This is a genomic window from Pedobacter immunditicola, assembly GCF_037482985.1.
Classification (GTDB): Bacteria; Bacteroidota; Bacteroidia; order Sphingobacteriales; family Sphingobacteriaceae; genus Pedobacter; species Pedobacter immunditicola.
In genome coordinates this window covers 115,344-164,188 of the sequence record NZ_JBBHKC010000010.1, presented here as the reverse complement: position 1 = coordinate 164,188, position 48,845 = coordinate 115,344, and the positions used below count along the sequence as shown (strand labels likewise).

The 48,845-nt window shown below is 41.0% G+C and carries 43 protein-coding genes and 2 tRNA genes (1 of these 45 only partly in view); 24 read left to right on the top strand and 21 right to left on the bottom strand.

Annotation, left to right across the window (positions count from 1 at the left end; genetic code table 11):
- Positions 1–408 precede the first annotated feature (408 nt).
- The 5 genes from WG905_RS17445 to WG905_RS17425 form a co-directional block, all read right to left on the bottom strand.
- Entirely contained in the window at positions 409–1,152 is a 744-nt protein-coding gene (locus WG905_RS17445; protein WP_339593036.1) for a metallophosphoesterase family protein, read from the bottom strand.
- A 2-nt stretch (positions 1,153–1,154) separates the two neighbouring features.
- Positions 1,155–1,913, bottom strand: coding sequence for a nucleotidyltransferase (locus tag WG905_RS17440; RefSeq protein ID WP_339593035.1), 759 nt, complete (start codon positions 1,911–1,913; stop codon positions 1,155–1,157).
- A 42-nt stretch (positions 1,914–1,955) separates the two neighbouring features.
- On the bottom strand, positions 1,956–2,915 hold the full coding sequence (locus WG905_RS17435) for a hypothetical protein (protein WP_339593034.1): 960 nt from the start codon (positions 2,913–2,915) through the stop codon (positions 1,956–1,958).
- A 6-nt stretch (positions 2,916–2,921) separates the two neighbouring features.
- A complete protein-coding gene (locus tag WG905_RS17430) occupies positions 2,922–4,361 on the bottom strand; it encodes an MBOAT family O-acyltransferase (RefSeq protein ID WP_339593033.1) in 1,440 nt (479 codons plus the stop codon).
- Between the two features lie 215 nt (positions 4,362–4,576).
- A complete protein-coding gene (locus WG905_RS17425; protein WP_339593032.1) occupies positions 4,577–5,506 on the bottom strand; it encodes a LysR family transcriptional regulator in 930 nt (309 codons plus the stop codon).
- Between the two features lie 137 nt (positions 5,507–5,643).
- On the opposite strand from WG905_RS17425, the gene WG905_RS17420 reads away from it, so the two are divergent.
- The 9 genes from WG905_RS17420 to WG905_RS17380 all read left to right on the top strand — a co-directional run bounded on the left by WG905_RS17420 (position 5,644) and on the right by WG905_RS17380 (position 20,180).
- Complete coding sequence (locus WG905_RS17420; protein ID WP_339593031.1) at positions 5,644–6,297, top strand: NAD(P)H-dependent oxidoreductase; 654 nt, start codon at positions 5,644–5,646, stop codon at positions 6,295–6,297.
- 63 nt (positions 6,298–6,360) lie between these two features.
- Positions 6,361–7,401, top strand: a complete 1,041-nt coding sequence (locus tag WG905_RS17415) for an AI-2E family transporter (RefSeq protein ID WP_339593030.1) — start codon at positions 6,361–6,363, stop codon at positions 7,399–7,401.
- A 185-nt stretch (positions 7,402–7,586) separates the two neighbouring features.
- Positions 7,587–9,722, top strand: a complete 2,136-nt coding sequence (locus WG905_RS17410; RefSeq protein ID WP_339593029.1) for a hypothetical protein — start codon at positions 7,587–7,589, stop codon at positions 9,720–9,722.
- A gap of 316 nt (positions 9,723–10,038) precedes the next feature.
- Positions 10,039–11,322, top strand: a complete 1,284-nt coding sequence (locus tag WG905_RS17405; protein WP_339593028.1) for a sugar MFS transporter — start codon at positions 10,039–10,041, stop codon at positions 11,320–11,322.
- Between the two features lie 4 nt (positions 11,323–11,326).
- The gene (locus WG905_RS17400; RefSeq protein WP_339593027.1) at positions 11,327–14,377 is read left to right on the top strand and encodes a SusC/RagA family TonB-linked outer membrane protein; all 3,051 of its coding nucleotides are present in this window, start codon (positions 11,327–11,329) and stop codon (positions 14,375–14,377) included.
- 4 nt (positions 14,378–14,381) lie between these two features.
- On the top strand, positions 14,382–16,082 hold the full coding sequence (locus tag WG905_RS17395; protein ID WP_339593026.1) for a RagB/SusD family nutrient uptake outer membrane protein: 1,701 nt from the start codon (positions 14,382–14,384) through the stop codon (positions 16,080–16,082).
- A gap of 93 nt (positions 16,083–16,175) precedes the next feature.
- The gene (locus tag WG905_RS17390) at positions 16,176–17,897 is read left to right on the top strand and encodes an FAD-dependent oxidoreductase (protein ID WP_339593025.1); all 1,722 of its coding nucleotides are present in this window, start codon (positions 16,176–16,178) and stop codon (positions 17,895–17,897) included.
- A 6-nt stretch (positions 17,898–17,903) separates the two neighbouring features.
- Positions 17,904–19,436, top strand: coding sequence for a PQQ-dependent sugar dehydrogenase (locus tag WG905_RS17385; RefSeq protein ID WP_339593024.1), 1,533 nt, complete (start codon positions 17,904–17,906; stop codon positions 19,434–19,436).
- Entirely contained in the window at positions 19,437–20,180 is a 744-nt protein-coding gene (locus WG905_RS17380) for an SGNH/GDSL hydrolase family protein (protein ID WP_339593023.1), read from the top strand.
- Here the strand turns inward: WG905_RS17380 and WG905_RS17375 are convergent, their stop codons facing one another.
- The 3 genes from WG905_RS17375 to pnuC form a co-directional block, all read right to left on the bottom strand.
- Positions 20,181–21,398, bottom strand: coding sequence for an ROK family transcriptional regulator (locus WG905_RS17375; protein WP_339593022.1), 1,218 nt, complete (start codon positions 21,396–21,398; stop codon positions 20,181–20,183). It lies immediately after the preceding gene.
- A 198-nt stretch (positions 21,399–21,596) separates the two neighbouring features.
- Positions 21,597–22,682 carry an acyl-CoA dehydrogenase family protein gene (locus tag WG905_RS17370; RefSeq protein WP_339593021.1) on the bottom strand — a complete coding sequence of 362 codons (1,086 nt, stop codon included), beginning with the start codon at positions 22,680–22,682 and terminating at the stop codon, positions 21,597–21,599.
- A complete protein-coding gene (gene pnuC, locus WG905_RS17365) occupies positions 22,672–23,289 on the bottom strand; it encodes a nicotinamide riboside transporter PnuC (protein ID WP_339593020.1) in 618 nt (205 codons plus the stop codon). The genes WG905_RS17370 and pnuC overlap by 11 nt, the downstream gene beginning before the upstream one ends.
- A gap of 378 nt (positions 23,290–23,667) precedes the next feature.
- Here pnuC and WG905_RS17360 point away from each other — a divergent pair, with 378 nt between their 5' ends.
- Together WG905_RS17360 and WG905_RS17355 are read left to right on the top strand one after the other, a co-directional pair.
- Positions 23,668–25,236 (top strand): calcineurin-like phosphoesterase C-terminal domain-containing protein, encoded by a 1,569-nt coding sequence (locus tag WG905_RS17360; RefSeq protein WP_339593019.1) that lies wholly within the window; start codon positions 23,668–23,670, stop codon positions 25,234–25,236.
- Positions 25,237–25,426: 190 nt separating this feature from the next.
- Positions 25,427–26,524, top strand: coding sequence for a DUF6807 domain-containing protein (locus WG905_RS17355; protein ID WP_339593018.1), 1,098 nt, complete (start codon positions 25,427–25,429; stop codon positions 26,522–26,524).
- 163 nt (positions 26,525–26,687) lie between these two features.
- On the opposite strand, the gene WG905_RS17350 is transcribed toward WG905_RS17355, so the two are convergent.
- Positions 26,688–26,924 (bottom strand): hypothetical protein, encoded by a 237-nt coding sequence (locus WG905_RS17350; protein ID WP_339593017.1) that lies wholly within the window; start codon positions 26,922–26,924, stop codon positions 26,688–26,690.
- A 537-nt stretch (positions 26,925–27,461) separates the two neighbouring features.
- On the opposite strand from WG905_RS17350, the gene WG905_RS17345 reads away from it, so the two are divergent.
- The 3 genes from WG905_RS17345 to WG905_RS17335 all read left to right on the top strand — a co-directional run bounded on the left by WG905_RS17345 (position 27,462) and on the right by WG905_RS17335 (position 29,605).
- Positions 27,462–27,893 (top strand): DUF1810 domain-containing protein, encoded by a 432-nt coding sequence (locus WG905_RS17345; protein ID WP_339593016.1) that lies wholly within the window; start codon positions 27,462–27,464, stop codon positions 27,891–27,893.
- A gap of 2 nt (positions 27,894–27,895) precedes the next feature.
- Positions 27,896–28,702, top strand: coding sequence for a DUF6597 domain-containing transcriptional factor (locus WG905_RS17340; RefSeq protein ID WP_339593015.1), 807 nt, complete (start codon positions 27,896–27,898; stop codon positions 28,700–28,702).
- A 66-nt stretch (positions 28,703–28,768) separates the two neighbouring features.
- The gene (locus WG905_RS17335; protein ID WP_339593014.1) at positions 28,769–29,605 is read left to right on the top strand and encodes a Rossmann-fold NAD(P)-binding domain-containing protein; all 837 of its coding nucleotides are present in this window, start codon (positions 28,769–28,771) and stop codon (positions 29,603–29,605) included.
- A gap of 80 nt (positions 29,606–29,685) precedes the next feature.
- Here the strand turns inward: WG905_RS17335 and WG905_RS17330 are convergent.
- The 4 genes from WG905_RS17330 to WG905_RS17315 all read right to left on the bottom strand — a co-directional run bounded on the left by WG905_RS17330 (position 29,686) and on the right by WG905_RS17315 (position 31,093).
- Positions 29,686–29,763, bottom strand: a tRNA-Val gene (locus WG905_RS17330).
- 77 nt (positions 29,764–29,840) lie between these two features.
- A tRNA-Val gene (locus WG905_RS17325) sits at positions 29,841–29,918 on the bottom strand.
- 102 nt (positions 29,919–30,020) lie between these two features.
- Entirely contained in the window at positions 30,021–30,746 is a 726-nt protein-coding gene (gene recO / locus WG905_RS17320) for a DNA repair protein RecO (protein ID WP_339593013.1), read from the bottom strand.
- Positions 30,746–31,093: a diacylglycerol kinase family protein gene (locus WG905_RS17315; RefSeq protein WP_339593012.1), complete on the bottom strand. Its 348-nt coding sequence runs from the start codon at positions 31,091–31,093 to the stop codon at positions 30,746–30,748. The genes recO and WG905_RS17315 overlap by 1 nt, the downstream gene beginning before the upstream one ends.
- Before the next feature lie 79 nt (positions 31,094–31,172).
- Here WG905_RS17315 and rlmF point away from each other — a divergent pair, with 79 nt between their 5' ends.
- Positions 31,173–32,081 (top strand): 23S rRNA (adenine(1618)-N(6))-methyltransferase RlmF, encoded by a 909-nt coding sequence (gene rlmF, locus WG905_RS17310; protein WP_339593011.1) that lies wholly within the window; start codon positions 31,173–31,175, stop codon positions 32,079–32,081.
- A gap of 208 nt (positions 32,082–32,289) precedes the next feature.
- Complete coding sequence (locus WG905_RS17305) at positions 32,290–33,081, top strand: TIGR00266 family protein (RefSeq protein ID WP_431844526.1); 792 nt, start codon at positions 32,290–32,292, stop codon at positions 33,079–33,081.
- Here the strand turns inward: WG905_RS17305 and WG905_RS17300 are convergent.
- Entirely contained in the window at positions 33,040–33,369 is a 330-nt protein-coding gene (locus WG905_RS17300; protein ID WP_339593010.1) for a hypothetical protein, read from the bottom strand. The genes WG905_RS17305 and WG905_RS17300 overlap by 42 nt on opposite strands.
- Positions 33,370–34,103: 734 nt before the next feature.
- Between WG905_RS17300 and WG905_RS17295 the strand changes: the two genes are divergently transcribed.
- Genes WG905_RS17295 through WG905_RS17285 form a run of 3 tightly spaced genes read left to right on the top strand, consistent with a single transcriptional unit; the run spans position 34,104 to position 40,083 of the window.
- Positions 34,104–36,641, top strand: coding sequence for a tellurite resistance TerB C-terminal domain-containing protein (locus WG905_RS17295; protein WP_339593009.1), 2,538 nt, complete (start codon positions 34,104–34,106; stop codon positions 36,639–36,641).
- Positions 36,638–37,951, top strand: a complete 1,314-nt coding sequence (locus WG905_RS17290) for an ATP-binding protein (protein WP_339593008.1) — start codon at positions 36,638–36,640, stop codon at positions 37,949–37,951. Before WG905_RS17295 ends, WG905_RS17290 begins: the two co-directional genes overlap by 4 nt.
- Entirely contained in the window at positions 37,948–40,083 is a 2,136-nt protein-coding gene (locus WG905_RS17285; protein ID WP_339593007.1) for a DEAD/DEAH box helicase, read from the top strand. The genes WG905_RS17290 and WG905_RS17285 overlap by 4 nt, the downstream gene beginning before the upstream one ends.
- 52 nt (positions 40,084–40,135) lie before the next feature.
- Here the strand turns inward: WG905_RS17285 and WG905_RS17280 are convergent, their stop codons facing one another.
- A complete protein-coding gene (locus WG905_RS17280; protein ID WP_339593006.1) occupies positions 40,136–40,312 on the bottom strand; it encodes a hypothetical protein in 177 nt (58 codons plus the stop codon).
- Positions 40,313–40,460: 148 nt separating this feature from the next.
- Here WG905_RS17280 and WG905_RS17275 point away from each other — a divergent pair, with 148 nt between their 5' ends.
- From WG905_RS17275 to WG905_RS17260, 4 genes are read left to right on the top strand one after another with little or no spacing between them, the layout of a single operon-like run.
- Complete coding sequence (locus tag WG905_RS17275) at positions 40,461–40,745, top strand: type II toxin-antitoxin system RelE/ParE family toxin (RefSeq protein WP_339593005.1); 285 nt, start codon at positions 40,461–40,463, stop codon at positions 40,743–40,745.
- The gene (locus WG905_RS17270) at positions 40,745–41,041 is read left to right on the top strand and encodes a HigA family addiction module antitoxin (protein ID WP_339593004.1); all 297 of its coding nucleotides are present in this window, start codon (positions 40,745–40,747) and stop codon (positions 41,039–41,041) included. The genes WG905_RS17275 and WG905_RS17270 overlap by 1 nt, the downstream gene beginning before the upstream one ends.
- A gap of 29 nt (positions 41,042–41,070) precedes the next feature.
- The gene (locus WG905_RS17265; RefSeq protein WP_339593003.1) at positions 41,071–41,250 is read left to right on the top strand and encodes an outer membrane beta-barrel protein; all 180 of its coding nucleotides are present in this window, start codon (positions 41,071–41,073) and stop codon (positions 41,248–41,250) included.
- On the top strand, positions 41,234–41,842 hold the full coding sequence (locus tag WG905_RS17260; RefSeq protein ID WP_339593002.1) for an outer membrane beta-barrel protein: 609 nt from the start codon (positions 41,234–41,236) through the stop codon (positions 41,840–41,842). The genes WG905_RS17265 and WG905_RS17260 overlap by 17 nt, the downstream gene beginning before the upstream one ends.
- 15 nt (positions 41,843–41,857) lie before the next feature.
- On the opposite strand, the gene WG905_RS17255 is transcribed toward WG905_RS17260, so the two are convergent.
- From WG905_RS17255 to WG905_RS17235, 5 genes are all read right to left on the bottom strand, one after another.
- On the bottom strand, positions 41,858–42,814 hold the full coding sequence (locus tag WG905_RS17255; RefSeq protein WP_339593001.1) for a TolB family protein: 957 nt from the start codon (positions 42,812–42,814) through the stop codon (positions 41,858–41,860).
- 189 nt (positions 42,815–43,003) lie between these two features.
- Entirely contained in the window at positions 43,004–43,486 is a 483-nt protein-coding gene (locus WG905_RS17250) for a hypothetical protein (protein WP_339593000.1), read from the bottom strand.
- A 3-nt stretch (positions 43,487–43,489) separates the two neighbouring features.
- Positions 43,490–43,666, bottom strand: a complete 177-nt coding sequence (locus tag WG905_RS17245; protein WP_339592999.1) for a hypothetical protein — start codon at positions 43,664–43,666, stop codon at positions 43,490–43,492.
- Between the two features lie 105 nt (positions 43,667–43,771).
- Positions 43,772–45,112 (bottom strand): DUF2130 domain-containing protein, encoded by a 1,341-nt coding sequence (locus WG905_RS17240; protein ID WP_339592998.1) that lies wholly within the window; start codon positions 45,110–45,112, stop codon positions 43,772–43,774.
- Positions 45,113–45,181: 69 nt separating this feature from the next.
- Complete coding sequence (locus WG905_RS17235; RefSeq protein ID WP_339592997.1) at positions 45,182–45,844, bottom strand: metal-dependent transcriptional regulator; 663 nt, start codon at positions 45,842–45,844, stop codon at positions 45,182–45,184.
- Between the two features lie 106 nt (positions 45,845–45,950).
- On the opposite strand from WG905_RS17235, the gene WG905_RS17230 reads away from it, so the two are divergent.
- On the top strand, positions 45,951–48,350 hold the full coding sequence (locus WG905_RS17230) for a TonB-dependent receptor (RefSeq protein ID WP_339592996.1): 2,400 nt from the start codon (positions 45,951–45,953) through the stop codon (positions 48,348–48,350).
- Between the two features lie 2 nt (positions 48,351–48,352).
- Here the strand turns inward: WG905_RS17230 and WG905_RS17225 are convergent, their stop codons facing one another.
- Positions 48,353–48,845 carry the end of a RagB/SusD family nutrient uptake outer membrane protein gene (locus tag WG905_RS17225; RefSeq protein ID WP_339592995.1) on the bottom strand. 818 nt of this gene lie beyond the right edge of the window, so 493 of the gene's 1,311 nt are visible here — the last part of the coding sequence; its start codon lies beyond the right edge, outside the window; the stop codon is at positions 48,353–48,355.

Here is a 48,845-nt window from a genome sequence, read left to right as displayed (position 1 = left end):
CATGAAGACAGGCCCTTTCTTTTTACCTGGTTTTTAATCCCTTATTCAATCATTGAGGATAGCTTAAGCATGATTTGCCTATCCATAAAAGAATCCTTAAAAATGGGTTGTACCAAGGCTTGATCCAGCAGGGGTTTGACTTCGGCCAACTACCGGATTTCCGCTACGAGGTCGGTAGCAGGTCCGGCGCAGGCCTCTGTTAGCCATTCACCGTTTTCAAGTTTTCCATGCCTAAACCTTAAGCTTAAATTAACCATGCTGTACAGCTTTATCTAATAATTGAGACTTTTCCTGACTTCAGCAGTAATTCCTCGGTTAATTGACAAATGTCAACAGCAGAATGACGCCTGTCAGCGGATTAACGGCAAAAACTAATGGTTATTGACAAATGTCAACGGATGAATTGAATCAAACTTCAAGTGTAAAGAAACCACAGGGGTGACCGCTTTTTAAAAGAATGGGGCGTGCGACATTGAATATTTTTACGCCGCCGGGAGCCTGGCCTTCAAGGGTACCTGAATGTGCATGGCCGTGAAATGCTGCCATTACATTTCTCCTGGTCAGGGGTTCTGCAAGTCTGGAAGAGCCAAGGAAGGGAAAAATGATTTCCGGTTCACCTTTAACCGTTTCAGAAACTGGCGAATAATGCATAATGGCAATCTTTTTTATCTGCTCATTTTCTTGATCTAACCGCGCAAGGGCACGATCCAGGTGAAGCGCTTCATCCACTGCTTCCTGTACAAAGGCTTTCATTGCACCTTCGCCAAACATCGACAGCATGTGCTTATCAAAGCCGCCACCAAATCCTTTCACTCCGGCGAAGCCTATGCCCTTAATAACAATAGATTCTCCATCAAGCACATGGATATTGCTGTTGATCAGCATCTGCCGGATAAGTTTGTGCCGGCCTTTTTCATAATCGTGATTGCCAAGCACACACACAATGGGAATAGAACATGGTTTTAATTCTTCAATCAATACGGCAGCTTCGCCTTCATCACCAGTATCGGTGAGGTCGCCGGCGATAACCAGGATATCGGCACTGGCCCCAATTTGTTTAAAACAATCAACCCATTTACCCTTATCGGTTTCCCTGACATGCAGGTCGGCCATTGCGGCTATTCTAATTGGTTTATGTTGTGAGTCTTCCATCGTTAAGTAGTTTTTATCGTACTTACCTTATAATTCCATAGTTTTATATCAACCTCATATTGAGTTTGATCAATAACTGGACCACGACAGACTTTTTCTACGCAGGAGGGGAGGTCATATTGTTCTTTGGCTCTTTCGATTAAATCGTCAAACAACCATTGGGGAATGATTTCCCGGTAATCTGCAGGATAAACAAACTGGAAGATCAGCAGTTGTGCGAGTAACAAGTGCCAGTGCTGATCCATTCTAAAGAGCAGCCGGTCCCAATCCAGCGTCTTTCCATATTTTAACAGAAGGTGGTTAACATCAGCACCATCGTATCTTTCGCGGTTCTGCACATAAAGCTTGCACCAGGTGAGTTCTTCAGCGGGAACATATTTAATGGAAATCCCCTCGTACTCGCCCTCAGCAGCATGCTGATACCAGGAATCATCTACTTTGCAAATATTGTTTACTGTGTCAAAAATGATATCAATATAATTTCCATCCTTTATTATTTTGGCGAGCCACCGCACATCTGTAAGTTCAGTCTGAAATCCTTTCTCGGCAAGCAGCTTCAGCATCTTTGGATATTCTGAAGCCTTACAAAAGATATCCAGATCTTTGATGTCTCGTTCAATTCCTGTGTAGTGGTACATGGCAAAGCCACCACCAAGCATAAAGTTTAAACCATTTTGTTGGAGAACCTTTAGAACCTCAGTATAAAATGCGGTAGTTTTTAATTTCTCCTCTTCTGAAGTGGCCATATTGTATAAGTACATATTGATTGACTTATAACAACCAAAAGCCCCCACTTTCTGTTTTTATTTGTTGAGTGCCATCTTTAATTTTGTTGAATTTAATTTGATGTGAGTCGTCAGGTAGGCACGGATTTGTTTAGCCACCTGATGGTGGCCATAACAAGACCAGTGGCCATCAACGCTGCTCACCGTCCAGCTTTTTTCATCACCTGCAGTATTTAAGGTAATAGACTTGAAACCTGCATTGTTGACCATGGTTTCTACTGTTTTGGATGTGCCCGGATGTAATACCAATACTATTTTTTCAAGTTCATAGTTTTTCATGCAGAATTCAAGGATGCTGTTTATGCTTTTTACATCCACTTCCTTCGTCTTTACTTCTGTGGTGGTGGTATGGGATTCTTTGTTTTTACTATCCACGAACAAAGGGAACCTTAAATATAAATAGTATAATACTTTACAGTTGTATAAAACTCTTTTTATCCCGGGGGCTTTCAGTTCACCATTTACAATGGTATTGCTGGTGAGGTTCAGCTGCATTCTATCTTTGAACCGGTAAGTAGCATCACTTTCATAGAAATCATCCTCAGCAATATAAATAAGATGCATCTTTGGCTTAATCGTCGAGTCCAGTAATTTTGTGATCTGCATGGCCTCAATAAAAGTGACGCCCGATCTGCCTGCTTCAAAGAATCCGAAATCCTTGAAATAAGATTTAAGAATGCTGCCTTGATTGCAGGAGATGGGGTTCATCATGTTTTCTATAAAGGAATCCCCAATGATGGAAATGATGGAGTCATTTTCAACATCAGCGATCCCCAGCCAGCCGTAGTTGTTCACCTCCCATTTTGAATTTGCCTTAGAATAGTAGCCCGTTTGCCCCGGAATGTACCGTTGTATGCCGGTATGGTCAACGTATAAGTGTGGTATGTCAGGCGTAAGTTGAAAGACCCTAACAATAAGCTCCCCTGCAATGGTGATAAATGTGATGAAAATGAGTATCCTGATGATAAATCTTTGCATGGTGTTTTAAAATTGAAAGTAAATAAATGCCTGTTCTTTTCCCTGGAAGATGAACATGAGCACAATGAGTCCAAAATATACCGACCAGCTAACCGATGTAGGAAATATTGAAATCTTGCTGATTGCAAAATTTCCTTCTCTTCCAAACCATTCAACGACGAAAAACAGGGCGACCAGCAACAAAATAATAAAGGCTGATTCCGGCAGCACTGGCATATGGAATAAGGAAGCAGAAAATATGCCCCCGATATATTGAAAAGCATGGGCAAGATCAGTAGCCCTGAAGAATATCCAGGCAAATACCGTTAAAGAAAAGGTGAGTAAAATCTGCAGGAAATCCTTCAGTGAAGGCAGTAATTTGCCCTTCGCCACAATATCTAAATTACTTCTGTTGGTGTTCAACAATATGGATGGCATGATATAAAGGGCATTTAATAATCCCCAAATGATAAACGTCCAGTTTGCACCATGCCAGAAACCGCTGAGGAAAAATATGATAAAGGTATTGCGGACTTTCATCCAGTTGCCCCCTCTGCTGCCCCCGCAAGGGATATATACATAATCCCTGAACCAGCTGGACAGGGAGATGTGCCATCTTCGCCAGAATTCCGCAATATCCCTGGAAAAATAGGGGAAGGAGAAGTTCTTTAATAATTCAATTCCAAACAGACGGGCGGTACCGAGGGCGATATCAGAATAGCCGGAAAAATCTCCGTAAATCTGGAAGGTAAAGAACAGTGCTCCAAGAACTAATGTGCTGCCAGACTGCTCAGCTGGATTGTCAAAAATGATGTTTGCGAAATAGGCACAATTATCAGCAATAACGATTTTTTTAAATAAACCCCACAATATTTGCCTCAGTCCATCAACGGCCCTTGAATAATCAAACGTTCGCTTTCTTTTAATTTGGGGTAAAAGATGTGTCGCCCGCTCAATGGGGCCAGCCACCAGTAGGGGGAAAAAACTCACAAAGAGGGAATAGTCTATAAAATCCTTTTCGGGTTTAATCTTTTCTTTATAGATATCGATCACATAAGACAGTCCGTGGAACGTATAGAAAGAAATACCGATAGGTAAAATAACATTTAATGTCCATGGATTGACTTGCAGGCCCACATTGGATAACGCTTCTGCAAAAGATTCAGAAAAGAAATTGAAGTATTTAAATACACCCAGAAAGCCCAGGTTAACAGAAACACTCAGCCAGAACCAAAACTTCTTTAGTCTTACTTTTGTTGCTTCTGCTATTTTAATGCCCGTATAATAATCTAATACCGTTGAAAAGATTAACAAAAACAGGAACCGCCAATCCCAACAGGCATAGAAGAAATAACTGGCACCTAATAATAAGAAGTTTTGAAGTTTAAGATTTTTTTGCAAAATAAACCAATAGAGCGCAAAGACAACAGGTAAAAAAAAGGCGAAATTGATGGAGTTAAAGAGCATTTGTTACATATTTAAAAGGTTAAACATCTGTTGAATCCCTGGTCTGTACATTTCTGTATAATTAAGTCTAATATACAAGTACCCGTTCAATAAAAATATTATTTTTTTTAAAAATAATGTTAACAAATACTTATTAAATGTTTTGGTTTATAAAGATATTGGTTGTAATTTGAAGCTGTAAAAGTGATATTTATAGTTTTAATTAAGTTTGTTAATTAAATAATCCGGGCTGAGCTGGCAGGCGCATCAGTTGCCATTTCCTTCACAAAGATTTCTTCTATTTGTCTTAATTCTTCTGCATAAATTGTTTTTTTCCTGGTCCCCAAATAGAGTGTGTTTTCAATCGTATGGTAGCCTTCCCATATCACTTTGATATTTCCACTGCTAATTTCTTTTTTTGACAAAAAATCGGGGACCACCGCAATGCCATGTCCACTGCTCAAACAGCGAACAATGGAACTCATATTGGGAACGATATAATTTGGTTTAAAATCCGGGCGTTTTCCAAAGTTAATATGCCAAAACCTTCTCAGGTGTTCCATGTCGCCTGTTGTACCATACCAGGTTTGTTGCCTCAACCACTGCTGTATGGCTCCAAGATCTTTATCTTTTAAAAATTGCGCCAAATCATCGGTCGCCGTATGCACGCCACCAATAACAATTATTTTTTCCTTGAAAAAAGGTTTGTATACTAAATTTTTATAATCACCTTTTTGCGGCGTAATGATGAGGTCAAGTATGCCATTGTCGAGGTCTTTTAACATTTCCGGGTAATCACCAAATTTAATGATGACGTTAAACGGGAGGGTAGGGAGATAAGATTCCAGTGTAAATTGAAAAGTTTCAAAACACATCCCGATGCTGATGGTTGCCATTTCTTTTTCCGTGCTTTTGTGGAAGTGCTGCTCTGCTTCTTCCAGTTTGCAAACTGCTTCCTGGATAAAATTATACAACACTTTGCCTCTTTCGGTTGACACCATTTTTCTGGAGGAACGGTCAAATAATTTATGGCCTACATACGCTTCTAAAGAACCTAAATGTAAGCTTACCCCTGGCTGCGAAATGTAAAGTAATTCAGCTGCACCGGTAAGTGAGCCTGTCTCATATATCGCTTTAAATGTTCTGAACCATTCGAGATTTACCATATTTTGTCATCATTATTATGATGTAAAGGTATAACTTATCTTATTTTAATTATAAGAAGGCGCCCCGTATTTTTGCAGTGATCAGGATAGCAGGTTGCTCATGATCATTTCATCATAAAATAAGAAAACGATAGGATATGAATCAACCAGAAAGAATATTTATAATTAATGGAGGCCAGATCTTTGAACACTCTGGTGGCCTTTTTAACAAAACCCTGTTTGAAGCTACACAGCAATTTTTTAGTAAAAGCCCTGGATACGAGATTCGATCAACGGATATCAACAAAAGTTATGATCCCCAGCAGGAAGTAGAAAATTATGTCTGGGCTGATGTCGTAATTTACCATACCCCCATATGGTGGTTCCAAGTACCGCATGGTCTGAAGAAGTACTTAGATGTGGTTTTTACCGAAGGACATCAAAAAGGTATTTATCGCAGTGACGGCAGGTCAGCTGCAAATCCAGCAATTAATTATGGTACTGGAGGTACTTTGCATGGTCGCAGGTACATGGTTACTTCTTCATGGAATGCTCCCGAAACCGCATTTACTTTGCCTGGTGAATTCTTCAACCAGCACAGTGTTGATCAAGGCCCTTTGTTTGGTTTCCACCGCATGAATGCTTTTACAGGAATGCAGCCTTTAGAGAGTATCCACTTTTATGATGTGGAGAAAAATGCTGCTATCGTGAAAGACCTGGAACGTTACAGGCAACATCTTCATCGTATTTTCGCCCCGGAATCAAAGGGGCATGTGAGTTTACTTAATCCGGAATTAACCGAAAAAATGTAGCTGGTGGTTAAAAACAATAGGTATTCGGAATTTGTTATAATCTTTCCGTGACCTCTACCAGAAATGATCTTAGAAAACAATCCGCCAACTGAAAAAACGACGAAAAAGGAATTAACTTATATTCAAAAAGTCTGGCAGACTGTAATTATAGTAGCCTTATTAGTGGTATTTATCCTTATTGCGAGGGTTGCTTTTAATGTGCTGCTGATGGTGCTAGCCGGCTCCCTGGTTGCCTTATATTTTCATGGTGTTGGAGATGCCATACAAAGGAACACCAATTTAGGGAGAAGGTTGAGCATGCTTTTGTCGATTGGTGGATCTTTTGTCTTTATAGGCTTACTGATGTGGTTCATGGGAACCAAAATACAAAACCAGATTTCCATATTAAACGACACTTTGCCCAATACCGTAAACGATGTGAAGTTGAGGCTTGCTGAAACACCCACAGGTCTTAAGGTACTGAATTATCTTTCTGGAGAGAATTCTGAGAAATTATTTAATACGGCACAACGTTTTTTTAGCACCAGTTTCGGGGTAATGGGAAACCTATACATCATCATCCTGCTGGGAATTTTTTTTACGGCCAATCCAAATCTTTATAAGGAAGGGATATTGAAACTGATTCCCTCCAGAAACAAACTCTTTGTAAGAAACATCATGGAACGCATCAGCCATGATTTAAAAGGCTGGTTAAAAGGAACCGTAATTGCGATGATCCTGATCACCATTTTAATCACGATCGGGTTAACCATTATGGGTATCCCTGTAGCGCTTGTTTTAGGCTTACTGACCGGCATCCTCAAGCTTATCCCCAATTTTGGATCTTTAGCGGCCATGATTCCCGGTGTGTTGCTGGCCCTCACAATAGGAACAAATACAGCGATAATCACTGCCTTAATATATATTGTATCACAAACTATTGTAAGCAGTATCATTACACCTATTATACAGGAAAGAATTATCAAATTACCTCCGGCATTAACTATTGTGAGTCAGGTCATTATGGGGACTTTGTCTGGTGCCTTAGGCATTATACTCGCAGTGCCTTTACTGGTGATTGTCATCATCCTGGTTGACGAGTTATATGTCAAAAAGATCCGTTGATTGGACTGATTCAGGCCTTCCATCACATCGCTAAATTTTATTAACATTATTAAGTAATTCTTAACGACTTATAAAATAATTTTAATATGTTTGTTTAGAAGGAATTTCGTGAGGGGTAGTTAACTACGTTGACTAAAGTAAAGATTTTGCAATAAACCTATACCATATAACCAAATATTACCTGAATGAAAAGACTTACAAGGAGCCTCTTTTTTATTCTCCTGATCATCTTTAGTGTAGAGAAATCTAACGCACAAGGGAGAAATACGAACATGATCATCTGCTCAGATGGCAGCAATGATATCGCAGCAATTTTAAAGGCAAATAATTTTAATTACAGGAACATTCCTGACCAGTTAGCTGCGGTAAAGGCGGCAAAAAATGGGTCAGGTGTGTTGTTTGTTGCTAATGACTATCCGCAGAAGCGCTTTTCCTTTGCAAAAGGGGTGCGTGAAATGATTGCAAAAAAGAAATTAAAGGTTTTTATAGAATTCCCGCAGTCTTATACAGACTTGTCTATTGGAAATGATACGGTTAAAACCCAATTGGAAAGAGCTGTTATCAATACCAGTCAGATCAATGGAATTGATTCTTTAGACCTGATCGGCATTCACAATGCTTACGTGGTAGAGTCGACAGCTAAAAACCCGCTGATCATCGTTGCTAAAGTTGCTGGTTTTGATAACGCGCAGTACGGCATCAGTGATGTTAAGCCAGCGCCATTATTATTTAAGCAGGGTAATGTGCTGGTCGCAACCACGCGTTTAAGTGCATCAGTTACTTCCAGGTTCGGGCCGGTCGATCACCTGAAACCGGTATGGCAGTATATTTTTAAATACCTTGATCCATCGGTTAACTGGCAGTTTCCAAACTGGCCTCTACAAGTTAAACCGATGCATGAGGCTGCAGGGAAACTTTCTGAAAACGATTATAAGAATGCCATTCAAAAAGGAACAGACTGGTTTTATAAAGGTAAATTTTTCGTCCATCCAGAGTGGGAACCACTTTTTCTAAAAAGACAAGGTGATGGAAGTGATGTTGCCGGGCCTCCTTTAAGTCAGACATTGCCAGTTGGCGATGGAACTTTAGGTGTGCTTGAAGGGCATCTTTCCCGCATACAGATGGATGGTTCGCAAATATACAGGTATTGGATGCGTGCAGATTGTAATGCAGAAGTGGCTTATGCCTTAAGCGCGGTAAGTGATACCTCTGCCAAACAAAGGCAGGTTGCAGCAAATCTGCTGGATTATATTTTTAAAAAATCAAACCTTCGGGGAGATCAAAGAAACGATCCAGCTTCTGCTGCTTATGGCTTAGTTGGCTGGAGTACCACCCATCCACATGTTTTATATGGTGACGATAATGCCCGTGTAATACTGGGCGCTTTGGGTGCGGCAGCACATTTAAAAGATGGAAGCTGGGATAAATATATTGCTGAAGCGATCATTGCAAATTTCAGGACATCAGGTAAAAACGGATTTCGTGGAGAACGTTTGGAGCAAGCCAACCTGATAAAGGCAGGCTTACAAGCGATCAATGATAATGATATGGTCAATCCTCATCCGCATTTTGAAGCCTGGATGTGGGCCTGTTATCTTTGGTTATATGATAAAACGGGTCACAAGCCTTTCCTTGATCAATCAAAGAAAGCGATTGCGCTAACCATGGAAAAATACCCGAGCTGGAAGTGGACAAATGGCATTCAACAGGAAAGAGCCAGGATGATCTTGCCTTTAGCCTGGTTAGTACGTGTGGAAGATACTCCGCAGCACAGACAGTGGTTAGCCTTAATTGCCGACAGGTTATTAGAAAATATGGACTCAAGTGGTGCAATTCGCGAGGAGCTTGGCGCGGCAGGTGATGGACGATATGGGGCTACAAAATCTAACGCTGATTATGGTAAGCACGAGGCTCCGTTGATTGCTGTCAATGGTGATCCTGTAGCTGATATGTTATATACTACTAATTTCGGCTTTTTTGCCCTTAATGAAGCAGCGGCAGCAACCGGTGATATCAAATATAAGGATGCGGTAAATAAAATAGCTGACTTTTTAGTCAGGATACAAGTGGACAGTAAAGTTCATCCGGATCTGGATGGCGGATGGTTCAGGGCTTTCGACTATAAACGCTGGGAATATTGGGCTTCTAATGCCGATGCAGGATGGGGCGCATGGGGAACGTTAACTGGCTGGACTCAAAGCTGGATCGTTACTACATTAGCCTTGCAACAAAAAAATCAAAGTCTTTGGGAAATCTCTAAAGAATCTAAAATAAACGGCGAGGCGAAAATAGCTATTAAAGCGATGCTGCCTGGAAAGTAAAATACGAAACAAAAAAAGGTTAGGTTAAGCGCCTGACCTTTTTCAAAATAAAACACGGGATGCGTTATTAATAAATTAAATTTAAGTGTATTACGTTTTTAAAATATTTTATTATATTTAACTATTGAACCACAATCAACCTAACCAATTAAACCCAGACCTATCGAAATGACTTTACCTTCTTTCACGACCTAGCTTGTTATTTCCACATTTTAAAGTGGATTAAGCTACAACTCAATCAACACATTTAGTTACCATCAGGATCAGTAAAGATCATGGCATAACTATGCCCTTAATTTATCAATTCAATTAAAATATGGCAAATATCCCTGTGCAGGCATCGGTTCTAGAAGAACCTTCTACTGTTGTAAAGCCGAATTATAATTCTGCATTAATATCCCTGGCTGTTTTGTATTTTATGATGGGTTTTATTACCTGTTTAAATGATACATTAGTCCCTTTTTTTAAGCAAGGATTTACTTTAACTTATTCCCAATCTGCCTTAGTTCAATTTTATTTTTTCCTCACCTATGGTATTATGTCAATACCTGCAGGAAAAATAGTGAGCAGGCTTGGTTATAAAAATGGAATGGTACTGGGATTTTCCATTGCGGCATTCGGTGCATTTTTATTTTTCCCTGCAGCCGTTATGCATCAATATTATTTATTTCTGGCCGCCTTGTTCGTCCTGGCAATTGGCATAGTGATACTGCAGGTGGCAGCAAACCCCTATATTACGGTTCTAGGTCCGGCAAAAACAGCCTCCTCCCGGTTAACCTTAATACAAGGCGTAGGTTCAATTGGAACCACTGTCGCCCCGCTGTTTGGTGCTCACTTCATTTTATCAAAATTACATGATTCCAGCTCATCTAGTGATGCCGTAAAATATCCTTACATCGGTATTGCAGTATTATTAGTGGTCATCGCTTTTGTGGTTTACCGGATTAAGCTTCCCCAAGTGAAAACTTCCGGGGACGTAACCGTTGGTGCGGATACCGGAAAAGATAAAAGCATCTTTTCATTTCCCAACCTCAAATTTGGCGTGTGGGCATTGTTTTGCTACGTAGGAGCGGAAGTATCAATCGGAACTTTTTTAACCAATTATATCGCCGATGTTTTGTCGGTAGCAGAAGAACAGGCAAATACTTATGTGGCATTTTATTGGGGAAGTATGCTGGTGGGCCGCCTGGTGGGTGCGCTGGTTTTGAAATCATTGAAACCTTCCGTGATGCTGAGCTACAGTGCCGCGCTGGCTATCCTTTTAATTGTTTTATCCGTGAGCACAACCGGGATGCTGGCCGTATGGTCTATGATTGGCATCGGGTTATGCAATTCCATCATGTTTGCTATTATCTTTTCCTTATCCGTAGAAGGTTTGGGGAAACAGACCACCAAGGCATCCGGCATTTTATCTACGGCAATTGCAGGAGGGGCGATCATCTCTTATTCACAAGGATTATTGATCGACCATTATACCTGGATCATTTCATTTATGCTCCCTTTAGCATGCTATCTCTATATATTATTTTATGGCATTAAAGGGTATAAACCCACGACCGCAATTCAGCAAACCACATTAAACCTAAATACTAATCAATAATCTTATGAAGAGATTAATCTCAAAAAAATGGCAATGGAGCTTTTTGCTCTTGTTGGTTGTGAGTATCCTGCAACAACCTTACGCTTGGGCGCAGACTCAAGCGCTCAGCGGAAAAGTAGTCGATCAGCAGGGAGTACCACTCCCAGGTGTTAATGTTTCCATAAAGGGGACAAAAACCGGGATGACTACCAATGATGACGGGCGTTTCACGCTGTCATCCACACAAGAAAACAATACGCTTGTCTTCACTTTCGTGGGCTATCAAACTCAGGAAATTGCTGCCAGGAGTGGCGCAAACATTACTGTCACCTTGTTAGAAAATAACGAGCAATTGGGTGAAGTAGTGGTAGTGGGTTATGGTACGCAGAAAAAAGTTAACCTGACAGGTTCCGTATCCGTGATCAGTGGAAAGGCCTTAACAGAGCGTCCTGTATCTTCCACATCCCTTGCTTTACAGGGTGCAGCGCCAGGGGTTACCATCAGGCAACAATCGGGTGTTCCCGGTGGTGATGGTGGAGGAATTAGTGTAAGGGGAGTTGGATCCATGAGTGCGGGTTCCAATCCGCTGGTCTTGGTCGACAATGTTGAAATGAGCCTGGATGCCATAGATCCTAACAGCATTGAAAGTATTTCGGTATTAAAAGATGCAGCAGCATCGGCTGTTTATGGATCACGTGCAGCAAATGGTGTTATTTTAGTAACGACCAAAAGAGGTGGCAACGGCGTAAAAGTGAGTTACAATTCAAATTTCACGAAACAAGAGGCTGTAGATTTACCGGTAAAAGTTACCGCATTAGAGCACATGCAACTTTGGGATGTAGCACAGGCCAACAGTGGTTTGCCTTTAACTTTTACGGCTAAGATTGCAGAATTTCAAAATCTTGGAGCGGATAATTTTTCACGGTTTGATACAGATTGGAAAGCATTGGTATTAACCAATAATGGATTAATGCAAAACCATAACCTCAATGTATCCGCCGGCACAGAAAAGATCAAGATTTTTGCATCGGGCGGGTTTTTAGATCAAAATGGATTAACAGCCAATACAAATTACAAAAGGACAGATCTGCGTTTCAATACCGATGTTGCCTTAACCAGTAAGCTATCAGCTTCCATGGACCTGGTATTGAATAAAAGTGACCGCAACTGGCCTGGAAACTCTTCGCCAACGGCTATCATCAGGTATATGCTTGGTTTGCCAGCCACTGCGCCGGGAAGATTTGACGGCGGTGAATGGGGTGAAGGCTGGTCGAATACCAACCCTGCAGCACAGGCAGCAGACGGAGGATTTGAAAAATTCGTCACTGATAGCCGGATCATCAGCGGAACGCTAAACTATAAACCGCTTGATGGTTTAGAATTGCTTGCGAATTACAGTTCAAATTCAGCGGTTTCCCGTAACCGGAGGTTACAAGGTCAATATGATATCTATGAAGCTGATGTGGCGAATAACCAGTTGAAGTTCGCCAGGTCATGGCCGCTCAACAACGCCATCACTGATAACTTTGGTCAGACTAAAATAGACATGTTCCGCACGCAGGCTACTTATACCAAAGCCCTTGGCGTTCATAACTTTAAAATATTAGCGGGTTTTTCTACAGAACAAATGTCAACAGGCGGTGTGAATGCCACCAGATTGAATTTAATCTCTGAAGATTTCCCATACCTCAATGCAGGTGATGCCATTGGACAGTCGATGACTGGTGGTATCAACGAATTAACTATGGCATCCGTTTATAGCCGTTTCAATTATGACTATAAAGAAAAATACCTTTTGGAATTAAATGGCCGTTTTGATGCTTCATCACGTTTTATTGAAGAAAACTGGTGGAATCTGTTTCCTTCAGTATCTGCCGGATGGAGAATATCGAAAGAAGACTGGTGGAGTGGTTTATCGAACGTGATCAATGAAGCCAAAATCAGGGGATCTTATGGTTCTCTTGGAAACCAGGCTTTATCCGGTTATTATCCTACTTATACCAACTATAGCACAGGGTCAGCCTATGCTTATTATTTCAATAACGTCCTGAATTCCGGTTATGCATTGACAACCGCTGCTAACCCCGGAATCCAATGGGAAACCTCTAAAATATTAGATATTGGTGCGGATTTCTCCATGATGAATAACCGGCTGAATATCACTGCTGACTATTTCAGAAGGGATATTACGGATATGTTGCAGCCGGATCTTATTCCAGCCTATGTAGGTTTAGGTGCTCCATTCATCAATATGGGGACCATGAGAAACACCGGTTGGGAATTAAGCCTAGCCTGGAAAGACAAAATAAGAGATTTTAGCTACCAGCTGACCGCTAATCTATCAGATGTTAAAAATGAAATCACTGACCTTAAAGGGCAGGAAAAGATCGCTGGATCCCGGATTTCAAAAGAGGGATATGCCTTTGAATCTTATTACGGTTACCAGGCTGATGGTTTATTCCAAACCCAGGCAGAGATAGATAACGGGCCATTTCATTATGCAACCACCAAACCAGGTGATATCAGGTACCAGGATATCAATGGCGATAATAAGATCGATGCCAATGACCGCGCCGTTCTGGGAAACTATTTCCCTCGTTATGAATATAGCTTTAACCTTGCTGCACAATTCAAAGGATTTGATTTTACAGCCTTTTTTCAAGGTGTAGGACAAATGGAAAATTACCTGTCAGGCACGGGCACACAACCCTTCTATTCGGCAAGTTTCCAGGGTAGTATGTTTGAACACCAGATGGATTACTGGTCGCCGGAAAATACAACTGCCGCTTATCCTCGATTAACGGCTAACAGCAACACCAATAATTACCAGACTTCTTCCTACTGGATGGGTGACGCTTCATTTCTGCGCTTAAAAAATGTGGTATTGGGCTATACCTTGCCTGCAGCAGTAACTAATAAAATTAAGATTGCTTCTGCAAGGATTTATGTGAGTGGGCAGAATTTAAAAACATGGAGCAACTATTTCCCTGGATTTGATCCTGAACAAAGAGATACAGCTGGAGAGTTTTATCCGATCATGACCACTTATACTGTTGGTTTAAACGTTAATTTTTAAGAAAATGAGAAAGAATAAGATATTATATATCACCTGCTTGTGTTTTTCTTTAGCAATTACAAGTGGATGTAAGAAATTTTTAGATAAAGAACCGCTGGAAAGTCCTTCCCAAGGAACATTTTTAACGAATGAGAAAGCAGTAAATGTTTCCCTGAACGCCCTTTACCGCTCTGTTAACTGGGATTTTGGCCTGGTGCCTTACCAATCGGCAACAGATGCCTGGACGGATCTTGCCATTTTAAGGGCAAATGATTTAGGAGAGGGAATCTTTGATACTTATAATTCTCATCCTCTCAGTATCTGGAGGCAAGCCTATATTACGGTTCAACGTGCCAATACCATTTTAGAAGGAATGGAGCCGAATAGAGACAAGATTCCTGCAGCAGCCTATGACCGTATGCATGCTGAAACACGCGTATTGAGGGCCTGGGCTTATCATTACCTGGTGTTTATGTTTGGTGATGCGCCTTTGATTACGAAAACCCTTACTCCAGCTGAGTTTAAGACACAGGTACGCACACCAAAAGCAGAATTGGTTAGTTTTATTTACAAGGAACTGGATGAAGCTGGTGCAGTACTGGCCTGGGCACCGACCGAACGTGGAAGGGTGAGCCGCGCCATCGCATTGGGATTAAAAGCCCGTACGGCACTTAATAACAAAGAATATCCCTTGGCAAAAACAACAGCCAAACAAATTATCGATAACGCCAACTTAAGTCTAAACCCGCAATTTAAAGATCTGTTTACCCGCAGTGGTCAGAAGCCTAATGCCGGTGGTGAGATCATGTTTGAGATTTTATACACGGATGCTGAAGTATCAGCACGTACCAACTTACCATTGGGTAACGCTTCGAGAACTGCCGGCGGACAATCGGGCAGGTTCCCTGCGCAGCCTCTGGTAGATATGTTTGAAGCAACGGATGGTAAACGTATTGATGAATCAGCTGTTTATAATCCTCAAAAACCACGTGAGAAACGTGATTTAAGATTAAAGTATACGGTTGCCCTTCCTGGGGATACCGTGTCCATGAACCTTGCCACTTTTGTATATGATATCTACAGCAATAAAACGCAGATTAGAGGCGCAAATGGTACCTGGGCGGTGGGAACTAATTTAGACTTTGATAACGCCTTCGGACCAGCAAAAAGCGGTGTTGGCTATTTATGGTCTAAATACACCATGACAGATGAGAATGCATTTGCATCAAAGGTGAGTTTCATTTTAATGCGCTATGCGGAGATCTTATTGACCTATGCCGAAGCGAGTATAGAGAGCAATACCATCGATGCGCAAACGATTCAAGCGATTAACTTAGTGAGGGCAAGGGCAAAACAACCAGCCGTGGAAGCTGCCATTCAGAACGACCAGAATGCATTGCGCAAATTGATCAGAAGAGAGCGTACGGTAGAATTGGCTGTGGAAGGCTTCCGATGGTTCGATGTGCGCCGATGGGGTATCGCTGAATTGATCATGCCTGGGAAAGTAGTTGGAATTTCCAAAAGTGGAACAGCCTTACCGCCGGTACCAAATTTTAAAACTAGCGCAATACATGATTTGAATAGTATACCAAATTACACAAATCAACTTGATCAACGTTTTACCAGGGAAACCCGCTTTTGGTTTCCGAGGTTAAATTTACTTCCTGTGCCGCAGGCTGAACGTGATATCAATCCTAATCTTACTCAAAACGAGGGTTGGAATTAAATAACCTCGATTAGCATAAATAACACATAAAGCCGTATCATAGGTGCAATTTGACCTATGATACGGCCTATTCAAAAACAAGAACACACCTAAATGAAACGTAGAAATTTTATTGAGCTGCTCACCGTTACTGGTGGAGCAGTTGTTACCGCATCTCTAGTGAATCTTCCGGCAAAAGCCCTCGCAGAAGTTAAAAGTTCGACCACCGCAAAAGGTCAGGAAAGTTTAACTGCTGATGTAGTCATTATTGGTGGCGGCTTAGGTGGCTTTGCTGCGGCAATGGCTGCATTGCGAAATAACCAGACCGTAATTCTTACTGAAGAAACAGATTGGCTCGGCGGACAAATTACAAGCCAGGGGGTACCTCCTGACGAACACATGTGGATAGAAACCCATGGTGGCACACAATTATACCGTGATTTTAGAACTGCTGTCCGTGAGTATTATAAGCGTAATTATCCCTTAACAGCTGAAGCCAAGAATGACCCTGTGCTAAATCCCGGCAAAGGAACGGTATCGCGTTTGTGTCATGAACCAAGGGTAGCAGTTGCGGTACTAAATGATATGCTCGCTCCATACATCAGCTCCAAAAAGCTTGTCCTATTGCTGGAACATAAAATCCAGTCGGCTGACGCCAAAGGGAATAAGGTAAATTCGGTGATGGTAAAAGAATTAAGGTCGGGTAAAATGAAATTGTTAACCGCACCTTACTTTGTCGATGCTACAGAGCTTGGAGATTTATTGCCGTTGACAGGAACTGAGTTTATTACCGGCACGGAATCAAAAAAGCAGACAAATGAATTGCATGCACCTGAAAAGGCAAATCCAAATAGCAACCAGGCATTTACCATGTGTTTTGCTATAGATTATGTACCCGGTGAGCGTCATGTAATTGAGAAACCACGTGATTATGAATTCTGGGCCAAACATGTTCCTGATTTAGAACCTGCATGGGCAGGCAAATTACTTGCATGGCATTATTCGGATCCCAGAACTTTAAAACCGAAGAGTTTAGGATTTGATCCTGAAGGTCGCCCAACCGGCGACTTGTTAAACCTCTTTAACTACCGCAAAATCATCAACAAGGATAATTTTAAAAAAGGAACCTACAAAGGCGATATCACGATTGTAAACTGGCCTCAAAACGATTATATGTTGGGTAACCTGGTTGGTGCTTCAGAAAAAGATTTCAACAAACATGTGGACAGTGCCAAACAATTAAGTTTGTCGCTTCTTTATTGGATGCAAACCGAGGCACCGCGCCCTGATGGAGGTAAAGGATGGCCTGGGATACGCCTGCGTAAAGATATCATGGGCACTGAAGATGGACTGGCAAAATATCCTTATATCCGTGAATCCCGCAGAATTAAAGCTGTTTTCACTGTCCTAGAAGAGCATGTGGGTTTTGAAAACAGAGCTACGGTCGCTAAAACCAACAAGCCTACAGCAGCACATTTCTACGATAGTGTAGGAACGGGTTATTATCATATTGATTTACATCCTTCATCCGACAGGGTGAACTATGTAGACTTTCCATCTTTACCTTTTCAGATTCCTTTAGGGGCTTTATTGCCTGTAAGAATGGAGAACCTGATACCTGCTAATAAAAATATCGGCACCACGCATATCACCAATGGTTGTTTCCGCCTGCATCCCGTAGAGTGGAACATCGGTGAATCTGCAGGTTTGTTGATCACTTTTGCTAAAAATAAAAATGTGTTACCAAGGGCGGTGCGTGAGAATAAGGAATTATTGAAAGAGTTTCAGCAATTTATCGGCTCAGAGGGGGTCGAAATATCCTGGCCAAAAAAATAAAACATCATGAAATTTAGCCAGCCCCTGTTTCTACTTCTTTTATCCGGATTTTTCCTTCAAACAATGGGGTGTAAAAATCAGGAGAAAGATTTTGGAGAGGAAGAGATCTTTGCCATTGATTCAACGATTTTAAGTGTGAGTGTGATTGCTGCACATTTAAACGTTCCCTGGGATATTGCCTGGGGCCCTGATGAAAGTATATTTATGACGGAACAAAGTGGTACGGTATCACGAATCAATGTCCGCACTGGTGAAAAACAACTGCTACTGAACATTCCGGAGGTGTGGCGCAAGCGTACCTCTGGCTTGTTAGGGATGGCTTTGCACCCTGATATGAAAAACCATCCTTTTGTATTTGTGGATTATACCACCAGAAAAGGCAAAGACAGTGTGATCTTTACGAAGCTTGTCCGCTATAACTATGAAAATGACACCTTGACCAATGCCAAGGTTTTATTGGAAATAGAAGGGGCACAAAGTCATAATGGCTCCCGATTAGCATTTTCTAAGGACGGGAAATTGCTTTGGGCTACCGGCGACTTACAAAAAAAAGGTTATGCACAGGATTCTACCAACTTGTTTGGTAAAATTCTTCGTATCAATATTGATGGCTCTGTACCTGCTGATAATCCGATTAAGGGAAGCCTTGTTTATGCCTGGGGTTTTCGCAATATGCAGGGATTGGCGGTGGCGAGAAATGGTAATATATTCACTTCTGAGCATGGCGATGCGTTGGAAGATGAACTTAACCTGATCAAACCACTGCAGAATTATGGCTGGCCGGAGATAGAGGGCTTTCATGATCAGCCGCAAGAACAAATCATCGCCGGAAAGCAAGCCCGATCGGAGCCTGTAAAATCATGGACACCCACAATTGCTCCTGCCGGAATTGACCTGTTTGAGTCCATAGCGATTCCCGAATGGGAGAATTCTATACTGCTCACTACCTTGAAAGGTAAGGCTTTGAGGGTACTGCAGTTAGGTGCGGACGGTCAGGCTATTTCTGCTGATCGTGTTTACCTGGAGGGCAGGTATGGCAGGTTAAGAGATGTTTGTGTGTCGCCTTCAGGGGATATTTACATCTCCACAAGTAATCAGGATTGGAACCCGTCGCCCGGTTTTCCAAAAGAAACTGACGACAGGATCCTTCGCATCAGAAAAGTAAGAACGTCAAAAATGGAGGCTGCTGATTTAAACAAACAAGCTTCCCTGCAGAAGAAAAAGCCCGCAGGACTCTTGCTGTATAATCAATATTGTGCGTCCTGTCATAAAGAAAACGGTATTGGCGTTGAGGGAACTTTCCCACCGTTACTTGGCGCCAAAAAGGTGTTGGGGAGTAAATATGACTTAGCAAGCATCATGCTAAACGGCCTCCCGGCTCCAGGTATGGTGAAAGACAAAAAATATGAACAAAATATGCCTGCATTTAATTTCCTGACAGATTTAGAAGTGGCTGAAATTGCTACCTATATCAGAAGTTCGTGGGGAAATAATTCTACCGCAGTAAGTGTCGCTGATATTAAAAAAGTTAGAAAATAGATGAACAGTTTTTTAAACAAAAAAGGGTATGGTGCACTGCTTGTCTTCATGGCATTAAGTGTAATCAGCAATGCCTCCTTCGCTCAATTTAAGGTACTGAATAAAGGGATTGCAGGTAACAATACGCAGAACCTGCTTGCACGCATTGACAAGGATGTTATTTCTGAAAAACCTGATCTGGTCATTTTAATGGCGGGAACCAACGATATGGTGAACTCCAGAAAAATGATTGCCTACGATCAGCTGGAGCAGAATTATCGGCAAATTATGGAGAAGCTGCGCGCTAATCATATCACCATTGTCCTGATGAGTCCGCCACCTGTTGATACCGGCTACCTGTTTTTGAGGCATGATCCTAAATCGTACAGTGAAGATCCAAACGCTAAAATTGATTCCCTGAACAAGCTCATCAAAAAACTATCAGAAGTCAATAATTCACATTTCATCGATCTCCATGCGGTATTTAAGGCTGCGGGTTCCCCAAACCGGACGGTAAGTTCGCTCACCGTAAATGAAGCCAATATGGGTCTTGCCGATGGCATACATCCCACGAAGGAAGGTTATGAATTGATCGCAAACACCATTTATACCTATTTACAAAAGAACAGGCTGTTGAGAAAGAACAGGAAGATCATCTGCTTTGGTGACAGTATGACCTATGGAAGTTTTATGAAGAACGCTGGAACGGTGGAAGGAGAAACTTATCCTGCAGCCCTAAAAGAATTATTAGAAGGAACGCCTTAATCATTCATCCCTAAGGGTGAATAAGCGATTTCTGACCAATAGGCATGCCCCAACTACACCAGCACGTTCACCAAGTTTGGATACTTTAAATTTTGTATCCGTACTCACTATGTTTAGTGAGTACTTGTTAATGGCGCTTTTAATAGCCAGTTGAATGTATTCATCTGCATTGGAAAGGATACCCCCAATGACAATAAGTTCTGGATTAAAGATGTTGATCAGCAAAGCAATTCCTCTACCTAAGTTTTCCCCGATTTCTGAAATGAGCTCTATCGCAAGCATATCATCGTTCTTTGCCGCCTGAATGATGTCTTCCAGCTGTATGTGTTCGGGTTTTTTATAAATAGAGGATACAGACCCTTTTAGCAACCGTTCTCTAAAAATCCTTTTCAGCGCCCATCCCGATGCTTCAGTTTCCAGGCAGCCTTTTTTTCCGCAATGGCAAATGATCTCATTTTTAAAGATGGGCATATGCCCGAATTCGCCTGCGAAGCCAGATTTTCCATAATAAAGTTGCCCGTTCAGCATAATTCCCATTCCTAAGCCATAGTCGAGGTTCAAGAATAACACATCCTTTTCATCATTGACCACACCAGAAGAAAATTCTCCAAAGGCCATTGCTCTTGAATCATTTTCTAAAAAGACCTTTATACCGAGTGAAGCTTCCAGTATTTTACTGAGAGGTTCTTCACTAAAATGGAAGAAATTATAACTATGTCCGGTGGCGTTATTGATGCGGCCCGTTAAATTTATTCCAATCCCCAAGATCTTATCTTTTGGGACAGGAAGACTGTTAATAAAATTAGAAATTAAGGAGCACAACTCATCTAATGACTCTTGTGTATTGTTAAGCTCGTAGGGTTGCCGTTCGGTGTATTGAATGATGTTCTTTTGCAGATCAGAGATTCCAATATTTAAATGATTGGTTTTAACGTCTACCCCTAAAAAAAAAGCAGATTCAGGAACCAGGCCATATATACTTGGCTTTCGACCCCCGGTAGAATCAAATTTCCCATAATCTTTAACTAATCCATCTGTAATCAGGTCGTTTAATATACTATTTACCTTAGGTGCACTTAAAGTAAGCTGTTTACACAAGTCGGCAATGGTGGAATTGCCGGTGTTGGCGAAAAAAGATAGGACTGATTTTTTAATGTTAATATTTTTGTAGGCAACTCCGGTTAGGTTTTCGTTATTTAATTCTTGAAAGAAGGTCATTTTAGGCTTTATATAAAGTTTACTGTCAGAAGTTGAACTCCATAAGTTCCTACAGCCAGCCAGTTGGTTTAGGATAACAAGATAAGAAATGCATCTTGCTCAGCCAAGACATTATTAAAGTATCCCTCAAAAGAATATCATTGGGTTTAACCGCTAAAGCGTTTTGGAAAAAGGTTTGTAAAAGTAAATCGATGCCGGCTACTCAAAGGTTAATAATGAATGCTGACTGGCGGTGTGAAGATCTCTCCAGACCCTGTTGATTTCAGTTTCCTTTTTTGCAGCTTCTAAACCACAGTAGGGAAACAAATCATCGGCTGCCCTGCGCGAACAGTGTGCCAGTTTACGGCTTATTGCACTAACTGCCGACAATAATTCCGCTGTAATGACCCCGTTATCAATGAGCTGAGCCCAGGACTGATCAAAAATAGTGTAAAATTCTTCTCTCACTAATTTAACTTCACTTTCACAACGGCGGAGTTCTTTCTCGAAAAAAGATTTTTGATCATCACTGTATCTCTTCTGGCCAGAACGCCTTGTAAATGAGTCTTTTGTCAGGTTAATGAAGTGCTGCGCCATGCCGAGGCTATTGACTGCCAAAGTTGTTTCAGCAAGCTGTAAAAAAGGATAGTCGAAGCCAGGTGTTTTAACCTTGATGTGTTTGTTGATTTCAAAAGTTCTGTTTCCTGGGACGATGACGTCCTCGACTGTAAAAGAATGACTTCCTGTGGCCACCAGTCCAAAGTATGACCAGCCTGAAAGAACCGTTACTTCGTCCTTTTTTAGAATAAAAGATTTAACCTGCGGATTGCCGTTGTCGTCAGGAAGATCTTCCCCGTTTGAATTTTTTAATACACAATTAGCGGTAAAGATGGTCGCATGCAAGGCTCCGCTCGCATAGTTCCAGCTTCCATTGATCAGGTAACCATTTTCATGTTGTATAGCTGTGCCAGAAACAGCGCCACTGCCGGCAAAACACACCTTGGGGTCAGCGAAAACCGCTTCTGCAAGTTCAGGATTTAAAAATCCGGCAAACCATCCAGCGCCACTGCATAAGGTAACTGTCCACCCGAGGCTGCCATCCGCGGCAGATAAGGCTTCTTCCAGGCGGAGTATTTCTGGTAACATCAAACCTGGGCCACCATAAACTTCCGGTACAAAAAGCTTGAACCAATGATGATCATAAGCCAGCTTTAAAAGTTCAGGATGCAGTTCTCCCATTTCTTCAGATCGTCCTGCATAATCGCTAATGATTTGTAAGGAGGTCTTGCTTAAACTATTGCCCATGTGATAATTTTGTTTTTAACGTTAAAGAAGCCACTCCAAGCTTGCGTTTCCATTCCAGGAAACCAAAAATGGCAACTATAAAAAGAACGGTTGTTAACACGGCGAACATGGGCAGCTTTTTTTGGATCAATAAGGGGATGGCGAAGAAATTTGAAATGTTAAGGAATATCCAGTTTTCTATTTTACGTTTAGCCAGAAGCCACATCCCTGCCCATGCAGTAGAAGAGATAAATGCATCCCAGACAGGCACATCAGAGTCCGTAAAGTTTTTCAGGAATAGGTACAGTAATAAAAATCCTCCTGTAGAAATAAGGATCGCAATTTTAAGTTCTTTGTTACTGCACCAGCTGATGTCAACTATTTTCAGGGTGCCGCGCTTACGCCAGGCAAGCCAGCCATAAACACTCATCACCAGGTAATAAATGCTCAATAAAGTTTCTGCGTAAAGGCGTACATTGAACATCATGTACATGGATAGCAGGATAGCGATAATGCCCGTTGGGTAAAGCAGGATGTTATTTCGTTTTGCTAAAAGCACTTGAACGACTCCAAAACCAACAGCAAGCCACTCGATGAGGCCGGTATGAACGAGCTGTTCTGTAAACATGAAGTACCAATTTTTTATTTCCATATTTTCTTACATTATCATCAGCCGCTGTTTCTATCAGCAGCATAAAAAATAAGGTAAGGTGGATTAACCAGTACTTACCTTTCCTAACTGGCATTATCCGGTCAAGGTTCTACGGGTTTGTTCTCAGCCTTACAGTATGGCACCCCGAGGTTGTTGAAATTTTAGATTTCTGGACAAAGGTAACAATAAGTTTTATAATAGCCGATTTCCCTTTATTACCTCATCATTTGTTAACAATTTGGTTTTTTTGACCTAATTTGTTCTTAACCTGATCAAAGTAACTTTGCAAGAAATAGATTCTGAAAAAAACATCATTACGATCGCTTCATCACCTCTAAAATCATATTATATTCAATGAAAAAAATTCTATTATTAATTAGCCTTTTAACAACTGCGCATCTTGTCAGTGCCCAGGAATATGCAAAAGGAACGGTTTATCATGATCGCAACAATAACAACAAACTTGATAGAAATGAAAAGGGGATAGCGGGCATTGCTGTCAGTAATGGCGTTCAGGTGGTACAAACAGATAAAAAAGGGAAATACCAATTGCCTGTGGGAAAAGATAATATCATATCTGTAAGTAAACCTGCAGGTTATGAACTTCCGCTAAATGAAAAAAAGCAGCCGTTATTTTATTACATTCATAAGCCAGACGGCTCTCCAAAAGGCAAGTACGCCGGTGTGGTTGCTACGGGTCAATTACCTAAACAAATTGATTTCCCCCTCTTAACGGGAAAAGCTGAAACTGAATTTACTGCTTTTATATTTGGTGACCCTCAGGCTTATAACCTGGAAGAAATGGACTACTTTAAAAACGGTATTGTTTCTGAAGCCAAACAAGCGAAAGGGCCGGTATTCGGTATCAGTTTGGGTGATCTTGTAGGTGATGACCTCACCTTGCACCAGCCCTATATCAACACCATTTCTGAACTAAACTTACCTTGGTTCAATGTGATGGGTAACCATGATATGAACTATGATGTAAAAGCAGATTCACTTTCCGACGAAGGATTTGAAGCTGCATTCGGACCCAACAATTATTCTTTTAATTATGGAAATGCACATTTTATCGTGCTCGATGATATTATTTACCCTAATCCACGTACGGGAAAAGGTTATTTAGGTGGATTTAGGAAAGAACAGCTTGATTTTGTGGAAAATGACCTGAAGTTTGTTCCTAAGGATAGACTGATCGTGTTGGCTTTCCACATTCCCTTACAACACGAAAATTCAAATGTATTTCGTGGCGAAGACCGTCAGCGTCTTTTTGATCTGTTAGCTGCCTACCCCAATACACTTTCTTTATCCGCCCATACACACTACCAAACACATAATTTCTACCATAAGGCTGATGGCTGGAAACAAGAGAAACCACATCATGAGTATAATGTGGGAACAACCTCAGGCGACTGGTATTCGGGAGCTTTCAACAAGCAGGGCGTACCTAGCTCAACCATGAGAGATGGAACACCTAAAGGTTATGCGTTCTTGAAAGTCAAAGGTAATCAGTATGAATTTGATTATAAAGTAGCAGGTGAAGTTCCTTCTTATCAGATCAGGTTGTTTGGGACCGATATCGTTTCAAAAAAATACGTTCAGCGCCATCCCATTTATGCTAATTTCTTTATTGGTACAAAAGACGATAAGGTAGAATATCGTGTAAATGATGGCGACTGGAAACCGATGAAATATACGCCAGAAATTGATCCTCATTACACCTCCAATCTCTATCAGTTTGACGGTGCTACTACTTTGCAGGAGGGCAGACGTCCTTCTGATCCGGTAAACTCTACCCATTTGTGGAGGATCAACCTTCCTAAGCTGGATGTAGGTTCGCATACCATAGAAGTAAAAGCTGTAGATATGTTTGGTCGCCAGCACAAACAATCTAAAACAGTTAAGGTTGTGGCAGACAAGTAGGTATTCTTGAGTTATTGCAAAATGCCGGATCATTGTATTAAAAATGACCGGCATTTTTTTATGCGATTAAATTTCAATTCCTCCTGCCAATAGAAGTAAGATTTATTTTATTTGAAGGTTTTTTGTCGTTATCTTTCAAAGGTTAACCAAAGCCTTTCAAATCGTTTCTAACCAGATAGACCTGAATCCTATGCGTATTTCAACTTTTTCCTCTTCCTTATCTGCGTTAAAAAATGCAGGTTTCGCCCTGTTTACAGCCTTTTTTATGCTAATTATCGTACTGATGCTAAGTAGCTTTAAAAAAGAAAAACGCTTTACGATCACTGAAAATAAAGCACAGAAAAGAGTTGATATCCTGGTGGATGGTAAGCCCTTTACTTCTTATATCTACCCGGATGAATTGATGAAACCTGTATTGTATCCGTTGCGTACCACAAAAGGATCATTGGTAACCCGTGGCTGGCCTATGGATGCCCGTCCTGGTGAGCGCATTGATCATCCGCATCATGTGGGAATGTGGTTTAACTACGGAGATGTTAATGGACTTGATTTCTGGAATAATTCCACTGCAATTGCTGCTGATCAGAAAAGTAAATACGGAACCATCAAACATGTGGCGGTAAAAAGAATGAGTGCCAATGATGACCGGGCAGAATTAGAGGTAACCATGCATTGGCAGAAGCCCGATGGTACCAACCTTATCAAACAAGATAGTAAGTATATTTTCACGACTAAAGGAGGGCTACGCAGCATTGAACTCCTTACTAAATTGACGGTTTTAAAGGAGGATATCGATTTTAAAGATAATAAAGAGGGATTGATCGCTATTCGTGTAGCGAGGGAGCTGGAGCATCCATCCAATAAACCTGAGCTATTTACCGATGCCAACGGGATAGCTACCGGAGTAGCGAAAATGAGCAATGATGGTGTTACAGGTAAATATAGGAATCATGAGGGTATTGAAGGAGATAATGTTTGGGGGACGCGTAGCAAATGGGTGAATTTAAATGGGAAAATTGGAGATGAACTGGTGTCGCTTGTGATTATTGACAACCCAGAGAATGTTGGCTACCCGGCCTACTGGCACGCCCGTGGGTATGGCTTGTTTGCAGCAAACCCACTTGGTCAGAAAGAATTTAGCAAAGGCAAAGAAGTTCTGGACTATAAATTGAAAGCAGGGCAGTCAGTGGTTTTTAAATATAAAGTGTTGATCAATTCTGGCAGCCATCTTTCGGATGAGCAGGTTAACACGGAGTTTAATCAGTTTAGTAAACCAGGGAAGAAGTAAGCGATTAGCGGCTGGTTTTTTTATTTTCGACTTGTGTTTGGGTAGCTTGGGATGTTGAACCCTAAAATAATATCGTGTTCAGCAATTTGTAAATTGCCTGAATTCTTGATTTTTAGTACGCCACTGCCGCCACGATTTTCAAGCCCCGTACGTTTCGATGCAGTCAGTAGGGGATCATGGTCAAACACAAATTCGTCAATGTAATACTCGTTTCCAGGTCTGGTTCTTTGATCAAGGCGTGAATATGTGCAGGAATATCACCATTTGGATAAGGTGAAGGCCTGATGGTAAAAAGCGAAGCCATCACAGTCGCTGCCGATGCGCTGGCTTTGATCGCTTTGCGGAGGTTGCAGGCCGTTGTTGTTGGTTTGTCCCTGACAACCGGTTGCAAAATTGACAAGAAATATCAAGAGTCCCAACTGAATTAGCTTTTTCATTTTTTGACCTTTCTAAAATTACTTTAAAGTCAATTCATTCTTTTCAGCTCCTTTAATGACTGCTTATCCATTTTTGTAATGAAGCTTTGACGGTATAATTGATTAGCTTAGCAGATAAAATGAGTGATAAGTTAGAAAAATAACTGTATTTCCTTTATAATCAGCTAATTAAATTACTTTGTCAAGATCCTTTATTATTCAGCACATAGTTTCTGATTATAAACTGTTCTTTGAAACCGAATTGCTCATATATCCCTTTTCCCACTCCATGTACACCAGCGATTTTTCCGGTTTGAAATAAAATAGCTGTGCCAACAGGCTGGTTTTTAAAATGAACCAAATAGAACGGAATATATGGGTCAGATAGAACTATAAAACATGTCATTTTAAGTAATAGCAGATTTTCGTAAATTAGAACAAATTTTACAGCCCATTTGTGATACTCAGGTTGAAACAAAAAAAGCTAAAATGCTCCTACAAAATAGTTAAAAACCAATCATATGTCTTTAGAGAATTCCCTTAATAGATTTGTAGATGCACAAGAAACTGAATACCAGGTGGCCTTGGCAGAAATAAAAATCGGTAAGAAACGAAGTCATTGGATGTGGTTTATCTTTCCTCAAATAGAAGGTTTGGGCCTTAGTGAGACCTCCAGGCGCTACAGTATAAAAGATTTAAAAGAAGCTGAAGACTATTTGCAGCATCCTGTCGTAGGAAAAAGGCTGATTGAAATCAGCAATGAGTTGCTTAAGGTTGACAACGATGACGCAAATGACATATTTGGAAGTCCTGATGATTTGAAACTCCAATCCTCCATGACTTTATTTTCTTCTCTTACAAACACTCATCCAGTCTTTCAATTGATCCTTGAAAAGTTTTTTAAGGGGGCTAGAGACGAAAAGACTTTGCAGCTTATTGGCAGACAAGTTTAATCATGATGAATTACCTTCAAATTGCACCACCCGAGCATTTGAAAGCTTACATCAGGTACATCTGGACCTGGCAAGGCAGCACCCATACTCAAAATTTCAAGATCATAGCGGATGGTTGCCCGGGATTGATTTTTCAAAAATCAGACAGGCGTTCTTTTTACCAGAATGGAAAACTAGCATCCAGCTTCTTTGTGTACGGCCAAGCCACGAAGTATGCGGAAGTATCGTTCTCAGAATCCATTACCATTGGTGTTTGCTTTCGTCCTAACGCTTTAAAATCCATCTTTGGGATCGACGCATTCGAGCTTACCGATACTTGTATGGACCTTGACGACTTTGTTGGTGAGGATGGTGATTTTCTATATGAACAGCTTGTTCACAATAATTCTGTTCAAGCCCAAATCACTTTGCTATTGTCCTTTTTGGAAAGCCAGATTCAACAAAATGCCGCTGCAATTGATCAGCAAATAGCTTATGTAATAGAAACAATGATCCGGTCGAAGGGTACTGTTACTTTGAAATCACTGGAAAGTAACCTGCAGGTGAGTCAAAGAACCCTTGAACGCAGATTTAAACAACAGATAGGGCTCTCACCAATTAACTTTTTAAGGATTTGCAGGTTCCAGGCATCCTTAAATCAATTAAAACATAAAACCTATAAAAAGCTCAGCGATGTTGCTTACAACTATGGATATGCTGATCAATCCCATTATATCCGGAGTTTTAAAGAGTTTGCAGGTTTATCGCCTTTTAAATTTCAAGATTCATCCAACAACTTCAGTCAGGTGTTTCCACTATTAAAAATCTAAGCTGCCTGTCGGTTTTGTTCTATTTTAAAAGTTTTGTGATCAGCAATTTTGTTGAAAATTTAAATTATGAAACTTCAAGAAAACGAAAAAGGAAAGATCTTAGTGTTGGGCGGCACCGGTAAGACAGGAAGCAGGGTAGTTGAGCGGTTAACAAAAATGGACTGGCCCTTGCGGATCGGATCGCGTACGGCGGAGATCCCCTTTGAATGGAATAATGACCAATCCTGGGCGCCTGTCCTGAAGGATATTGATTCTGTTTACTTGTCCTTCCAGCCAGATCTTGCCGTTGATGGCGCTGTAACTATTATCGACCGGTTTACTCGCCTTGCAGGGGAATGTGGTGTTAAAAAAATTGTTTTATTGTCTGGAAGAGGCGAACCCGAGGCGGAGCGCTGCGAACAAATTGTGATGGATTTAGCTGGAGATTGGACCATCGTTCGAGCGAGCTGGTTCTTCCAGAATTTCAGTGAGAGTTATCTGCTGGATCCAATTCTTGCCGGAATGGTTGTCTTGCCAGTGGGGGAGGTAACAGAACCCTTCATTGATGCAGAAGACATTGCGGAGGTAGCTGTTGCTGCTTTAACCAACGATTTGCATTCAAAACAGTTGTACGAAGTCACCGGACCACGATTAATGACTTTTCAGCAAGCGGTTAATGAGATTGCTCAGGCAACAGGTAGAGAAATCCAGTTTCGATCCGTTTCCATAGCTGATTATACGGTTTTGCTCAAATCCTTTGAGGTGCCGGAAGAATATGTATCCCTGTTAACATATTTGTTTACCGAGGTGATGGATGGACGAAGTTCCAGGTTAACGTATGGTGTGGAGCGGGCTTTAGGTAGAAAACCCAATGATTTTACATCTTATGTGAATAAGGCCGTAGAAAGCGGGACTTGGAAATAAATAAATGGCTGAAACAATTGTCTTGTTAAAAATCCTGAAAATCAAAAAAGCCTCTCAGTATCACTGAAAGGCTTTTTTGATGGTGGGAGATACTGGGTTCGAACCAGTGACCCCCTGCTTGTAAGGCAGGTGCTCTGAACCAGCTGAGCTAATCTCCCCAAGGTTCTTGCCGTTTTACTGAAACAATAGCTGGCAAACTATTGAGTTTATTGAAATCCTTCAATCCTGAAGGCTTTGGTGGGAGATACTGGGTTCGAACCAGTGACCCCCTGCTTGTAAGGCAGGTGCTCTGAACCAGCTGAGCTAATCTCCCTAAGGTTCTTGCCATTTAGTACTAATAGTTGGCAGCTATTTCCCTGTTCGGGGAGTGCAAATATACATCTCTAAGTCAAAACTCCAAAACTTTTATTGAAAATTACGACAATACATCTTCTAAAATATGATGAGAATGAATTTCTCCAAAAGAAGCCGTATGTAAGGTGTAGAAAATCAATATCTTATCTAAAAGGTTCCTTCTGGTGCTGTTGCTAAATTTTATTTCATTTAATTTTTCAAAAGGCGTAGTATACAATAAAATAAATAATACAGCATCGTCTTTATTGATGTAATGAGGATGTATAGGTGGTCTTGATTTAAATTCTCCCTCCTGTAAATCAAAGAAATTCTGATCACTTTTACTTTCCATACTCGGCGCAAAACCAAGAAAGCGGCTGAGCTTTAACAAAAATGCGAGATGAAAACTTGCATCTGCAGTTTCAATAGCGTCAAACCAGGAAATCGCATTAAAAATAAAACTGAACAGGTTTTCATCCGTATGCTGTTGGCGGATGCTTTTATACAATACCTCATCGAGGAACATCACGATAGCGCTCTTCACAATGTCGTAAGGGATGCTTCTGAAAACAGGGGAGGGCCTTAAATCGGAAACCCGTTGGATGCCGATATTTATTTTGTGGTAAACCACCATATCCAAGAGGTGCAAGGGTTGCAGCATGTTCATCCTGATTTTGGCCTTCGGTTTCTTAACCCCGTTGATCAGGTAGGATTGTATTCCGAATTTCTCCGTAAATACCTGCACAATTACACTGCTTTCGCTGTATAATGTGGTTTTTAAAACGATGCCCCGGGTCTTATGTAACATTACAATATTTTTGGAAGAAAAATAATCAAGCCAATGACTACTGCAATGATGGCAGCAACCAGCACTGCTGCGGCTGCAGTATCCTTTACTATTCCTGCTTTTTCATTGTGGGCCGGCGAAACAAGATCCACCAATACTTCAATCGCGGTATTGAATAATTCTGAAATTAAAACCATGGCGATAGCGGCCAAAAGCCACAACCATTCTGAACCGTTCAATTCGAAATACCAGCCGGCAAGGCTAACCATTACGATTAAAGCGCTATGAACTTTAAAATTAACCTGTGTTTTAAAGGCATATAAAATACCATTTAAGGCAAAGCCGAAACTTTTTGTAAATCTGGACATATCCTATAATTTTACCTTAAAACACATTTTTAACACCTACTTTTGTCTTGTAAAGATAGCAACACCAAAGACACAATCCATGGATACATCCGCAAAAGAACTGAAGAAACTTTTACATCCCAGGAATAAACACCGTTCCAGGTATGATTTTGCGCAATTGGTAAAAACACTCCCAGCATTGAGAGATTTTGTGGTCATGAATCCGTACGGCGATGAATCCATAGATTTTGCTAACCCTGCTGCGGTTAAAATGCTCAATAAAGCTTTATTAAAGCAACATTATGCCATCGAGTATTGGGACATTCCCGAAAATTACTTGTGCCCGCCAATTCCAGGCCGGGCAGATTATATCCATTACCTGGCTGATCTTTTGGCTGCTGACCAAGATGGAAACATACCTACAGGGAAATCCGTTAAAGTGCTCGACATTGGTGTTGGGGCCAATTGTGTGTACCCTATCATTGGCCATCAGGAATATGGCTGGACTTTCGTAGGATCAGACGTGGACAAAAGAGCGGTGGAATCAGCAAAGAACATTGTATCAGCTAACGCTAATCTAAAGGATGCGGTGAGCATCCGCTTACAAAATGATGCGGCAAGGGTGTTCCTCGGCGTTGTAAAGCCAGGGGAAAAATTCGATATCACGATGTGTAATCCTCCTTTTCATGCTTCAGCCGAAGAAGCAGCTGCAGGTTCGCAAAGGAAATTGCATAACCTCGGTAAGCAAAAGAAGGTACTCAATTTTGGCGGACAACAAGTTGAACTTTGGTGTAAGGGTGGAGAAGTAGGCTTAATTGAAACCATGATCCAGGAAAGTATCGAAATTGCGGATCAGGTGAAATGGTTTACCACGCTCGTTTCTAAAAGCGCTAACCTTGAAGCCGTCAATCATTTCCTGAGAAGGGCAGGTGCCCTAAAGGTCAAAACTGTAGAAATGGCCCAGGGACAGAAAGTCAGTCGCTTTGTAGCCTGGTCTTTCCAAAAGTAGTATTTTCATTTTTTTATTAATTTTTCGTCATCCCGGACTCCGTTCCGGGATCTATAATTCCAAAATCCTAAGCGTCAGAAGCGTTTTAAATTAGATGCTGAACTGAATTCCGCATGACGTAACCATTTATGATGTTATCATCTTATTTTCACCCTTAAGTTTTGTAACATTAAGGGATTTTAATCATCAAAAAATAAAACTTAGAGATATGATCAGCAACCACGAAATCGACTATTGTATTCATGGCGAAGAAATGCAATATGTAGAGATTGAACTCGATCCACAGGAAACGGCCGTAGCGGAGTCAGGTGCCTTTATGATGATGGAGGACGGCATACAGATGCAAACCATATTTGGCGACGGCAGTCAGCAGCAATCTGGCTTTATGGGCAAGCTTTTTAGCGCGGGTAAACGCCTGCTTACCGGCGAGAGTTTATTCATGACCGCTTTCACTAATATCGCCTATGGTAAAAAGAAGGTAAGTTTTGCTTCTCCCTATCCTGGTAAAATAATTGCCTTAGATCTATCACGCCACGCAGGAAAAATCATCTGTCAAAAGGATTCCTTCCTATGCGCCGCAAAAGGCGTAAGCATCAGCATTGAGTTTCAAAGAAAATTAGGTACGGGTTTATTCGGTGGGGAAGGATTTATCATGCAGAAGCTCGAAGGCGACGGGATGGCGTTTGTTCATGCCGGCGGACATGTAACCGAGAAAGAGCTCCAGCCGGGTCAAATTCTTAAAGTTGATACCGGTTGTATTGTCGCTTTTACACAGACGGTAGATTACGATATACAATTTGTCGGCGGAATCAAAAATACCATCTTCGGCGGCGAGGGTTTGTTTTTTGCCACTTTGCAAGGGCCAGGAAAAGTCTGGATTCAAACCTTGCCGATCAGCAGGCTGGCCTCCAGGATATTAGCCTATGGAACAGTCAACAGAAAAGAAGAGGGTAGTATATTAGGGGGTATTGGGAACCTTCTTGATGGTGATGGTAGGTAATATCACTTGTTTAAATGGGTTGATTTTAGCAATCGGCATATTAAATACAGTGTCATCTGACGGCTTATAGCCATTAGGGATCTTTACAGGTGCACCACGATGTGCTCCATATCTTGGTTTTATTACAAAGTCATTTGAACAACTTCCGGTGTCCATTTTTAACGCCGGAATGTTTTCCTTGTTAGTTTGAGGTTCTTGCGTGACGCTCAATTTGGATTGCGCCTTGCTGTTGATTACAAATGCAAACAAGCCAGCAGAAAATAAAATAAAGATTTTAAATACTTTCATATTGAAGCCGTTAACTCAATTAAATATAGTATAAAATTATGGGAATTATAAATATTCCATCATTTACTCCCAATCAAAAACTAAAACAACATTTGATTGATGATATGACTATTGATAACTGGCAAAAATAAATGTTTTCGTGTTACGTATTTAAGGAGGCTTTTCTAAAGCGATATAATTGAAACTATAAGTATTTAATATCATCATATGGAGGTAGACTGTTGCAAAGGTATCCCGTCATTTTAAACGGGTGATTTTTGGGAAGTTTGGAGTGCTGCGAATCATTAATGTGGAGTTATCCCATTCGATAGGGCATACCTGAATTTTTTCCGGTCTCATGATTAACACGAAGATTTCTCTTTGCGTAAATCTGTTAATCAAGCGAGAATAACTGCAGACGTCTTAAAAAACGAGGTTACGTTGTAAACAAAGCTCTTACCTAAGACGAAATTGTATGCTAAGCTATTTGTAGATCTCAAGAATACTTATGTATCTTTAGATCTATTAGCTACGCCGACATTTTCAACCTCTCAACCCCTACTAAATGGCCAACAAGTTCAGGTTTGTGCATTGTTTTTTTAAACGCTGTGTTTTTGCTCTAATTAGCTATTCAACTAAAACGCAATGACCTTTACCAAACGCTCATCATGATTGGTTTTTTTCTTTTAATCATCGGTTTATTAATAGTTTTTCTGACAACGCCAAACGCGAGGAAGAAAACGAAGAAATTTTACATGAATTACTTAGCGGTGTATAGTGATTCGAGCCGCTGCCTTAACCAACGTGACCGCCGATTGTTCGAACAAAAAGATCAGTATATTAACAGAGATTCAGTTGTGGATCTCCTGGTAGCCAAATCTGTTGCAGTCGAGGCCAGCGTCGAAAACGAAAGTTTTAGGACGCTTGAAAATGTAATCAATAAGATCCCATTATCTATTGAAACAACATTCACGGCTTATACATCCATTTCTTCGGTTGAAACCGAAGCAGACACTAAACTGAGTACTATAACTAAGAATTTATCTTATTTAGTGCAAAATGCTCCCCAAACTCAAGAAAAATCTTTTTCAGGCACTATTCAGTGTTCAGAAAATGAGTTAAAAGAAAAGTCTGTAGGCGGCGAAATTGGAGTAATTATGGCATGGCTTATTGATGCAATCTCCGCAAGAGCTGATGCTGAAAATAAAGCATATGATATTGCTGATGGACATGAAATCGCCACTATTAAAGTAGCTGATGTTCTTCGCTTTCCCTATAATAAATTACACCTCGAAATTTTGAAAGATAATAGTTTTGACTCGACTGACATCAACGGGGGAAAACAGATGAGTGACTTTTTGAAACAACGACAGAGCGAGATTCACTTCCCAGATTTAGTCAATGTGAGAAATAATTTAATCGAAAGCAAAATACGGAAAACAACAAATAGTGTGGAGTCGGCACATTATGATGAGGAAGAAACAATGGAAATACAAAATATTAGCTTGGAAGAAAATGAGTGTTTGGCCGTTAAAAACATTGATGAGGTAATTGATATTGATGAGGAAGATGAGCCTATAGACCTTGAGAAATTATCATTCGATCCGAACTTAGTAGTCCCTAGCTGGCCACACCGGTATATTTATTCTACATCTGACCTAGATCATGCTTCCCAAAAGCAAAAGGATTTTTATAAAAAATTTAAGGACGCATTTTATGAGGGTAGCTGCATTGACACCGTTGGTAACAGTAATTATTATTTTGTATTACTTTTTGATCTTTTGGAAGATTATGAAAAACATGGTGATTTGACAATACTTGAAAAACGGATTGATCGCCTTTCTGCCGCCTACCCTAGGACTAGAGGCTATGCAAGAAAGTTTCTATTGGGAAAGATGCGTGAGGCTGCATATACCCTCGGAATTACTAGGCTTGAAAGCAGAATGTCTGAAGAGAGCACATCTATGTCATGGGATTGGCGAAATCAATACAGGGACAAGCTCAATCTCAGCAAAGAAGACCTTCAGATTCTCGAAAAAATATATTTACCCTCAAACACATTTGTCAGTAATGCTTTTTGTGCAACAGAGTTGGTGAAGCTCTACATACGTTCAATTAAGTCGTTAGACAAGGCATATCAAAGTAAGGGACTCGAAAAGGATAAGGAATTCAATATTGTACTCGACCTTATTGCAAGAAAAGAGTACCGCTACCATCGTAACAGCTCAAACTATAACTACCAACTTAAGCATGGCTCAGGTTCTATTTGCGGATATATCTTGAAGTACTGTGAACAGCTATTACGCACACACTATCATTTCAAAAAACTTTCCGGTTTTGAGCGTCAATTCACGCATGTAATGGTCAATGAGGCGATCAAGGAACATATTATGATCCATATTGAAGAATCCCTTCCAGAGCTATTGATTGAAATTGCCCCACTGAATGAAGAGACGGAAAGAGCACTCTACACTCTGCACCATACACGTTGGAAATCGGTGCTACTTTTGGAGGAAGAGTGCTTCCAAGAGAAAGGACGGAAAAAATTCTTACAGTACGCAGAACACATTATTGAACTAAATAATAGCAATGCCTCATTAGAGAACATTTACCTTGAACTCTCCAAGTTCCTCGTAAACCTGGATAGCCAAACGAGCCTGGAATATTATCTTAGGTATACTGCACAAAATATCTCGGAGCGGAAGCTCGTACTTAAGGAAATGTCAAAGACGATGTCCAAGAAGCTCTTTAAGGAACCGAAATCACATACCCGATTTCTTCACACGTTGATCAAATTGATCAAAACCGAGGTCAGCATAGAAGAGGCGTTACTGGAAATCAAGGGATTTTACGAGCCTCTCCGAAAAAGGATCAAGCTTGATGAAAAAGCTATAAAAAAGGTACAAATCGAGTTTTCAGGGACGGTTGGTCTATTAGGAGAATTTCTGTCCTATGAGGATCTCATACAAGAAATTGTCGCTCCAGAAGTAACCGCAACACCATTAATCGTGGATACAATTGTGGAACAAATAAATCCTGAAAACAATAATAACTACAAGATCGATTTGAGCCAAATCGAATCGGGTCTGCTTGACCTGTTCAGTGAACATGCACTTTCTTTAGATAAGGTCCAGATCGCCGATTACTGCCAATCTACCGGTTCTATGCAAAATGTGTTGATCAACAGCTTGAATGAAAACTGTTACGATTTGATTGATGACCTGCTCATTGAACGCAACGACGACAGTTACAATATAAATGAAGACTATTACGCTCAAATAAAGAATATATGATTACTGGATTGAAACCTAAGGAAGCTACGGCCATTATCAACTCCCTTACTGGTGGGGTAGTTCCCAAGATTGGCCTCCAACATATTACCGTAGGTAGATCAGCAGAGGTAGATGCATTTTTACAGGCCTTAAGCGATGTTAAGAACGGACATAGCATGTTCAAGTTCTGGATTGGCGACTTTGGATCCGGTAAATCATTTATGTTACATCTGCTCAATACGGTTGCGCTGAAACAAAAATTTGTAGTAGCTAATGCTGATTTTACACCGGACAACCGCCTTTATTCAAACGATGGAAAAGGAGTGGCACTATATACTGCAATCATGGACAATGTTGCCATACAGACCATGCCTGAAGGCGGTGCTCTCCCTATCCTACTGGAGAAATGGATCGAGCAGATGCTGACGGAAGTATCCGCCGAGCAAAACATCAGTTTGATGGATATAAGAAGTGAAGAGCATTTGCCAAAGGTAGAGCAAAAGATCATGAAGATGATCAACACCATTACCGAGGTGGGCGGATTTGACTTTGGGTTTGTGATCTTAAAATATTATAGGGGCTACGTTACCGGCGACGATAAGTTGAGAAGAAATGCCCTAAAATGGCTCAAGGGCGAATATCGAACCAAGACGGAAGCCCGTGCAGATCTTGATGTTAGGGACGTGATCAATGACCTAAATTATTATGATATGCTCAAGAACTTCTGCAAGCTCTTTGTAAGCATGGGCTATAGTGGTTTTATGATCAATCTGGATGAGGCGATTAATCTCTACAAAATCTCAACCTCGACTATGAGAGAAAAAAACTACGAAAAAATTCTTACGATCTACAATGACTGCTTCCAAGGTAAGGTGAATAATCTGTTCTTCAACCTTGCAGGAACCAATGAAGTGCTTGAAAATGAGCGACGCGGACTCTTCAGTTATCATGCCTTGAAATCAAGGCTAGAGATCAACAAGTTCGAAACAGCAACCATCAGAGACTTTGCCCAACCAGTGATACGTTTGTTGCCCTTGGACCACAATGAGATCTTTGTACTGTTGAAAAACCTAAAGGAAATATTTGAGTTTAATTTTAGTACTAAGATTACCATAGAGGAACACGAAATTCACCAATTTATGGAAGAGCTTTTCAATAAACCTGGAGCTTCAGAGTTTCTGACACCAAGAGAGGTAATTAGGGACTTTTTGAACATCATGAGCATCCTTAGACAAAATCCAGATATGGACAAAAAGAAGCTCTTCGGCGGTATTCAGGTTCGAGATGAACGTCCAGTGGAAATGAGTTTAGATGATATAGAGGAACTATGATCGAGCTGCTATCTGAACCCATCCGCAGGTACATCCGTGACAAAGGTTGGGAAAGCCTGAGATCCATCCAGAAACATGCTATCAGGCATATCATGGAATCGGAAAAGAACATCATACTATCGTCAAGGACGGCTTCTGGAAAGACAGAGGCGGCGTTTCTGCCCATGCTTTCCAAAATCGATTTCCATCTGCAGGGGGTCAAAATACTCTATATCTCCCCCCTCATTGCGTTGATCAATGATCAGTTCAATAGAGTAGAGGAACTCTGTGAATATCTAGATCTTCCGGTCACTAAATGGCATGGAGAAGCAATGCGCTCGGCAAAAAAAAAATTATTGATGAATCCGGAGGGCGTTGTACTCATAACCCCAGAATCCATAGAGGCTATGTTGGTCAATGCTCCACAGAATGCAGCAAAGCTTTTCATCAATCTCCAATTTCTGGTCATCGACGAGATCCATTCCTTTATAGGCACTGATCGAGGTATGCAGTTGGCATCGCTCATCTCTAGATTAAGTCAGCTCAACAAAGGCACTTTCAGGGTGATCGGCTTATCAGCAACTATTGGAGCCATATTAGAAGCAAAGAAGCTTACCGGCAATGCCGATGGTACCACGTTGATACGGGATAAATCCCCAAAAGAAATGGAGGTGTCTTTTAGATATTACAAAATGGAAGGCGTAGACCTGCCCATTAATCTTATGAAAAACCTTTACTTAGAGGTAAAGGACTCTAAAGTACTAATCTTTCCCAATAGCCGCGGCCGAGCGGAAGAAGTGGCTGTGAAGCTCAAAAAGATATCCAACCGTGTCAAGGGACACTCTTACTATTTCTCGCACCATTCCTCAATCGATCGTGAACTAAGGGAATATATCGAGCACTTTGCAAAGAATAATAAGCGTTATCCATTCACCATATCCTGTACTTCAACCCTTGAGCTTGGCATTGATATTGGCTCGGTGGAAAAGGTCGTACAAATTGATGCGGCACATTCCATCTCATCGCTGATCCAGAGAGTTGGTAGAAGTGGTAGACGCGATGAGGAAAAAAGCAGTCTTGTGTTTTATGCCACCGATCGGTGGAACCTGGCACAGTCACTGGCCTGCCTATTGCTCTTCAGGGAAGAGTTTATAGAACCAGTACTCTCATCTGAAAAGCCATACGACATCCTGCTGCACCAGATCCTCTCCATCATAAAACAATTCAATGGGAGAACATTTTCACAATTGAGCGACCATATTAGGATAAACTTTGCCTTTAACCATATTACAGAAAACGAAATAGAAGAGATTGTAAGCGAACTGATTCAAAGGGAACAACTAGAGCTTATTGGAGGACAGCTGATCATCGGCATAGAGGGTGAAAGGACGGTAAATACAAAGGACTTTTACAGCGTATTCAAATCGGATCCAAGTTTCAAGATTATCCATCATGACAAAACCGTTGGGGAACTTCCCCTAATATCAACCTTGCAGCCTGATGAAAATATACTTCTGGCAGCGAGAATCTGGAAGATCGTAGAAATCGACTATAAGGCCAAAAAGATGTTTGTCATCCCTGCCAAGGACGGGAAGAGACCTATCTTCTTTGGAACAGGAGGAGAGGTCCACCATAGGATCCGCGAGAAAATGCTCGAGATCATCTCAGGAACATTAGTTTTTGAGGAGCTCAATGAAGAAGCTACCGAAGCTCTCAGGTTACTGCGACTTGATTTCAAATGTTACCAAGTACAAAATATTTCCATCCAGCGACCACTGATGGCCAAACATGCAGAAACCATTTTTTATTCCTTTCATGGAACTTTGGTCAACAGGAGTATACAGTTTTGGCTCAGCCTTGCGGGAGTAGAATCGGAATACAATGAGCATGAAAGCAGTTTTATCTTTAAGGCAAGCCCAGCAGAGGTAAAAACAATTCTTAAGAATCTTTCAGCCTCAAAAGATCAAATAGACTTAGCCCTAGAAAACCTTCTTGTGTCAAATCCTGCAACAATAAATTTCTCAAAATGGGGATCCTTATTGCCGCGAAGACATCAGTTAATCATTTTAAAGATGAAATATTATGACTTTGACCAAGCAAATTTTTTTTTAAGAGAATGCCTCTTTGTAGAGGCAGAGATAAATGATTTGTAAATAAATATACCCTGGTAGATCGAAGTAAGGCTTCGTCTAATGCATCCATATTTTATTTATGGCTAATTTTAGCCTTTTCTAAAAGGGCATTTCTGCGAGGCATTTTAGTGAAAAACTGAAGCTTATCCATATCCGACCGAAATACATCCTTGCGTAGGCGTTCACTTTCTGATGCATAGGTGATAAAATCAGCCTCGGTGTTTAAAATATGATTCTCGCCCTTTTTCATCTCGTTCGTTCCATTTACATTTATATGATGCAATTTACGAATCAAATATGTATTAGAAGTATCGTCTACATACATAATCTCAAAATGCCTGTGTCAACATTTGTAAATATACACCGTATGGTGTATATTTACACTATACGCCCCATCTATGATTAAGACGATTAAAAGCAAGCCTTTGCGGTTATTATGGGAAAAAGGGGATGGCAGTAAGTTGCCACCTAATGAGTTAAAAAAAATACGTCTGGCTTTGCAAATTATAGATGATTTAGAAGAAGTGCCTGAAGATCTTGCCCGTTTGGTGTCATGGAGACCACATCCTCTTAAAGGAAATATGCATGGCTTTTGGAGTTTGGATATAACAGGTAATTATCGGGTAATATTTAGGTTCGAAAATAAAAATGCTTTTGATTTAGACTACTTAGATACGCACTAATGAAAAGAGAAATGGAATTACAACATCCTGGGGAAATATTAAGGATTGAGATTGTAGAAGGGCGTGGATTAACTATTGCCAAGGCTGCGGAACTCTTAGCTGTTACACGTTCAACCCTGAGCAATATTTTGAATGGCAAGGCAGCAATTACGCCTAACATGGCTTTGAGAATTGAAACTGTCTTCGGTGGTACTGCCAGATTTTGGGTGCGCTTACAATCATCCTATGACCTTTTAATTGCTAAAAAAGTGTTTTTAGAAAATCCCCCGAAAATAAAGCAAGTGGATTTGGCTTAAACAGTAAAAAGTTTGAAAATAAAGGCAGCTTGAACCTGGGTTATACACAGCGTATCCAAAGACCGGGAATTTACCAATTGAATCCTTTTGTTGACCGCTCTAATCCCAATGTGCAGATCAGCGGCAACCCGAATCTTCGCCCCGTTACAGCCAATGCGCTGCAACTGGTTTATAGCATCCAGGGAGCAGCCTTTGTTAATAAGCCTTGATTACACTTCATTTAATGCGCTGATTAACCAGGTTGCTGCATATGATCAGGAGAATAACATCACAAGAATTGCCTACGAGAATACTGGTAAGGCAAGCATGCTCGGTACAAGCTTGAGTATTAGCTATCCTGCGACAAAGTTTTTAAGTTTAAATGTGAATGCAAAAGCTGCACTAGCGAGGGTAGTAGGAATCAGTAAGGGACTTCCAATCAGCACGGATGGCTTAATGTATTCGCTTTCGTTGTCGCCGGGTTATAACTTTGGTCAGGGTTGGAGAGCCAATGCAAATTTAAACATCAGAAGCAAAAGCTTTAGCCTCCAAAGGGAAACTAATGCTTATACCAGCTCATCTTTAGGCCTCAGCAAAGAACTGGTGAAAGATAAATTAACATTTTCTTCTACAATCAGTAATCCATTCAACAAATTCCGAAGTAGCACGGTGAATCTCACCGGACCAGGATTCGAGCAAATCAGTATCGACAGACTTTATTCCAGGTCTTACCGGATAAGCCTGAATTATAATTTTGGTAGACTTCGTGAATCAATTAAGAAAAATAAGCGGGGAATTAAAAATGATGATGTAAGCAATTAAATTTCTATAGATTTATTACTTGATCAGGTAGCTCACAAAAGCAATTTTTTGACTATCAGGACTCCATGATGGAACATTTAACGTGCCTTGACCGCCACAAAAAACGGGGGTGAGGTCCTTTATGGTTTTAGTCAGGGGATCCATCAGCCGCAATTTCACATCTTTGCCAAACAAATGCTCTTGCTTTTGATCGGATGTATAAGCAAGGTAGATGACCGACTTGTTATCGGGAGAGGGATGAGGAAACCAATTTGAATTTTTGTCAAAAGTCAATTGTTCAGGCATTGTTCCATCAGCCAGCATCCTCCAGATCTGCATATTCCCGGTGCGGTAAGAATTGAAATAGATATATTTACCATCTGCCGAATAATCAGGGCCGTCATCCAATCCCACCGTGTTGGTTAATCTCTTTTCGGCCCCTCCTTCGATTGAAATTGTATAAACGTCAAAATTACCATTGCGTTCTCCACAATAAGCTAAGGTTTTTCCATCAGGGCTCCATCCATGCCAGAAGGAAGGAACTTCAGCAGTCAACCTTCTTGGTTTTCCACCTGAAATTGGAATAACGTAGATAGCTGATTTGTAAGATTTGGAAGAAGTATCACTTTTATCGTTATGGCTCAGTGCCAGCCATTTTTTATCGGGTGAAATCCCATGATCATTGTTGTTTGCCGTAGCAAAGCCAGTATTGATGATGTTGAGCTTTTTTGAGACTAAATCAAGGGTATAAATCTTACCCTTACTATTTAATATCAGATAATTGTCGGGATGCCAATTAGGTGCTTCGAAGTGTTGACTCGTCGATAAAACAGTATCAATTTTCCCGGTTTTTAGATCGAGCGTATTTATGAAAGTTGTCGTGTCTTTCCTATTTTGCGCAAAAACTGAGATGGAAAAAAATACAATGCAGAGGATACCGATAAAACACTTGGTGCGAATAAGGTGAGCCTGTTTCTTTAGATTTAATTCCATATGATACAGTGTTTCTAATATATTTGGCTGGGTCACGACCGAGTGGGTCGAACGACAGTTAATTTACAGTAATTTTCCCACAAATACTTAATATATTGACCACTATGAGTGGTTTAAAATTAAGCTTTCAGCAAATAATAATATATGTGCTTAAAATGTTTTGAGCACGAAATTTGCAATTAATTCCTTTTATAAATCATTACCTCTTAACGCCCTTATTTTTTCTAATTCAATCACATCAATCTGATCTTTAGGTCGATTTACTGCCTTTTTGTTTTCTATCAATTGATTGATATGCAAAAACGGGATCAAGATGCCACCTAAATCTGCTATAGATGCAGCATTTAAACACTCTAGGAAAGATAAATTCTCTAAACCCTTCATGCTTGTCATAATATCTAATTCAATTTCATTAGCCACATAAAACGTTGTCCAGCCCGGCACAAATTCCATGTTTTCTATTGTAGGGAAATCTCCAAGGCCGAGATCCTTGAATGACTTTCTTAAATTTCTTCTATTTTCCAAGGTGTCATAAAGCCAAAGATCTAAATCATCAGTACTTCTATTAAAACCATGAAATCTGGTTGCAAAACCTCCAACCATAATATACTTTACATCGTTGTTGTTTAAAGATTCCCAAAATAGAAGTAAGGTTTCATCTAATGCATCCATATATTATTTGTGGGTTATTCTAGCCTTTTTTAAAAGCGCATTCCTGCGAAGCATTTTAGTGAAAAGCTTAAACTTGTCCATATCCGACCGAAAAACATCCTTGTGCAGGCGCTCACCTTCTGAAGCATAAGTGATAAAATTAGCCTCGGTGTTTAAAATATGATTCTCGCCCTTTTTCATCTCGATGATTAAATTTATTTAATGCAATTTACGAATCATATACAGATTAACCATAACAAAGGGTGCCTTTCCAGCTATATCCTACTATTGAGGTGAATACCGGTATTACTCCAACAACAACGGCTCGTCATCATCATCGGTTAAGCTAAACCTGATGTTTTCTGTCCCTGAAATTCCTTCAATAGAACCCCTGATATGTGCTGCGTTCAGCATCACTTTCTCCAGCTGCTTCTCGCGCGACTTCCAAAGTCTTTCCATCGCATCACGTTCTTTCTGTATGGAAAGTTTCATGCTCATAAAACCTTCCCTGATGGCCTTCCATTGCTCATTAAATTCAGTGCTGGTCAGGTAATCATACAGCATATGCATTTTATCACCTTTATTTTCCTGCGATTTTGAAGCGCTGAACAATTTAAGGATACCATCCCTCAAAATATAAGAAACAGCTTTTACCTCATCAAAAGAGCAGATCCAGACACCGTCTTTCTCCCCAAAGCAATCCATCCCTTTCGGATAACACTGGGTCACGATAACGGCTACATCAACACCCATGCTCCGCATGTCTTTCTTCAGCTTTTCGATCCAGTCCAGCGAGAAATCCTTGGTGCGTTTACTCTCATAGATGATTTTCCCACATTCCTGTCCGAACTGGTTGCGGATATGGTGAACGCAATCTGCACCACGTACGCCCTTGCCAACTTCAGTGACCAGGTCAAAAGGAAATGCGTTACGTAACAATTCTTCCAGAATCAACTCCTGCACTTCACCCTGTAACTGCATAGAACCTTGCTCAGCCTTGCGTTTCATTTCTTCAGCCAGTTTCTTTTGGTCCTCGAGTTGCTTTTCCAGTTCCTTTACCCTTAACTGGTGTTCGGTATCTTTAAGGTTGTTTCTTTCGTTTTCCTGCTTTCTGATCTGTTCAACGAGTTCGGCACGTTGTTCCTGCAGCATCCTTTGCATTTGCAGCTCCAGTTCTTCTTCTTTTTTAACAATTTCCTGCTCTTTCAGCAGAAATTCAAGCTCCTTTGCGCGTGCCAGCTTTAATCGTTCTTCCTGCTCTTTATTGGCATTGTTTAATACCTGCAGTTTGTTTTCAAAATCACCAGCTATGGTTTTCCTTAAGCTTTCCTCCATGGTCGCCTGCATTTGCTTCTTTTCTTCAGCAAGTTGTTGCTGGAAAAGTTGTGCCTGCACTTTTTGTTGCTGCTCAAAGGAAGCTTCCAACTGCTTGTGCTGCAGCAGAAATTCTTTCTGCTTCTGTTCCATGGCTAATTCCAGCAGCTTCTGCTGCTGTGCCATTTCCACTTGTTTAAGCTTAAATTCCTCTTCTTTTTGTTTGGTAAAAGACAGCATCTTTTCACGAAGGTCTTTTTTATATTCTTCTGCCATCACCTCCTCCATGGGGAAGGAATGTGCACAGTTAGGACATTTTATTTCTGTTGCCATAATTCAATCTCAACAATTTATTTTAATGTAGAAGTGATGATGTTACCTGCAAGATGAGCCATTTATTGCTTATTTGCGAACATACAGACTGTCTGCGAATTTCAAGGATACATTCCGGGCCGCTTGCCCCTCAATCTCCATCAGGAAAGAACCATCAAAGGATACCTTTTCAATAATTTTAAGGCGACTGCCAATATTGATACCCAGTTGCTCCAGGTATTTCAGAAATAGGATAGAGGTATCTTTAACTGCTACAACCATTCCACTTTCACCGGGTTTTAATGCCGATAAAATCACTTTATCAATGGCAACAATCTCCCCATTGGCTTTAGGGATTGGATCACCATGAGGATCAAATTCCGGAAAATCCAGGTACTCCTCCAGCTTGCTGATCAGTTTCGGCGATTTGATGTGCTCCAGTTGCTCTGCTACTTCATGCACTTCATCCCAGGTAAAATCTAGCTTTTGATATAAAAAGGTCTCCCATAAACGGTGTTTTCTTACAATATTCATTGCGTTATTCCGCCCGTTTTCCGTTAATGATATCTTTCCATATTTCTTGTAATCTACTAAATTCTTTTCTTTCAATTTCTTAAACATATCCGTTGCCGTGGCCGGTTTAACCCCCAGGTGTGCAGCCAGTTCATTAATTCCCGCTTCGTCTGCACCTTCGTTCCTGCTGCCTATTTTAAGCAAGGCTTTTAAGTAATTCTCTTCTGTAGTGGATAACATCGTGTAAATATAAAACAATATATCTCAAGATTTATTTGTTAGACTAGTCTAACTATTGTAGTTTTGTTTACTGAACCATAAGGTTAGAAAACCAAAACATATGAGCTTGAATCCAACATATTCGCTGTCTTTAACATTAAAAACCCTGATGCTCTTTTTATTCATGAGTTGGTTTGGTATGGATGCAAATGGACAAACCGGCACCATCCGCGGTCAGGTGCTCGATGAGGATGAGGCATTGTCGGCAATTTCCCTTCAAATAAACGGCACCAACTATGCTACTAAAACCAATGACCAGGGCTATTACGAGTTTGCCGATATTCCTGCACAGCGTTATACCCTTGTTATTTCAGGGGTAGGTTATCAAAAACTAGAAAAAATAGCCTTGCTAAAAGAAAACCAGGTATTGGTTGTCAACGCTAAGCTGTCTAAACATCATTCTAATTTGGATGAGGTAGTGGTTACCGGGATGAGCAGGAGTACCGTATTGCGCAAGAGCCCGGTTCCTATTGCCGTGCTGAGTAAAAGGGCAATGGATCAGCAGGTGAGCAGTAACCTGATTGATGCCATTGTAAAGGGCATTCCAGGCGTGAGCGCGGTAACGACCGGACCTAATATTTCCAAGCCTTTTATCAGGGGTTTAGGATATAACCGGGTGTTGACCCTATTTGATGGCTTAAGGCAGGAGGGACAGCAGTGGGGCGATGAGCATGGTATTGAGATTGACCCTTACGGAATTTCAAGGGTAGAAGTGGTCAAAGGGCCTGCCAGCTTAACTTACGGTTCCGATGCCGTGGCGGGCGTAATCAACATGATCCCCGATCAAAGCCCTTTGCCGGAGGGAATGTTAAAAGGGGATTTTACGACTGAATATCAGCACAATAATGGCATGTTTGGCAACTCCTTAGGCCTTGCCCTCCATAAAAATGGCTGGCGGTATGCTGCCCGTGCCAGTGGTAAAATTGCCCATAGTTACCGAAATCAAGTGGATGGTCTAGTGTATGGCACCGCTTTCCAGGAGTATAACCTTTCTGCAAGTGCTGCCGTTCATAAAAAATGGGGACACTCCAAAATAGCCGCCAACTATTATAATAACCTGCAGGAGATTCCTGATGGTAGTCGTGATTCTTTAAGCAGGAAGTTTACCAGACAGGTACTGGATGAGGGTGATGATATCAAAAACCGGCCAGTTGTGCCGGAAAACGAGCTGAATAGTTATCGCATTGTTCCATTGCACCAGCATATCCAGCATTATAGGATTTATAATTCCGGTCAGTACAAACTTGGTAATTCATTGCTCGATGTATTGGTGGGTGGGCAGCAAAGTGTGCGCAGGGAATATAACCACCCTACTACACCCGGACAGGCGGGCTTATACCTGGTATTGAATACCTTGAATTTTGATGCTAAATATCATTTCCCCGAGTTCAACGGGATACAAAGCACCTTAGGCTTAAGCGGGATGTACCAAACCAACCGTAACAAGGATGCCACAGATTATCCTATTCCCAATTATGACTTGTTTGATATGGGTGCCTTTTTCTTCGCCAAGAAATCTTTTGGGAAGTTAGATCTTTCTGCCGGGGTACGTGTCGATGACCGCAAAGTGGATTGGAACGATTTTGCGCAGTTTACTGCTTTTGACAAACGGTACCAGGGCGTTTCAGGCAGTGCTGGCATCACTTACAACTTAACAGAGCGGATCTTGTTTAAAGCTAATATTGCCCGTGGCTACCGTGCGCCCAACATTACCGAAATTGGTTCCAATGGTCTGGATCCCGGTGCCCATATTGTTTACCTTGGTAACCGGACTTTCGTTCCCGAATTTAATTTGCAACAGGATATTGGCTTTATGGCCTACCTTAAGAATATTGACCTGAGCCTCGAGTTGTTTAACAACAATATTCAAAATTATATTTACCAAGCCAGGTTAACTGACGAAAATGGCGAGCCGGTGGTGGTGGTTCCCGGAAACCTGACCTACCAATACAAGCAATCGGCAGCAAGGTTATACGGTCTGGAGGCCAGTGTAAACATTCACCCCACTGCTGTTCCGTGGTTCACTTTAAACAATAGTGTTTCCTATGTGGTTGGTAAAACCAATGGCCAGCACCTTCCATTACTGCCTCCCTTACAGCTGCGTTCAGAAATGAAGTTTGCCGCACAAACCAACAAAACCAGTATCTTCTCCAAGCCTTATATTAAATTTGAAGCAAACTACCATGCTGATAAAAATCGTTTCTATGCCCTCGATGATACAGAAACGTTCACAGACGGTTATGCCCTTTTTAGTGCAGGTCTCGGTACGGGATTGAAAAACAAGCAACAAAAAACATTTCTGGAAGTGTTCATCCAGGGCGAAAACTTATTCGATACCGCCTATCAAAGCCATTTGAACCGTTTAAAATATTTCGAATACTTCCAGTCATCGCCAAATGGCCGATCGGGGATTTATAATATGGGAAGAAATTTTAGTGTGAAGGTGATTGTGCCAATTGGTTTATAAAATCATATCGCCGGATCTGGTGGTGTATTCGGATTATTTACTCTTTCCTGATCAGGATAGGGATAAAAATTCCTGTTCCGCTCGGTAAGGTTGGTTGGAGAGAAAGGACGGTTAAAACGACGGGAATCTTCCAACCTTTGTCCGCTCAGGTACAATTCTGCAGAACGTTGCTTGTAAACTTCCAACAACAAAGCGTCTGGCGTCATGGGGCCGCTATAAGCAGGAAGGCCTGCATGCACACCGAAAGGATCTCCCGCGGTTTGTGTTCGTACCAGGTTAATCTGAGTCAGTGCCTCATCAAGGGAACCATTTGTTCGAAGCAAAGCTTCAGCAATGATCAGTTTAATTTCATCAGGTAAATAAACCGGTATAGTTGCTGCCTGACTGCCGCCAAAACCGGTCAGCGTGCGGGTGGTGGTGGTGCCTGAAGTAGTGGTACTGATGTAAAAAGCCTCCCTTCGGTCGCCTGGTTCGAATAATTCAGCAGGTAAACCA

What these genes read in the sequence shown, in the direction of transcription:
- rlmF (WP_339593011.1), top strand. Translation starts at nt 31,173, where the DNA reads ATGGATACATCCGCAAAAGAACTGAAGAAACTTTTACATCCCAGGAAT.
- WG905_RS17425 (WP_339593032.1), bottom strand. Translation starts at nt 5,506, where the DNA reads ATGGTAAATCTCGAATGGTTCAGAACATTTAAAGCGATATATGAGACA.
- WG905_RS17395 (WP_339593026.1), top strand. Translation starts at nt 14,382, where the DNA reads ATGAGAAAGAATAAGATATTATATATCACCTGCTTGTGTTTTTCTTTA.
- WG905_RS17315 (WP_339593012.1), bottom strand. Translation starts at nt 31,093, where the DNA reads ATGTCCAGATTTACAAAAAGTTTCGGCTTTGCCTTAAATGGTATTTTA.
- WG905_RS17380 (WP_339593023.1), top strand. Translation starts at nt 19,437, where the DNA reads ATGAACAGTTTTTTAAACAAAAAAGGGTATGGTGCACTGCTTGTCTTC.
- WG905_RS17245 (WP_339592999.1), bottom strand. Translation starts at nt 43,666, where the DNA reads ATGAAAAAGGGCGAGAATCATATTTTAAACACCGAGGCTAATTTTATC.
- WG905_RS17445 (WP_339593036.1), bottom strand. Translation starts at nt 1,152, where the DNA reads ATGGAAGACTCACAACATAAACCAATTAGAATAGCCGCAATGGCCGAC.
- WG905_RS17290 (WP_339593008.1), top strand. Translation starts at nt 36,638, where the DNA reads ATGATTACTGGATTGAAACCTAAGGAAGCTACGGCCATTATCAACTCC.
- WG905_RS17355 (WP_339593018.1), top strand. Translation starts at nt 25,427, where the DNA reads ATGCGTATTTCAACTTTTTCCTCTTCCTTATCTGCGTTAAAAAATGCA.
- WG905_RS17295 (WP_339593009.1), top strand. Translation starts at nt 34,104, where the DNA reads ATGAATTACTTAGCGGTGTATAGTGATTCGAGCCGCTGCCTTAACCAA.
- WG905_RS17280 (WP_339593006.1), bottom strand. Translation starts at nt 40,312, where the DNA reads ATGAAAAAGGGCGAGAATCATATTTTAAACACCGAGGCTGATTTTATC.
- WG905_RS17415 (WP_339593030.1), top strand. Translation starts at nt 6,361, where the DNA reads ATGATCTTAGAAAACAATCCGCCAACTGAAAAAACGACGAAAAAGGAA.
- WG905_RS17430 (WP_339593033.1), bottom strand. Translation starts at nt 4,361, where the DNA reads ATGCTCTTTAACTCCATCAATTTCGCCTTTTTTTTACCTGTTGTCTTT.
- WG905_RS17390 (WP_339593025.1), top strand. Translation starts at nt 16,176, where the DNA reads ATGAAACGTAGAAATTTTATTGAGCTGCTCACCGTTACTGGTGGAGCA.
- WG905_RS17275 (WP_339593005.1), top strand. Translation starts at nt 40,461, where the DNA reads ATGATTAAGACGATTAAAAGCAAGCCTTTGCGGTTATTATGGGAAAAA.
- WG905_RS17240 (WP_339592998.1), bottom strand. Translation starts at nt 45,112, where the DNA reads ATGGCAACAGAAATAAAATGTCCTAACTGTGCACATTCCTTCCCCATG.
- WG905_RS17335 (WP_339593014.1), top strand. Translation starts at nt 28,769, where the DNA reads ATGAAACTTCAAGAAAACGAAAAAGGAAAGATCTTAGTGTTGGGCGGC.
- WG905_RS17345 (WP_339593016.1), top strand. Translation starts at nt 27,462, where the DNA reads ATGTCTTTAGAGAATTCCCTTAATAGATTTGTAGATGCACAAGAAACT.
- WG905_RS17250 (WP_339593000.1), bottom strand. Translation starts at nt 43,486, where the DNA reads ATGGATGCATTAGATGAAACCTTACTTCTATTTTGGGAATCTTTAAAC.
- WG905_RS17420 (WP_339593031.1), top strand. Translation starts at nt 5,644, where the DNA reads ATGAATCAACCAGAAAGAATATTTATAATTAATGGAGGCCAGATCTTT.
- pnuC (WP_339593020.1), bottom strand. Translation starts at nt 23,289, where the DNA reads ATGTTTACAGAACAGCTCGTTCATACCGGCCTCATCGAGTGGCTTGCT.
- WG905_RS17385 (WP_339593024.1), top strand. Translation starts at nt 17,904, where the DNA reads ATGAAATTTAGCCAGCCCCTGTTTCTACTTCTTTTATCCGGATTTTTC.
- WG905_RS17255 (WP_339593001.1), bottom strand. Translation starts at nt 42,814, where the DNA reads ATGGAATTAAATCTAAAGAAACAGGCTCACCTTATTCGCACCAAGTGT.
- WG905_RS17405 (WP_339593028.1), top strand. Translation starts at nt 10,039, where the DNA reads ATGGCAAATATCCCTGTGCAGGCATCGGTTCTAGAAGAACCTTCTACT.
- WG905_RS17375 (WP_339593022.1), bottom strand. Translation starts at nt 21,398, where the DNA reads ATGACCTTCTTTCAAGAATTAAATAACGAAAACCTAACCGGAGTTGCC.
- recO (WP_339593013.1), bottom strand. Translation starts at nt 30,746, where the DNA reads ATGTTACATAAGACCCGGGGCATCGTTTTAAAAACCACATTATACAGC.
- WG905_RS17440 (WP_339593035.1), bottom strand. Translation starts at nt 1,913, where the DNA reads ATGTACTTATACAATATGGCCACTTCAGAAGAGGAGAAATTAAAAACT.
- WG905_RS17370 (WP_339593021.1), bottom strand. Translation starts at nt 22,682, where the DNA reads ATGGGCAATAGTTTAAGCAAGACCTCCTTACAAATCATTAGCGATTAT.
- WG905_RS17300 (WP_339593010.1), bottom strand. Translation starts at nt 33,369, where the DNA reads ATGAAAGTATTTAAAATCTTTATTTTATTTTCTGCTGGCTTGTTTGCA.
- WG905_RS17305 (WP_431844526.1), top strand. Translation starts at nt 32,290, where the DNA reads ATGATCAGCAACCACGAAATCGACTATTGTATTCATGGCGAAGAAATG.
- WG905_RS17400 (WP_339593027.1), top strand. Translation starts at nt 11,327, where the DNA reads ATGAAGAGATTAATCTCAAAAAAATGGCAATGGAGCTTTTTGCTCTTG.
- WG905_RS17235 (WP_339592997.1), bottom strand. Translation starts at nt 45,844, where the DNA reads ATGTTATCCACTACAGAAGAGAATTACTTAAAAGCCTTGCTTAAAATA.
- WG905_RS17410 (WP_339593029.1), top strand. Translation starts at nt 7,587, where the DNA reads ATGAAAAGACTTACAAGGAGCCTCTTTTTTATTCTCCTGATCATCTTT.
- WG905_RS17340 (WP_339593015.1), top strand. Translation starts at nt 27,896, where the DNA reads ATGATGAATTACCTTCAAATTGCACCACCCGAGCATTTGAAAGCTTAC.
- WG905_RS17435 (WP_339593034.1), bottom strand. Translation starts at nt 2,915, where the DNA reads ATGCAAAGATTTATCATCAGGATACTCATTTTCATCACATTTATCACC.
- WG905_RS17270 (WP_339593004.1), top strand. Translation starts at nt 40,745, where the DNA reads ATGAAAAGAGAAATGGAATTACAACATCCTGGGGAAATATTAAGGATT.
- WG905_RS17285 (WP_339593007.1), top strand. Translation starts at nt 37,948, where the DNA reads ATGATCGAGCTGCTATCTGAACCCATCCGCAGGTACATCCGTGACAAA.
- WG905_RS17360 (WP_339593019.1), top strand. Translation starts at nt 23,668, where the DNA reads ATGAAAAAAATTCTATTATTAATTAGCCTTTTAACAACTGCGCATCTT.